Annotated in this window: 54 protein-coding genes (2 of these 54 only partly in view); 24 read left to right on the forward strand and 30 right to left on the reverse strand. The window is 40.6% G+C overall.

Features of this window, described 5'->3' with window-relative positions:
- The 8 genes from OQX61_RS11820 to OQX61_RS11855 all read right to left on the reverse strand — a co-directional run.
- A protein-coding gene (locus tag OQX61_RS11820; RefSeq protein ID WP_265841886.1) for a SusC/RagA family TonB-linked outer membrane protein crosses the window boundary here: on the reverse strand, window positions 1–887 show its beginning. 2,707 nt of this gene lie to the left of the window's left edge; 887 of the gene's 3,594 nt are visible here — the first part of the coding sequence; its start codon is at window positions 885–887; its stop codon lies beyond the left edge, outside the window.
- A gap of 216 nt (window positions 888–1,103) precedes the next feature.
- Window positions 1,104–2,234, reverse strand: a complete 1,131-nt coding sequence (locus OQX61_RS11825; RefSeq protein ID WP_265841887.1) for a FecR family protein — start codon at window positions 2,232–2,234, stop codon at window positions 1,104–1,106.
- Window positions 2,235–2,301: 67 nt separating this feature from the next.
- Window positions 2,302–2,880 (reverse strand): RNA polymerase sigma-70 factor, encoded by a 579-nt coding sequence (locus tag OQX61_RS11830; RefSeq protein ID WP_265841888.1) that lies wholly within the window; start codon window positions 2,878–2,880, stop codon window positions 2,302–2,304.
- Window positions 2,881–3,533: 653 nt separating this feature from the next.
- Window positions 3,534–3,830 (reverse strand): hypothetical protein, encoded by a 297-nt coding sequence (locus OQX61_RS11835; protein WP_265841889.1) that lies wholly within the window; start codon window positions 3,828–3,830, stop codon window positions 3,534–3,536.
- Between the two features lie 16 nt (window positions 3,831–3,846).
- On the reverse strand, window positions 3,847–4,533 hold the full coding sequence (locus OQX61_RS11840; RefSeq protein WP_265841890.1) for a glycosyltransferase family A protein: 687 nt from the start codon (window positions 4,531–4,533) through the stop codon (window positions 3,847–3,849).
- Window positions 4,530–5,192 carry a glycosyltransferase family A protein gene (locus tag OQX61_RS11845; RefSeq protein ID WP_265841891.1) on the reverse strand — a complete coding sequence of 221 codons (663 nt, stop codon included), beginning with the start codon at window positions 5,190–5,192 and terminating at the stop codon, window positions 4,530–4,532. Before OQX61_RS11845 ends, OQX61_RS11840 begins: the two co-directional genes overlap by 4 nt.
- Before the next feature lie 31 nt (window positions 5,193–5,223).
- The gene (locus tag OQX61_RS11850; RefSeq protein WP_265841892.1) at window positions 5,224–5,481 is read right to left on the reverse strand and encodes a hypothetical protein; all 258 of its coding nucleotides are present in this window, start codon (window positions 5,479–5,481) and stop codon (window positions 5,224–5,226) included.
- Window positions 5,482–5,557: 76 nt separating this feature from the next.
- Entirely contained in the window at window positions 5,558–6,274 is a 717-nt protein-coding gene (locus tag OQX61_RS11855; RefSeq protein ID WP_265841893.1) for a glycosyltransferase family A protein, read from the reverse strand.
- Window positions 6,275–6,433: 159 nt separating this feature from the next.
- Between OQX61_RS11855 and OQX61_RS11860 the strand changes: the two genes are divergently transcribed.
- Both OQX61_RS11860 and OQX61_RS11865 read left to right on the forward strand, forming a co-directional pair.
- Complete coding sequence (locus tag OQX61_RS11860) at window positions 6,434–7,042, forward strand: hypothetical protein (protein ID WP_265841894.1); 609 nt, start codon at window positions 6,434–6,436, stop codon at window positions 7,040–7,042.
- 55 nt (window positions 7,043–7,097) lie between these two features.
- Window positions 7,098–7,973: a glycosyltransferase family 10 gene (locus OQX61_RS11865; protein ID WP_265841895.1), complete on the forward strand. Its 876-nt coding sequence runs from the start codon at window positions 7,098–7,100 to the stop codon at window positions 7,971–7,973.
- Window positions 7,974–8,037: 64 nt separating this feature from the next.
- Here OQX61_RS11865 and OQX61_RS11870 read toward each other — a convergent pair whose 3' ends face one another.
- Complete coding sequence (locus OQX61_RS11870) at window positions 8,038–9,660, reverse strand: ATP-binding cassette domain-containing protein (RefSeq protein WP_265841896.1); 1,623 nt, start codon at window positions 9,658–9,660, stop codon at window positions 8,038–8,040.
- Window positions 9,661–9,752: 92 nt separating this feature from the next.
- Here OQX61_RS11870 and OQX61_RS11875 point away from each other — a divergent pair, with 92 nt between their 5' ends.
- Genes OQX61_RS11875 through OQX61_RS11885 form a run of 3 tightly spaced genes read left to right on the forward strand, consistent with a single transcriptional unit; the run spans window position 9,753 to window position 11,448 of the window.
- Complete coding sequence (locus OQX61_RS11875; protein WP_265841897.1) at window positions 9,753–10,370, forward strand: hypothetical protein; 618 nt, start codon at window positions 9,753–9,755, stop codon at window positions 10,368–10,370.
- Between the two features lie 43 nt (window positions 10,371–10,413).
- Window positions 10,414–10,992 (forward strand): nitroreductase, encoded by a 579-nt coding sequence (locus OQX61_RS11880; RefSeq protein ID WP_265841898.1) that lies wholly within the window; start codon window positions 10,414–10,416, stop codon window positions 10,990–10,992.
- Window positions 10,993–10,995: 3 nt separating this feature from the next.
- The gene (locus tag OQX61_RS11885) at window positions 10,996–11,448 is read left to right on the forward strand and encodes a 3-oxoacyl-ACP synthase (RefSeq protein WP_265841899.1); all 453 of its coding nucleotides are present in this window, start codon (window positions 10,996–10,998) and stop codon (window positions 11,446–11,448) included.
- Here the strand turns inward: OQX61_RS11885 and OQX61_RS11890 are convergent.
- The 3 genes from OQX61_RS11890 to OQX61_RS11900 all read right to left on the reverse strand — a co-directional run bounded on the left by OQX61_RS11890 (window position 11,445) and on the right by OQX61_RS11900 (window position 14,279).
- Complete coding sequence (locus tag OQX61_RS11890) at window positions 11,445–12,236, reverse strand: glycosyltransferase (RefSeq protein WP_265841900.1); 792 nt, start codon at window positions 12,234–12,236, stop codon at window positions 11,445–11,447. The genes OQX61_RS11885 and OQX61_RS11890 overlap by 4 nt on opposite strands.
- Before the next feature lie 280 nt (window positions 12,237–12,516).
- A complete protein-coding gene (locus OQX61_RS11895) occupies window positions 12,517–13,383 on the reverse strand; it encodes a polysaccharide deacetylase family protein (RefSeq protein ID WP_265841901.1) in 867 nt (288 codons plus the stop codon).
- An 8-nt stretch (window positions 13,384–13,391) separates the two neighbouring features.
- Window positions 13,392–14,279, reverse strand: a complete 888-nt coding sequence (locus tag OQX61_RS11900) for a polysaccharide deacetylase family protein (protein WP_265841902.1) — start codon at window positions 14,277–14,279, stop codon at window positions 13,392–13,394.
- Between the two features lie 237 nt (window positions 14,280–14,516).
- On the opposite strand from OQX61_RS11900, the gene OQX61_RS11905 reads away from it, so the two are divergent.
- Entirely contained in the window at window positions 14,517–17,015 is a 2,499-nt protein-coding gene (locus OQX61_RS11905) for a DPP IV N-terminal domain-containing protein (protein ID WP_265841903.1), read from the forward strand.
- 451 nt (window positions 17,016–17,466) lie between these two features.
- On the opposite strand, the gene OQX61_RS11910 is transcribed toward OQX61_RS11905, so the two are convergent.
- Both OQX61_RS11910 and OQX61_RS11915 read right to left on the reverse strand, forming a co-directional pair.
- Entirely contained in the window at window positions 17,467–18,570 is a 1,104-nt protein-coding gene (locus OQX61_RS11910; protein ID WP_265841905.1) for a C1 family peptidase, read from the reverse strand.
- Between the two features lie 218 nt (window positions 18,571–18,788).
- A complete protein-coding gene (locus OQX61_RS11915; RefSeq protein ID WP_265841906.1) occupies window positions 18,789–19,430 on the reverse strand; it encodes an outer membrane beta-barrel protein in 642 nt (213 codons plus the stop codon).
- A gap of 377 nt (window positions 19,431–19,807) precedes the next feature.
- On the opposite strand from OQX61_RS11915, the gene OQX61_RS11920 reads away from it, so the two are divergent.
- The gene (locus OQX61_RS11920) at window positions 19,808–21,415 is read left to right on the forward strand and encodes a glycoside hydrolase family 130 protein (protein ID WP_265841907.1); all 1,608 of its coding nucleotides are present in this window, start codon (window positions 19,808–19,810) and stop codon (window positions 21,413–21,415) included.
- Here OQX61_RS11920 and OQX61_RS11925 read toward each other — a convergent pair.
- Together OQX61_RS11925 and OQX61_RS11930 are read right to left on the reverse strand one after the other, a co-directional pair.
- Complete coding sequence (locus tag OQX61_RS11925) at window positions 21,412–22,416, reverse strand: glycosyltransferase family 4 protein (protein WP_265841908.1); 1,005 nt, start codon at window positions 22,414–22,416, stop codon at window positions 21,412–21,414. The two genes, OQX61_RS11920 and OQX61_RS11925, sit on opposite strands and share 4 nt — an antisense overlap.
- Window positions 22,417–22,418: 2 nt before the next feature.
- A complete protein-coding gene (locus tag OQX61_RS11930; protein WP_265841909.1) occupies window positions 22,419–24,716 on the reverse strand; it encodes a glycosyltransferase family 4 protein in 2,298 nt (765 codons plus the stop codon).
- Between the two features lie 122 nt (window positions 24,717–24,838).
- Between OQX61_RS11930 and OQX61_RS11935 the strand changes: the two genes are divergently transcribed.
- Window positions 24,839–26,050 (forward strand): MFS transporter, encoded by a 1,212-nt coding sequence (locus OQX61_RS11935; protein ID WP_265841910.1) that lies wholly within the window; start codon window positions 24,839–24,841, stop codon window positions 26,048–26,050.
- A gap of 74 nt (window positions 26,051–26,124) precedes the next feature.
- Here the strand turns inward: OQX61_RS11935 and OQX61_RS11940 are convergent, their stop codons facing one another.
- The 3 genes from OQX61_RS11940 to clpB all read right to left on the reverse strand — a co-directional run bounded on the left by OQX61_RS11940 (window position 26,125) and on the right by clpB (window position 30,164).
- Window positions 26,125–26,751 (reverse strand): outer membrane beta-barrel protein, encoded by a 627-nt coding sequence (locus OQX61_RS11940; RefSeq protein ID WP_265841911.1) that lies wholly within the window; start codon window positions 26,749–26,751, stop codon window positions 26,125–26,127.
- A gap of 31 nt (window positions 26,752–26,782) precedes the next feature.
- Window positions 26,783–27,409, reverse strand: a complete 627-nt coding sequence (locus OQX61_RS11945) for an outer membrane beta-barrel protein (protein WP_265841912.1) — start codon at window positions 27,407–27,409, stop codon at window positions 26,783–26,785.
- Between the two features lie 160 nt (window positions 27,410–27,569).
- Window positions 27,570–30,164 carry an ATP-dependent chaperone ClpB gene (clpB, locus tag OQX61_RS11950; protein WP_265841913.1) on the reverse strand — a complete coding sequence of 865 codons (2,595 nt, stop codon included), beginning with the start codon at window positions 30,162–30,164 and terminating at the stop codon, window positions 27,570–27,572.
- Between the two features lie 369 nt (window positions 30,165–30,533).
- Between clpB and OQX61_RS11955 the strand changes: the two genes are divergently transcribed.
- Entirely contained in the window at window positions 30,534–31,763 is a 1,230-nt protein-coding gene (locus OQX61_RS11955; RefSeq protein WP_265841914.1) for an MFS transporter, read from the forward strand.
- A gap of 7 nt (window positions 31,764–31,770) precedes the next feature.
- Window positions 31,771–32,601, forward strand: coding sequence for an endonuclease/exonuclease/phosphatase family protein (locus tag OQX61_RS11960; protein ID WP_265841915.1), 831 nt, complete (start codon window positions 31,771–31,773; stop codon window positions 32,599–32,601).
- 79 nt (window positions 32,602–32,680) lie between these two features.
- On the opposite strand, the gene OQX61_RS11965 is transcribed toward OQX61_RS11960, so the two are convergent.
- From OQX61_RS11965 to OQX61_RS11985, 5 genes are all read right to left on the reverse strand, one after another.
- Window positions 32,681–33,079 carry an SRPBCC family protein gene (locus tag OQX61_RS11965; RefSeq protein WP_265841916.1) on the reverse strand — a complete coding sequence of 133 codons (399 nt, stop codon included), beginning with the start codon at window positions 33,077–33,079 and terminating at the stop codon, window positions 32,681–32,683.
- A 7-nt stretch (window positions 33,080–33,086) separates the two neighbouring features.
- Window positions 33,087–33,746 carry an orotate phosphoribosyltransferase gene (gene pyrE / locus OQX61_RS11970; RefSeq protein WP_265841917.1) on the reverse strand — a complete coding sequence of 220 codons (660 nt, stop codon included), beginning with the start codon at window positions 33,744–33,746 and terminating at the stop codon, window positions 33,087–33,089.
- Window positions 33,747–33,985: 239 nt separating this feature from the next.
- A complete protein-coding gene (locus tag OQX61_RS11975) occupies window positions 33,986–34,210 on the reverse strand; it encodes a hypothetical protein (RefSeq protein WP_265841918.1) in 225 nt (74 codons plus the stop codon).
- Window positions 34,211–34,299: 89 nt separating this feature from the next.
- Window positions 34,300–34,425, reverse strand: a complete 126-nt coding sequence (locus tag OQX61_RS11980) for a hypothetical protein (protein ID WP_265841919.1) — start codon at window positions 34,423–34,425, stop codon at window positions 34,300–34,302.
- Between the two features lie 191 nt (window positions 34,426–34,616).
- Window positions 34,617–35,240, reverse strand: a complete 624-nt coding sequence (locus OQX61_RS11985; protein WP_265841920.1) for a hypothetical protein — start codon at window positions 35,238–35,240, stop codon at window positions 34,617–34,619.
- Between the two features lie 304 nt (window positions 35,241–35,544).
- Between OQX61_RS11985 and OQX61_RS11990 the strand changes: the two genes are divergently transcribed.
- Window positions 35,545–36,177 carry an NUDIX domain-containing protein gene (locus OQX61_RS11990; protein ID WP_265841921.1) on the forward strand — a complete coding sequence of 211 codons (633 nt, stop codon included), beginning with the start codon at window positions 35,545–35,547 and terminating at the stop codon, window positions 36,175–36,177.
- Here the strand turns inward: OQX61_RS11990 and coaD are convergent.
- The 3 genes from coaD to OQX61_RS12005 are packed head-to-tail and all read right to left on the reverse strand — an operon-like array spanning window position 36,145 to window position 38,021.
- A complete protein-coding gene (gene coaD / locus OQX61_RS11995; RefSeq protein ID WP_265841922.1) occupies window positions 36,145–36,609 on the reverse strand; it encodes a pantetheine-phosphate adenylyltransferase in 465 nt (154 codons plus the stop codon). The two genes, OQX61_RS11990 and coaD, sit on opposite strands and share 33 nt — an antisense overlap.
- A 51-nt stretch (window positions 36,610–36,660) precedes the next feature.
- Window positions 36,661–37,200 carry an RsmD family RNA methyltransferase gene (locus OQX61_RS12000; RefSeq protein ID WP_265841923.1) on the reverse strand — a complete coding sequence of 180 codons (540 nt, stop codon included), beginning with the start codon at window positions 37,198–37,200 and terminating at the stop codon, window positions 36,661–36,663.
- Window positions 37,191–38,021, reverse strand: a complete 831-nt coding sequence (locus tag OQX61_RS12005; protein ID WP_265841924.1) for a DUF3822 family protein — start codon at window positions 38,019–38,021, stop codon at window positions 37,191–37,193. The genes OQX61_RS12000 and OQX61_RS12005 overlap by 10 nt, the downstream gene beginning before the upstream one ends.
- 68 nt (window positions 38,022–38,089) lie before the next feature.
- Between OQX61_RS12005 and OQX61_RS12010 the strand changes: the two genes are divergently transcribed.
- Window positions 38,090–39,526, forward strand: coding sequence for an AAA family ATPase (locus OQX61_RS12010; protein WP_265841925.1), 1,437 nt, complete (start codon window positions 38,090–38,092; stop codon window positions 39,524–39,526).
- 26 nt (window positions 39,527–39,552) lie between these two features.
- A complete protein-coding gene (locus OQX61_RS12015; RefSeq protein WP_265841926.1) occupies window positions 39,553–40,242 on the forward strand; it encodes an MCP four helix bundle domain-containing protein in 690 nt (229 codons plus the stop codon).
- On the opposite strand, the gene OQX61_RS12020 is transcribed toward OQX61_RS12015, so the two are convergent.
- Entirely contained in the window at window positions 40,239–41,117 is an 879-nt protein-coding gene (locus tag OQX61_RS12020) for an AraC family transcriptional regulator (protein ID WP_265841927.1), read from the reverse strand. The genes OQX61_RS12015 and OQX61_RS12020 overlap by 4 nt on opposite strands.
- A gap of 162 nt (window positions 41,118–41,279) precedes the next feature.
- Between OQX61_RS12020 and OQX61_RS12025 the strand changes: the two genes are divergently transcribed.
- The 4 genes from OQX61_RS12025 to OQX61_RS12040 all read left to right on the forward strand — a co-directional run bounded on the left by OQX61_RS12025 (window position 41,280) and on the right by OQX61_RS12040 (window position 46,681).
- Window positions 41,280–43,109, forward strand: coding sequence for a sodium:solute symporter family protein (locus OQX61_RS12025; RefSeq protein WP_265841928.1), 1,830 nt, complete (start codon window positions 41,280–41,282; stop codon window positions 43,107–43,109).
- Between the two features lie 9 nt (window positions 43,110–43,118).
- Entirely contained in the window at window positions 43,119–44,303 is a 1,185-nt protein-coding gene (locus OQX61_RS12030; protein WP_265841929.1) for a glycosidase, read from the forward strand.
- A 250-nt stretch (window positions 44,304–44,553) separates the two neighbouring features.
- Window positions 44,554–44,964 (forward strand): GtrA family protein, encoded by a 411-nt coding sequence (locus OQX61_RS12035; RefSeq protein WP_265841930.1) that lies wholly within the window; start codon window positions 44,554–44,556, stop codon window positions 44,962–44,964.
- Between the two features lie 13 nt (window positions 44,965–44,977).
- Window positions 44,978–46,681 carry a glycosyltransferase family 39 protein gene (locus OQX61_RS12040; RefSeq protein ID WP_265841931.1) on the forward strand — a complete coding sequence of 568 codons (1,704 nt, stop codon included), beginning with the start codon at window positions 44,978–44,980 and terminating at the stop codon, window positions 46,679–46,681.
- Between the two features lie 64 nt (window positions 46,682–46,745).
- On the opposite strand, the gene trxA is transcribed toward OQX61_RS12040, so the two are convergent.
- Together trxA and OQX61_RS12050 are read right to left on the reverse strand one after the other, a co-directional pair.
- Window positions 46,746–47,036, reverse strand: a complete 291-nt coding sequence (gene trxA, locus OQX61_RS12045) for a thioredoxin (RefSeq protein ID WP_265841932.1) — start codon at window positions 47,034–47,036, stop codon at window positions 46,746–46,748.
- Between the two features lie 100 nt (window positions 47,037–47,136).
- Entirely contained in the window at window positions 47,137–47,433 is a 297-nt protein-coding gene (locus OQX61_RS12050) for a Dabb family protein (RefSeq protein ID WP_265841933.1), read from the reverse strand.
- Window positions 47,434–47,773: 340 nt separating this feature from the next.
- Between OQX61_RS12050 and OQX61_RS12055 the strand changes: the two genes are divergently transcribed.
- From OQX61_RS12055 to OQX61_RS12085, 7 genes are all read left to right on the forward strand, one after another.
- The gene (locus OQX61_RS12055) at window positions 47,774–48,367 is read left to right on the forward strand and encodes an RNA polymerase sigma-70 factor (RefSeq protein ID WP_265841935.1); all 594 of its coding nucleotides are present in this window, start codon (window positions 47,774–47,776) and stop codon (window positions 48,365–48,367) included.
- Between the two features lie 72 nt (window positions 48,368–48,439).
- On the forward strand, window positions 48,440–49,561 hold the full coding sequence (locus OQX61_RS12060; RefSeq protein WP_265841936.1) for a FecR family protein: 1,122 nt from the start codon (window positions 48,440–48,442) through the stop codon (window positions 49,559–49,561).
- A 210-nt stretch (window positions 49,562–49,771) separates the two neighbouring features.
- Complete coding sequence (locus OQX61_RS12065) at window positions 49,772–53,173, forward strand: SusC/RagA family TonB-linked outer membrane protein (protein WP_265841938.1); 3,402 nt, start codon at window positions 49,772–49,774, stop codon at window positions 53,171–53,173.
- Between the two features lie 18 nt (window positions 53,174–53,191).
- Window positions 53,192–54,754, forward strand: a complete 1,563-nt coding sequence (locus tag OQX61_RS12070; RefSeq protein ID WP_265841940.1) for a SusD/RagB family nutrient-binding outer membrane lipoprotein — start codon at window positions 53,192–53,194, stop codon at window positions 54,752–54,754.
- Window positions 54,755–54,807: 53 nt separating this feature from the next.
- Window positions 54,808–56,124 carry an ethanolamine permease gene (eat, locus tag OQX61_RS12075; RefSeq protein WP_265841942.1) on the forward strand — a complete coding sequence of 439 codons (1,317 nt, stop codon included), beginning with the start codon at window positions 54,808–54,810 and terminating at the stop codon, window positions 56,122–56,124.
- Complete coding sequence (locus OQX61_RS12080) at window positions 56,121–57,479, forward strand: glutamine synthetase family protein (RefSeq protein WP_265841944.1); 1,359 nt, start codon at window positions 56,121–56,123, stop codon at window positions 57,477–57,479. Before eat ends, OQX61_RS12080 begins: the two co-directional genes overlap by 4 nt.
- Before the next feature lie 11 nt (window positions 57,480–57,490).
- Window positions 57,491–57,671, forward strand: partial view of an iron-containing alcohol dehydrogenase gene (locus OQX61_RS12085; protein WP_265841946.1) — the start only. It continues 968 nt past the right edge of the window; only the first 181 of its 1,149 coding nucleotides appear in the window; the start codon lies at window positions 57,491–57,493; its stop codon lies beyond the right edge, outside the window.

Raw genomic sequence — 57,671 nt, forward strand, 5'->3', positions numbered from 1 at the left:
GCTATTCCATCAATCACTACCAGGGGTTGCCCACTCACTGAGTTTGGATTAGTACTTGGTGCCGGGTTTAAATTGTTTTTCCCCCGGATAGTTAATCCACTAAGCGTCGGCGCTCTAAATCTTGAAGAATTGGTCGGGTACTGGACTAAGTTGTTGTTAAAATCGAAACCAGTGGTGATACCTTCTAATCTCTTCAGGAGATCAGGACTGGTACTATGCTCCAGTTGTTTTGCAGTAATGGTTTGAAATGAGCCTGTTGCCCGTTCTTTTGGCAGTGTTTGATAACCCGTATTTATAACGTTCACCTGTTTTAGACTGGCAGTACTCAAACGGAGCGTAATTAAGAATGAAGTAGTTGCTTGTATACCGGAGGCCTTAATTTCCTTTGTTTCATAGCCAACATAAGTAATGATGAGGATGTCTGTGGGATTTATTCTAAGGCTAAAATCACCATCTTTATTGGTTTTGGTTGATTTTCCTGTTCTTTTTATAGTCAGGGTTGCTCCAGCCAATGGTTGGTTTCCTTCATCCACTACTTTCCCATATATGATCACATCCGGAACAAGGTTGAGGTTTTGGTTGCTGAGGTCTTGTATCTCTCGTCTTATTACAATAATCCTGTTGCTGATTACATAAGTTAAATCTTGATTTTTAAGACATGCTGCTAACGCTTCCTCTAGCGTTACATTAGTTATCCTAACGTTAACTTTTTTAGCTGATTTTAATAGATTAACGTCTCCAAAAAAATCGTAGCCAGTCTGTATTCTGATTTTTTTAAAGATACTTTCCAGTGAGGCGTTTTTTTCAGATAAAGTCACTTTTTGAGCTTCTGATGCAAAGCTGATCTGAAGAAATACTGTAGTCATTAAAACAATAATCAGTTTCATAACGAACAGAAATTTAGTCATGTAGGCAGATTTCCTATATGATAATTTTGAATTAAAATTCATACATTTGGTATGTTTGGTTCTATGCCAGGTACTATTATTGTCCATGAACCGACGGGTACCAGGCAGGTTATTAAGTTGATTTTCTTGATTATAGCCAGACTTTGCCGGGGGCTGCATACCTCCGGCTTTTTTGGCCTTATAATGAGGTATAGGTTAGTTCATAAGCGTAATCCTCCTTCCTTCTATTTTGAAATTAATTTTTCCTGTTAATTGTAGCATTTTGAGTACTTCAGATATGTTTTTTGAACGTGATACCACTCCAAAGTACCTGGCTTCATTAAAGTTTCCTTCATAAATAACTTCTACATCATACCATCTGGAAACTTCTCTCATAATACTCCTCAGGTTATCGCCTTTGAAAATAAAATCATTGTTTTTCCAGGCGAGGTCTTTTTCCAAATCAGTATTTTCGATTTTAATGGTTTTTGAGTTTCCATCCGTAAATGCTGCCTGTCCGGGGTTTAATATTTTATACTGTAATCCATTTGAAACTTTCACTTTTCCCTCTGCTAAAGAAGTTTGGATTTCATGTTCATCCTTATACGATTTGATATTGAAATGAGTACCGAGCACTTCGATCGTTTGTGTTTTACTGAGTACTTTAAATACTTTCTCTTTATCTTTTGCCACTTCAAAATAAGCCTCTCCCTCCAGGCTGACTGAACGTTCTTTACCTTTGAAAGTACTGGGATAAGTTAAAATAGAAGCCGAGTTCAACCATACTTTGGTTCCATCTGGTAAAATGAGTTGATATTTACCTCCTCTGGGTGTTTCCAGCTTATTAATGACTGAAGTTCCTTTTGTATTTTTCTGCTGTTCGTAAATGAGTGAGCCATTGGATTTTCGAATGTTGATGCCATCTTGTATGGCAACCAGTTCTTTATTGGTTTGCTGGAGTAAAATTTTTTCACCGTTCCCTAAGGTAAGAGTAGCTTTGTTTCCAGCTGCTGCAACATCATTTTGAGTCAAAATAATAACAGAGGATTGGGATATCGGTTTTATATAGATATAGATGGTTGCCGAAATGATCAAAAATACAGCTGCGGTAACGGCAATTCCCGGCCATAATTTTTCACTAACCACAGTTGGTTTTTGAAGATGGGTATGGGAGGTTAACTTCTCCCACATCCTTTTGTGAACAATTGTAATGTGTTCTTGAGAAGGGATATAAGTACTGTTCTTTAGCTCTTGTAAATGCCAGCTCTCCAGAATGATCCGTTCTTCTTCCGAAGCGGTATCATTTACATAATTATGGATCAGTTCTTCTGGCTTTAATTTTTTCATTAAAATCTCCTTTATACTACTAAGTAAGTTTAAGAGAGATAAAGGCCCAGATGGGAATGGAAAAAAATTATTTGTTTAATAATAACATTAAGAAAGCGAAAAGGGACAACCTGCTTCTTAGTATTTTTAAGGCATTTGTGATTTGATTTTTGACTGTTTTTTCAGAGAGACCAAGTTTTTCTGCGATCTCTTTTCTTGATAAATTGGTTTTTCGGCTTAACTCAAAAACTTCCCTCATTTTATCTGGTAAAGCAGCTATTTCCTTTTCAATTATTTTACTGAATTCTTTGTGCCTGATATAGTGGTCTGTAATGTATTCGCCCTGATCAATAAATTGATTTAAAGAATCCTTGTAATCTGTTCTTACTTTTTTATGATCCAGCAGGTTCATGAATTTATATTGGACCGCTTTATAGAGGTAAACAGAAATGGAGCTATTAATGGTAATGCTGAATCTTTTATCCCATAAGTACAAAAACACTTCCTGGACAATGTCTTCTGCATCATCATTATTTTTGACAATTTTGCAGGCATAGAGGTATAATAACCCTTGAAACCGCTTGTAAATCTCACTGTAAGCTACAAGATCCCCCTTTTTTAATAAAGTAGTTAACTCAAAATCGGTAAATGATTGATAAGAGGTCATGAGTGAAATTATATATTTTTTGCCCAAAAAACAATAAACCCGGGAAAGGTTATTTCCCGGGAGTTCGATTTTAATTAAGAAGCTTCGCTAACTAAAGACTTTTAAGGTAGACAAAGAATGGATTGCCTTCAGGTTGCGGAGTAAGGGTAGCTTGTGCATTAGCGATGTACTGGGTAACGTCACTAAAACTCAAGCTACCTGGAATTGTAGAGGTGTCATCTAAATAAACGGCACAAATAGTACTTCCATCTGTACATGATGGGGGTAAAGTAGTTTTTCTGTAACTTCCTGGAAGAGATGGGTCTCCGAAGTTATACGAATACCAATTAGCCATAATATATAATGCTTTTATAAATCAAAAAGCAATAAAAACTTTAATTTGTGCCTACTCTGTTAAGGATTTTCGGCTTCCTCCTGTTTCGCCTGTTAACTAACAGACTATCGCCGCTTTTTTTTAATCCAAATCAATTTGCTGCAGCAAAGAGATAGGCTTAAAATGAGCATTGATGACTTACTATAATTCCGGAGATCATAGCAAATGTCTTTATTAAAACTCCTATTCTGTTCAGGGTTTTCGGATCCCCTTTTTTCTTATACTAATTTACGTCATGTTACTTTCACCAGTTGGGCCAAATGACCCAAAGTTGAAATAGTTATATTTTTTCAATTGCTCCGGAAGCAGGTCTCATAGACATGCGTACTTCTAATGGAACAGGAGGAAATATTGAAACAGGCTGGCCTTTTCCTTTAACCAGGGCGCGGATAATATAAAACAGCAATCCAGGAGTGCCTTCCAGATCCGGTTTTCGATCCGGATCATTAGGTATTTCATCGGCAAAAATTGCCGATAAATAAGGGCCGTCAACAGTTTCTGGTGCAGCTGTTAAAATTTTGTAACTCTCCGGACTACAGATATCCAGGTCATTATTGATGAATTGATACCAGGGCATAGCAATTTTTGTTTGATTAAGGCTTACTCTGTTCAGGGTTTTCAGCTTTCCCCTCATAACTAACATTCATCGACCCTAGAGCATGTTTTTTATGCCTGGAATCTTCAAATGGTTTTAAAGTCGTATTGTGCGCATGGAGTGTTGCAATAAATCCATCTACATAATCATGGGCATATATTGTGGCTCCGGTATTCCAGATGTAATCATAGTCTTCTCCAATTTGTAGGTCTTTAAAAGGATGTTGTTGCCAGAATTCTTTTTTGTAAACCATCGTAGCCCCGGCCAGCCATGGACGCTCTGTTTTTTTATCAGCTACATTCCAGAATTTCCCAACTAATGGAGAGAAGAAGGTAATCTCATTCAAACCGCAAATGTCTGCACCTGAAGATTCGATTGCGATTAACTGTCTGCTGATCCAATCAGCGGCATACCAATCATCATCGTCCCAATGCATAATAATTTTCCCTTTTGCTTCTTCACAGGCAAGATTTCGTTTTATGCCAATGGTGTTGACTGTTTCTTTATAGAAATATCTGATTCGGTGGTGTTTGGGAATTAAGTCCCGTACAGACTCTTTTCCATCATCCATAATGATCAATTCCGCATTGCGATAATCTTGATTTAGAAAATTATCAATAGCCAGGGGAATAAATTTAGCCCGGTTTGCCGTTGGCATAATACAGGATACATAGGGTATGTTCATGACGAAGCCGGTTTATTTGGGTCTTTCCAGGTTGTTCCATTTTTCTTATGGCGAATGTCTTCTACGGGCTTAATACTCGTATTGTGTGCATGAAGTATACTTACAAAGCCAGTCAAATAATCTAAAGCAAAAGTTTTTGCACCAGTATTCCATACAAAATCATAATCTTCTCCCACCTGGATATCTATAAAAGGATGCGCTTGCCAAAAGGATTTATGATAGGCCATCGTTGCACCACATAGCCATGGTTTTTCCATATCCTGATCTTCATACAGCCAGCGTTTATCTATGGATGGAGAATAGAAAATCACTTGATTTAATCCGGTGATATCTGCCGCAGAAGTATTTAAAGCAATAACTTGTCTGCTGATCCAGTCAGGGGCATACCAGTCGTCATCATCCCAATGTATAATGATCTCACCATTTGCTTTTTCACAGGCATAATTTCTTTTCACACCAATGGTACCTAAAGGATCAGTATAAAAGTACCTGATTCGAGGGGTATCCGGGATTAGTTGTGATGCAGGTTCTTTCCCATCATCAATAATCACAAGCTCAGAATTGGCATAATTCTGTTCCAGAAAATAACTGATGGCCAATGGGATAAATTTCTGCCTGTTGGCCGTTGGCATGATGCAGCTGACTAGTGGTGAAATCATAATATGTCCTTTTATTAAGTTGTTGTTTCTGTTATTTATATCTTAAATACACGTATTTTTTAGCATCAGTGGGGTATTCTGGTTGTAGCTGGCCAGTAACCATTGCTTTTTTTATATATGCCTGAAGTTGGAATGAAAGTGGGTTTTCGGGATAGATTCCTTCACCATCTGCATAAATTGCGCAGATTTCATTTCCGCATAAACAAGTATGTTGAACTGTCAGTCTTCTATAATTGGAAAAGAGGGTTGGGTCTCCATAACCTGTAAAAACATACCATGATTTTGCCATTGTATTTTAGATTTTGTTTATGTTAAAATTAAATAAACCTATATTTCGAAATAGGGCCAAATGACCCAAAATCACATTAGTCTTTGTATTTGTTTTCCAGTAAATATTGATCAAGCTCAATAATATCTTGAATGGTCTCATTAATGTCCGTTAAACCTTCAGCATTTGGGAATTTGAAATGGTGGGATCTCCGGTTTTTCCATAACCTATCAAAAATATAGATGTACAGATGTGAAGCATTACTGATTTGGTAGAGCACATTTTTACTAAAAAGGTAACTATTGATTTCACGGGCATTGGGTTCTTCTAAATAAGTAAGACAGGCCTCAAGCATGATCTGCTTGTCGCAGAGTAAGGATTCTGGCCAGGTTTTAAACCTGGATTCATAAGTCATTTGATATTTCAGATCATAAAGAAGAATCTTGCTAAGGAAACTGCACCTAAACGGACCGTTTTCTAAAACGGAGTATTGAGTCGTGATCCTATTGGAATGATGCCAGTGTTCATCGTGCCACATACATATAAACTCTCCATTTGCAATTTCGATCGCGGCATTTCTGGCTGAACTGGTAGTATCCGCTCTATCCCGTTCCAGCCTGATGATTTTTGTAACGTAGTTTTTCCTGAGCTGATTTAGAATGTCTATGGTAGGAGAATCATCCTTTGGATACGAGATGACCAATTCCGTATTGGGGTAGTCTTGTTTAATGAAACAGGATAGTGCCCTTTGTAGTTCAAATGGCTTGTCGCCAGTGATACAAATACAAGATATTAATGAGGGATTTGAATTCATGAGCTGTTGTATTTAATTAGTTTACACTAAGTTAAGTACAAGAGGGTACTCCAGATAGGGTCAAATGACCCAAAATTTAATGGGATTATTATGGCCCTTCCAATTTTGATAACTTGATGCTATTGATGAAAATTAAAGGCTTTATTAAAATAATAGTATATGAGGTTAATCAGGGAAATCAATAGTCATGAAATGTTGCGTCGCTGGGCAATTGCGGAAGTTTATGTGGAATATTTGGATTTTATAAATGAAACCGTTCCCCGGGAAACGTTGCAACTACTGTATTCAAATGATCGGAATCTAGAGAAAAAGGGAATCAGCAAATCCTTGAAACTACATCATTTATCATTAGTCGACTGCTTACCATCAGACGTTTCCTGGTATTTAGCAGGATTGGAAATTACAAAGAGGGAATTTAATAAACTACAAACAATAGGAGTAGAGGGCTTTGCAAAAATGACAAATGCGAGCTATCAGGTTGCTGATGCTGCAAAAGAACTTCAAAGGAATCCAGGTATGGATTTACGGATTGAAGGTATTAAACAAGCATTGCAAACAGGAAGTAAGGAAGTACAATGGTTGGGGATAACACTTCTTGCCTCTGGTATTGAAGGACCTTTTACTATTGTAGAAGGGAATGGAAGGCTGATCAGTTTGTATCAGCTTCTATTTCTGGAAAACAATCAAGGTCTGCAGAATTGTGAGATGGAAGTGGTATTGGGAATATCGGATGAAGAACTTAAGATTAATGTGAAGTACCTGGATTAAAATTCTGAAATGGAAAGAAATGATTTAGAAATATCAATTGATAACCCACCTGAATATGAGAATTAAATTTTTCGCCAACTATGATCGCTCAGAAAATATCCTTGAAAGATTCAAGGCCAATTATGAAATTTATGATGATGAATTGAGCTTTACCACTGGTGAGAATTATGATTATGCTGTGGTGTTTAACTATACAGCGGAAAGCATCAATAGTAAAGCGAAAATAATCACGGTAGTTCAGGAACCGTCCTGGAGTCCGGCTCATGTCAATACTTATTTTTTAAGTAACAGTGATTATCTGATTGTCCATGATCAGCAATTATTTGAAGAGACTCATCATATCAAATTGGGCAGGAAAGTTATAGAGCGCCCCGCTTACCTATTTTTCCATGACCATGTAGATAAATCCTTGTTTCTGGGAAACAAATCGATCCGGAAGCCTAAAAAGCTGTCTATGATTATGTCTTCGTTAAGTTTCCATATCGGTAATTACACAAAACGGATGCGATTGCTTCGGGAGATTCTTTCTTCAGATCTGGATATTGACATTTACGGTAAGGGATTTAACATTACTGACGAACGGTACAAAGGATTCATAGCACATAAACACACAGGCTTAATGCCTTATGAATATTCTATCGCCATTGAGAACTCCAATGAAAAGAATTACATCACTGAAAAGTTTGTAGACTGTGCGATCTGTGATACCATCCCGATCTATTGTGGTGCGCCAAATATCGCAGAGGTATACAATGAAAAATACTTCCGTACCCTGGATCTGGATAGCCTCAGCATCATAGAAGACCTAAGAGAAATTATTAAAACCCCTGCAGCGATACCGGGAGAGGATATGGACAATAACAAGAACAGGTACTTTCAGCAGCGAAATCTTTACCGCTTACTCAAAGAACTGGTCTATACCGATGTTTAATCAGACGTCCATAAAAAAAGGGGGCTAACAGGCCCCCTTTTAAATTATTTATACATTTCTGCAATTATTTATACATTTCTGCTCTTAGCTGAGCAACATCCGGACTCGTAATATAATCGTCGTAAGTCATCATTTTATCAATTACACCTTTAGGCGTAATTTCGATGATTCTTGTTGCTACCGATTCTGTTAAAGCATGATCTCGTGAAGTAAACAAAGCGGTACCTCTGAAATCTTTTAATCCGTTGTTTAGTGCCGTGATCGACTCTAAATCCAGGTGATTCGTAGGCTCATCTAATAACAATAGATTCGCATGTTTTAACATCATTTGAGAGAACATACAACGCATTTTCTCACCACCTGACAACACTTTCACGTTTTTCAAAACCTCTTCACCGGAGAACAACATTCTACCTAAGAAACTTCTTACAAACTGCTCATCCATTTCTGTACCTGAATACTCACGTAACCAATCTACCAGATTTTCATCTTTTCCTTCGAAATAAGGAGTGTTGTCGTTAGGAATATCTGCCATACTAATGGTGATACCAAACTTAAATTCACCTGTATAGTTAGGCTCACGGGCAGTTAATACATTATAAAAAGCAGTCGTCGCTAAACTGTTCTGAGATAGAATAGCCACTTTATCTCCTTTATTTACCATGAAGCTGACGTTTTTAAACATCACATCTCCATTTAAAGTACAAGAAAGGTTTTCAACCTGTAGAATCTGATCACCAGCTTCTCTACCCAAATTATTGAATAAAATTGCAGGATATTTTCTGCTTGAAGCTTTAATTTCCGAGATATCAATTTTATCTAAAGCTTTCTTACGGGAAGTTGCTTGTTTCGACTTCGAAGCATTCGCACTAAAGCGCTGAATAAATTCCTGAAGTTCTTTAACTTTCTCTTCCAGTTTTTTATTTTGATCACCACGTTGTTTCAAAGCAAGTTGGCTAGACTCATACCAGAAGGTATAGTTACCCGAGTAAATGCTCATTTTGCTGAAATCAATGTCAACGATATGCGTACATACCGCATCTAAAAAGTGTCTATCGTGAGATACAACCAATACGATAGTTTGGTAATCAGCAAGGAAGTTCTCTAACCAGGCGATGGTTTCAATGTCCAGATCGTTGGTAGGCTCATCCAGTAATAACACATCAGGATTACCAAATAAAGCTTGTGCCAATAATACACGTACTTTTTGGGTACCATCAAGTTCTTTTAGTTGCTTATAGTGGTGTTCTTCTTTAATTCCTAAATTGCTCAACATGGTAGCAGCATTGCTTTCCATATTCCAGCCATCCATTTCTGCAAATCTGTTTTCCAGCTCACCAGCACGCTCACCATCCTTGTCGGTAAAATCTTCCTTCATATAGATGGCATCTTTTTCCTTCATGATGTCGTACAATTCCTTGTGACCCATCATCACCGTTTCAATCACCGGAAATTCATCAAACTCATAGTGGTTTTGTTTTAAAACTGCCATACGTTCGCCTGGAGTAAAAGCCACACTACCCGAAGTTTGGTTTACTTCTCCTGAAAGAATTTTAAGGAAGGTGGATTTACCTGCGCCGTTCGCCCCAATTACACCATAGCAGTTGCCATGCGTGAATTTTAGGTTCACATCTTCAAATAAGGTACGTTTTCCGTAACGGAGGGATAAGTTAGAAACTGAAATCATATTGCTGATAAAATAAGCCGCAAAGGTAGTTATAATTTATAAAATGATTTGAATAGGGATTTATTAGTTTTGACTAATCTAATTTCAATAAGGTGACGAAGGATGAATTAACAACGCGATTGGGCGCTTCTATGGGGGCTAAAATGGTAAAGGTGATTTCAGATATTGCCGGTACGCGGAATTTGTATCGTGATTCTGAAGATGGCTTTACCGTTAAAGATGTGATTGACCTGACCTTTCATTCCCGGAAAGAGCTGGCTTTCAGGGCGGCATGGCTACTGGAACACATTTTCTTCAATTACTATTGTCTGGGAGATCATCTGGGTTATTTTCTGAGTCGGTTTACAGCACAAAAACACCCTGGCCCGATGCGACACTACGGGAAAATACTGGCCTTTATGACCAGTAAACAAGCGAAAGGCTTACACCCCGGACAATTAGAAAAGATAGATTTTGAACCACTCATCGGTTTAATGTTCGATTGGCTGATTGATGAAAAGGTTTTGGTGGCGACTAAAGTACATGCCATGCAGGCACTAGCCAACCTCGCGCCGCGATATCCCTGGGTTAAAGACGAATTACTGGAAACCATTGCCCATCTGGAAGATCTGGAAAGCGTTGCCTTTTATGGAAGGGCAAAACAGGTCAAAAAACAGCTTAAAAAGATCAAGCCGGAAAACAATGACCATTTTCAACAAAAGGAAAGCTGATATTGCTACTTTTGCCAATAGTTATATCCAAGCAGAAAGATTCATGGAAAAAGAAATAGATATATTAAGTCGTATTATTCAACGCCGCCGTAGTATTTTCCCAATTAGCTATACGGAACAGGAGATTCCGGTAGAATTGATCAGGCAGGTGTTGGAAAGTGCAAATTATGCCCCTACACATAAGCTGACGGAGCCATGGCGTTTCATTGTTTTCAGAAATGAAGGTAAAATGAAACTAGGTGCTGAATTAGCCAGATTATATAAAGAAACCATACCAGCGCATCAGTTCCTGCAAAAGAAATACGATAGTATTCTGGAAAAAGCTGCACAAGCAAATTGTATCATCACTTTAAATGCGGCTTTACATGCAGATAAAGTCCCTGAATGGGAAGAGCTTGCTGCCCTTGCCTGTGCCGTGCAAAATATGGCATTGACGGCAGAAGCTTTAAATATTGGTGCTTACTGGAGTTCCCCGGGGCTGCTTGAAGCGCTTGGTAGCTTTTTAAATCTTGAAAAGAATGAAAAATGCTTTGGCCTTTTCTATATGGGTTACCATAATGAAGCGCCAAGAGACGCAAAAAGAACTCCGATAGCAGATAAAGTAAAATGGGTAGAATCATAAGTTATGCAAGACATTAAAGAAAAATTATACCTGCTTTGTTTGAACTTCATAGAACAAAGAATCCATACCGCAGAGACGGCATTGGAACAGTCGCGTGAAGCGAGTAATGACGATACCAAGAGTAGTGCAGGGGACAAGTTTGAGACTACGCGGGAGATGATGCAACAAGACATCAGCAGGAACAAAAGGCTGTTGATGGACGCGCAACAAAACCTGCAATTGCTAAATTCTATCAAAGAGACGCCCTCAAATGACAAAGTAAGAAACGGAAACCTGGTTTATACCTCCGAAGGTGTTTTTTACATCAGCATCAGCGCCGGACAATTAAAACTGGATGGCGAAAGTATTTTTGCGATTTCTGCCGCTTCTCCAATAGGCAACCTGCTGATTGGTAAAGAAAAAGGCGCATCTTTTGATTTTAATGGTAAACATTACCTGATTAAAGAAATAATTTAATCCATCACGGAGCTTAGATAATCATATCGGATCTCCTCAAAATCTCTCCCCCAGTCTGGGTTATTAAAGTCCTGCTCGTCTGGAGTAAATGCTTTATTGATCAGGTCCGGGGGAAGGGCTAAGATTTTACTTGCTCTGGAAACGACCCCATCAGTTTCATCTTCGCGATGCAGAATCAATGCTGTTGCTACCTCTGCTTTCCGAACGCCAATATGTTTTAATTTTGCGCGTAAGTTATCATCCTCTCCGCCCCAGATGTTGAAAGCTTCCGTATAACCTGCTACTTTTTCCAGCTGCTCTTTTTTGGTTAAAATGCTGCCATAATTGGAAAAACGCTCTGTTTCCACGGTGTGCGGACCAGCTTTGTAAGTGTAATCGACAAAAGCAACTCTACCGGCATAGAAGTAATCTTCATACAATTCAGCAGCGTACTTTAAATGGTAAATTACGTCTGTAAGAAATTCACATTCCGGATCAACTACCATGATGTATTTTTTTGTGGCATGTCTAATCCCTACGTTCCAGGCTTTGCATGGATTTCGCCATTCATGGTCGTTACGGTTTACAATTACCCGCCAGTTGATATCCGGATATTCTCTGATAAAATCAATTAACGCTTCGCATTCCGTAGGTTCATCTAATGCAATGATGACCTCTATCCCATTTCTCTGGAAATAAGGGGCGTTGACCGGTAAAACTCTTCTAAAGTCTTTCATTTTTTTATAAAATGACATCACAACGGAGATGTCATAATCTTCAAACTCGGTGTTATTGAGAATATGATCCATAATTCAGGTTTAAATGAATACGAATTTAATGTATTTGCAATGTGCAAATAGGGTCATATGACCCAAAATACCAGGGCTTATCCGGGAGCGATGAAAATATGTAAATCAGAATTAAATAAACATTAGGTATGGAAATACATTTAATCAGTTATGGCGATAAGAAGTGTGAGCTCCAGAGTTGATATTCGAAAAAGAATTGAAAAAAATGAGCACATAAAAAAAGGTATGCTTTACTATATTTAGTAGCGCATACCTCTTTTATAAATTACAATAACAACTGTTATTTAAAGCTTTTATTGATGCTGTTGTATAGATTTCTGGCAGTGTAAGTCCCGGGGTCTATAATCCGGCGGATGGTAAACAAAGGATACTCAGGATCTCTTTTCGTTGACAAGATAAAAGCAGCTTTAAAGCCATGCTCTTCCAGTTTATGTAAGTTTTCGGCTTTGGAAACCCCGTAAGGGTAGGCAAAGTATTCCACCTTTTTGCCGGTAATCGCTTCCAGTGTTCTGGTTGGCTTATCGATCTGAATTTCCCAATCCTCATCTGTGAAATCCGCAAAGTTTTTATGGTTCCAGGTGTGACTGGCAATCATATGCCCATCATCGGAAAGTTCCTTAATCTGCGCTTTACTCATATATCTAGGTCGGCCAATGGAAACGGTCATGATAAAGAAAACGCCTTTAAAGCCATTTTTTTTCAACTCTTTGGCACCTACTGTATATTGATCAAGATCGGTATCGTCAAAAGTGATCATAATTGGCTTTTCAGGAAGTTCTTTCCCAAAATTCAGATAGTCGTACAGCTCATCCGGCAAAATGGTATGATAACCACTATCTGCCAGCATTTTCATGTGCTGACTGAAATTTGCCGGCGGAATGATGTCATCATGCGCACGTTTTGAATCACTGGCTTTCCAGTCGCGGATTTGATGGTAACAAAGCACCGGTACTTCTTTTTTTGCCAGTACTTCTGCTGCACTTGCTTTTTTACCAGCTCCGGCAGCAGAAGAAGTAATCCCACTTGTAGCAGTCTGATTACTGCCTTTTGATACGAATGAATTCTCTTTTTCAGCTTTACTATTTTCCACACAGGAAGAAAAAAACAGGACCGGGAGCACGGCCAGTGTGAACAGTATATTTCTCATTTTAATCCTTAGAAGCTGTTTTTGATGCTATTGCTTAATGTTTTTGAAGTCCAGTAACCGCTGGCGATAATCCTTCTGATGGTATACAACGGGTCATTTTCATCACGTTTTGTAGCCAGAATAAATGCAGATTTCATTCCTCTCTTTTTAAGCTCCGGAATGGCCTCAGGATTCCATAATCCGAATGGATAAGCGAAATGCTGAATCTTTTTACCTGTAATTTCTTCCAAAGTTTTGGTTGGTTTTTCAATTTGCGTTACCCAATCCTGTCCCTGGTATTTTTTTACATTGTGGTGATCCCAGGTATGAGATCCGATCACATGACCCATATCTGAAAGTTGTTTCACCTGGTCTCTGCTCATATAATTTGGTCTGCCAAGGGAAACTGTCATTACAAAAAACACACCTTTGAAACCGTATTTTTTCATTTCCGGTGCAGCAATGGTGAACTGATCTAAATCGGTATCATCAAAAGTCAGCATAATCGGTTTGGCTGGCAATGCAGTACCGTTATTTAAATAGTCATATAATTGATCCGGAAGGATCGTATGGTAACCGCTGTCGGCCAACATTTTCATGTGGTCTTTGAAAGTCGCAATAGGAATGATATAATCTTTAGCCGCTTTCGAGTCTTTTGCTTTCCAGTCGCGCACCTGGTGGTAGCATAAAATAGGTACCTGTTTGCGTGCAAGTATGGTTTTAGCATCCGCCACTTTGATCTTCGAGATATCCGTAGTTGCCGCCGGGCTTTGTTCCGTTGCCGGAGTACCTTCCGTGGTTGTAGTGGTTAAAGAGTCCTTAGGGTTATCACCAGCACCATTGGTCTGTGATTTTGACTGGCATCCTGCAGTGAGCATTACTGCGGCAGCAAGAATAGGGAGGAAGGTATGTTTCATAATTCAGTATTTCATACAAAACTAAAAAATCAATCCTGATTTACTCATTATATTTACAATGTCTGAAGAGAACAAAAATCAGGGTTTCCGATGAGCCCGTAAATCACTTAAAGCGAGGCTTTATCAAGATTTAAAATAATCTTCCAGAATTCGTTTAAACTATCACTTTTATTACAAAAGAATCCGATTTCTTATCACCTTTAATCAATAATTTAGGCGGTTTATTTAAAACCACTAATGAAGAAACTTTACACCCCTCTTTTACTCTCACTTTGTATGGGTTATGGTGCCATGGCGCAAACCAAAACCTTCACCATTACAGAGTCGACAGTAGCTGCTCCGAAAGCCAATTACCAGCTGGCTTCGAGATTCTCACCTGCCAAGATTAAAAAACTGGTTTATTCTACGGCCGTAGATCCACATTGGTTGAAACTGAGCAACAGATTCTGGTATGAATATGAAACTCCGGCAGGAAAGGAATGGTATCTGGTAGATCCATCAGCGAAAACTAAGAAGAAAATGTTTGACAATGCGCAGCTGGCGGCAGAAATCACCACCATCATGCGTGATCCTTTTGATGCACAACATTTGCCATTGGAAAACCTGAAGTTCGCTGCTGATGAGAAGGCCGTTACTTTTGAGGTTAAAAGCTCTGTTGATGAGCTGAAAAAAGATAGAAAAGATAAGAAAGCCGCAGATTCACTACAGAAAAAGATCTTCTTTTTTAACTATGTACTGGCGACAAAAAAATTGACTGAAGTACCTAATTATGCGAAACCTAAGGCAAAACCAACCTGGGGAGCAGTAGCACCGGATTCTTCAGCCATCATCTTTACGAGAAATTACAATTTGTACTGGATGGATAAAGAGAACTACAAGAAAGCAGTCAAGAATGAAGAAGACAGCACTATTGTAGAGAATCAGCTGACGAAAGACGGTCAGAAGTTCTATGCTTACGGCAGCAATGGCGATGGGGAGAACAATGAAGAGAACGAAAAGAACAATAAAAAGAGAAGAAGGGCTTATGTACTATGGTCGCCGGATGCGAAACATTTTGTGTTGAACAGATCCGACAGTCGTAAAGTAAAAGACCTTTGGGTGATCAATAATGTTTCCGCAGGAAGACCAACACTGGAAACATATAAATACCAGATGCCCGGGGAAGCGGAAGCGCCTATCGATGAGATGTTGCTGTTTAATTTTGCAGCTAAAAGCTATAAAAAACTTAATACCCACGCCTTTAAAGACCAGAACTTGTCAGTATGGCCAGCACCAAGCCTGAATAAAGACAGAGACAATGAGTTTCGTCCTTCAATCTGGTTGGGAACAAATAACAAGATTTATTTCGGTCGTACCAGCAGAGATTTGAAGCGTGTGGATGTATGCGCAGTAGACATTCAGAGCGGTGCCCTGACGCCTTTAATAGAAGAGCGTTTCAATACTTACCTGGAGTTAAATCGTCCGGGATTGGTAAATGATGGTAAAGAAATGATTCATTGGTCGGAGCGTGATGGATGGGGCCATTTTTACCTTTTCGATGCTGCCGGAAAATTGAAAAATCAAATTACCAAAGGTGCTTTTCATTGCGAAGAAATCGTAAATGTAGACCATAAAAACAGGGTGCTTTATTTCACTGCCAATGGCAGAGAGAGTAAGGAAGATCCTTACTATGTACACTTGTACCGCATCAATTTTGATGGTTCAGGTATGAAACTGTTAAATCAGGGTGATTTTGACCATGCGATCAGCATGAATGATGAAGCTAAATTCTTTGTAGACAATTCATCCAGGGTAAATACAGCTCCTAAGGCAGTGGTAATGGATAATAACGGTAGGGTAGTGATGAATCTGGAAACCACAGATTTATCCTTGCTAATGGCTACCGGTTACAAATTCCCTGAGCCTTTTAAAGTGAAAGCAGATGATGGCATCACCGATATCTATGGTGTGATGTACAAGCCTTTTGATTTTGATCCCAATAAAAAGTACCCGATCATCGAGTATGTATATCCAGGTCCTCAAACGGAAGCTGTAAACAAGTCTTTCAGCAAAAGCATGGATAGAACAGAGCGATTGGCACAATTTGGCTATATCGTGATTACGGTAGGTAACAGAGGTGGAAATCCTGCACGTTCTAAGTGGTACCATACTTTCGGTTATGGCAACCTGCGTGATTATGGATTGGCAGATAAGAAAGCTGCGGTAGAGCAATTGGCGGATAAAAACAAGTTTATTGATGCGACTAAAGTAGGAATCACCGGTCATTCGGGTGGTGGATTTATGTCTACTGCCGCGATGTTGGTTTACCCTGATTTCTTTAAAGCTGCGGTATCAAATGCCGGTAACCACGATAACAGTATTTATAACCGCTGGTGGAGTGAAAAACACCATGGCGTAAAAGAAGTAATTTCTGCCAAAGGTGACACGACTTTCAAATATAGCATCGACAAAAATCCGGATCTGGCGAAAAACCTGAAAGGTCATTTGATGTTGATGACTGGTGATATTGACAATAATGTGCACCCTGCAAACACGATTAGAGTGGCTAATGCATTGATGAAAGCAGGAAAGAGATTTGAATTTGTAATCGTTCCGGGACAGCGTCATGGTTTTGGTGACTTAACAGAATATACTTTCTGGAAGCTTGCAGATCATTTTAACAAATACCTGATCGGAGATTTCTCGCAAACGGGAGAGGTAGATGTGACAGGGATGGAATTGGAGCCGAAGAAGTAGGTTTTAATTTTTAAAAAGCCAGGATGCTTTTCGTACTCAAATCTTTGTAGAAAAGATTTGCAGGTACTCAAAGCCTTCCTGGCTTTTTTATGCACAAAAAAAACCGGGAAAGGGTAGGGTTTTATGGTCTAATTTGGCCGTGTTTCTAGTGTAGTAATTGAAAAGAATCCCTGCTGTTGCATTTGTGGCCTGATGTTTTGGAGGGTCAAATGTCTCAGGAACATCAGTTGTAATCCGTTGTTTTTTAGTTTTTTTTGTCTTAGGTGTTTAGATATCTGGATATCAATGTATCTTGATGTAGATGTATAGTGATGTAAATATTTGTCTAAAGTAAGATATAAATATTTAATTGCGTCCGGTTAAAAGATGTGGGTTGATTAAAAGCAAAAGGCCTTTGCTCTGATCGTAATCAGAGCAAAGGCCTTTTGTGTTATTGTAAAAAAAACAGGAATTAAATCCCTAATTGCTTTTTCAATTTTGAAGATAATGCTGCTTTCGGCACGACTAAGCTGACTGTGTTAATGGCGAAATAAGGCTCAGATACTTCAATAAATCCCTTGAACGGACCTACCTCACCCCATGAGTTTTTCACTTTGAAGAAGTACTTGCCATCACTTGACTGATCCAACCCGACCAAATGCATCAAATGATCATCCTGAGTTGTCAAATCTTCATACAACTGCTGACGCAATTCCGGTGAATATGCTTTTTCTTTCGCGTTGGGATTTAAAGATTCTGCTTTCACATCTGCATCATCAGCAAATAACATGGCGTAACCTTTTTTCTGCTGGAAATTTTTGCTGCTCACATCCGCATCCCACATGACTGTGTATCCATTTTGAACAGCACTTTTGGTAAGGCTGATCATCTCATCAAGAGGAATATTGTAAAACGAACCATTGGCAAAGTTATCCGGAGCTTCCAGTACGAAAGTCGAGTAATAAGGATGGTGGGTAAAAGAAGAAATGTTTACATAATCGTTCGCATCAAACTTCAGTACCTCTTTGGCGAAAGTTTTTGGCGTGTAGTTTTTTCCTTTATAGTCAAAATTTGCCGGAGGAGTACCTAATTTCTGATCCAGGATCTGCTCGTAACCAGAAAGCCAGTTGGCGGCAACCGGACGTTTTTTCAATACGGTGTCCAGGTAGCTTTTAAGCGATTGCTCCAGGCCGCTATGGTCCGGGATTTCTCCCGTTGCTCCCTGAAAAGCCTCTTGAGGCATGGCGCCATAAAGTGCAATTGCCCTGATCAGGTCATGGCCTAAACCACCTTCCCCAAATTGCGCTTTCCCCTGACGAAGTATATAGTTTTTCGCTTTCTCAATATAGATGTTTCTAGCTGGAAACATCTCTGAAAGGTTAAATTCGCCCATTCCTTTGCGCATTTCTTCCGATTCGATTAATGAAGTGGTAGAATAGTTCCAGCAGGTGCCGCTTTGGCCCTGGTTTTTCACGACTGTTGCCGCATTGTCTTTAATCGTTTTTAACGGTTTTTCCTGAGCAAAGCCAGATAAGCCGAAGCCGATACCACAGGCAATTAAAAGTATTTTTTTCATCAGTATATAAGTTTTTTTAGGATTAAGAAGCTATCAGGCGCTATACACAATGCTGTTGTGAACATGAGCTCATGAGGGTTTCTTAAATGATAATGGTTAGTTAGTGGTTTAATCCACAGCTAAAATAGCGAAAATCAGGAAAATATAAAGGGCTTTAACGCATAAATGCCCGAAGAATATCTCCGGGCATTTATAAAAATCTAAATTAAGTAGAGTGACTAGAAATGGAACTGAACACCGATTTTTGGAGAGAAGAAATTAGCACCAAAACTAAATTCATCGTAACCAGCACCTTTCATTTTGTCGCCATTAGCATCTTCTTTACGAAGTGTATTGTAGTTTAATCCGTTTAATGCGAATTCAATACCGATTTTCTTAGTCGGGTAGAAGGCAAAACCCGGAGATAAAGCTACCCCGATTTCGGTAGTACTTCCAGTTTTAGCACCTGTATGACCGTCTGCATCTACTGCTTTGTCTTTACCGAAAGCCATTGGTACTGATAATTGTCCGAAGAATTTGAAAGACTCAGAAAGGTTAGCATAGTAACGACCAAATGGATTAACTACGAAAGCCGTGTTTTTAACACCGTTTCTTAAGGTTGTATTGTCCGGACCCGCAACACCATTCGTTTTACTGTAACCATATCCAATACCAGTACCTACTGCGATGTTATCAGAAACAAAGTAACCTACACTTGGTACGATCTGGAAACTGCTGTTCGATTTTGCACCTGCAGCATCACTCTTATGTGTGTCAAATGCAACATTACCACCTACAATAATTTTTCCTTTTTCAGTTTGTGCCTGAGCGCCAAATGCGAATGCTGAAACTGCAACTAATGATAATAATAATTTTTTCATTTTCTTGTTTTTTAAATGATTAATCTGGTCGTTTTTGTTTTGTAATTTCTGACCATCGATGTCATATAGTCAACACTTATGCCAAACGACACCCAGCCTCTGAGCGCAGGAATCAGTAATTTTCGTAACTCATTAATTGATAATCAAATAGATTTTAATGGAGGAAGTCATTATTATTTTCTGGTGACAATCGACTGAGTATTGTCATTTTAGGGTCTGGATGTTCGCTTGTCATCCTGACTATATTTGTATGATTGTCAGGTTTTGTTGTGTGCTTTTTCAGACAAGTACTGACAAAAGGCAGGACAAAAAAATTTTTATTTAAAAAAATGTATAATTTCATAAACCTTTTTGCCACAATAAAACGTTAGTAACACATGAGATTATCTGTAGAACGAAAACCGGTTAAAGTATATCCTGATCCAAAACGTGTGATTGCACGTTTTTTCTTCAACGGCGAAGAGCGGGCAGTGGAAGTCGTAAAACACGTATTAGCACTTACCGATAAAGAAGTGTTTGGTATCATCTCTCCCTTGTTGCAGGAATATTCAAAAAGGCACAGGAACATCACAAAGATTCTGACCAGACACTGTAAAAAGGTGGTTAATGCCATTACAGAAGCAGGATATGATCCGGAGTCTCTTGATAAATACCAGCGATTACTGATCGGTTCTTATTTTACACATGAATATTCTATAGAATCTGCCGCCTTTTTCAATCCTTCTATTGTAGAAGATCCTGACCAGTCGGAATTGGTAGAAGGCGAAAAAAGAGTCATCATTAGTTTTAGAGCAGTGGGAGAGGGTCACATCTCTTCAGTCGTCTTTAGAAGAGCGCTGATTGACAAAGACAATAACATTACCGTTATTCCTGCAGGAAACTATATTGACGAAGCAGAGGTGGTTAAAAACGCCGTTTATAACAAGAAGCTATTCCTTAAGAAAGCCGCAGATTCTAAGATTGACATAGAAATACTTGATGAACTGGGACATAAACTAGAAGATAAATTTGACTACGCCACCCTGAGACGGATTATATTGGATACCAAAAGTTTGCAGGAAGACGAGCTGAGGAAACTGGAATACGATAAAATTTTATGGCTTTCTGATACTTATCACGAAATCAGCTTTTCCAGAGATACCGATATTTCTGACCGTGTTATCTTCCCGATCTCCGAGTTTGAAAGGAAAGGAATTGAAGATGCACGATTTGTCCGCTTTGTGAAATCTGACGGATCAGTCATTTACTACGCCACCTATACCGCTTTTGATGGCGCGATGATCATGCCTAAATTACTTCAAACTACAGATTTCTACGATTTTAAAGTTAGTCCACTACACGGTATTGGTGCGCAGAATAAAAATCTGGCTTTGTTTCCAAGAAAGATCAATGGAAAATATGTGATGATGTCCAGAATAGACGGCTGGAACAACTACCTGATGTATTCTGACAAATTAACGGTTTGGGATAATCCCGTGAAACTGCAATCGCCAAAGTTCCCCTGGGAATTTATACAAATCGGGAATTGTGGTTCTCCGATTGAAACCAAAGACGGCTGGCTGGTGATCACCCATGGTGTAGGACCAATGCGCAGATATTGTTTAGGTGCCAGTTTATTTGACCTGGAAGATCCTTCCATAGAGATCGGGAGACTAAACGAGCCGCTCGTAATCCCAAATACAGATGAGCGCGAGGGTTATGTGCCCAATGTATTATACTCTTGTGGATCAATCATCCATAATGGAGAGCTGATCATCCCTTATGGTTTATCCGATTATTGCTCTTCTTTTGCTTCTGTTAAAATAGAGCTGGTTTTAGACCGCTTGAAAAGCTCTGAATGCCTGATCAAAATGGCGGAAAGAAGAGAAGCGCAGGACGATGTTTTAATTACTGAGGAAAATGCCGGTTTACCTGTAGAAAAAACTGCCGCACCTACTGCGGTAGAACAAGGGAAAGAAAAACCAGTCCATCAAAAACATCATTAAGTTAAGATATGATGGTAAAGGGTAATGTAATCCTTTACCATTGTTTCTTGCGAAAACCGACTCAATGCCCATTCTCTACAGGTTTTTCTATGAATACGATCTAATTTTCCAATTGCTTCCACCGCTTCCTCCACATTTTTTACTAAAAACCCGGTCTCCTGATCTTTGATTAATTCCGGCATGGAACCCCTGTTGAAAGCGATCACAGGTGTCCCACAGATCATGGCTTCGGCTACACTTAATCCAAAGGGTTCTTCGAAATTTATAGGGTGTAATAAGGCCGATGCATGTTTTAGCAACTGGTTTCGCTCTGCAGGGCCGGCAGCTCCGACAAATTCAATATCGCCATTTAAAAAGGGGGCAATCCGGGAATTGAAATAATCCTGATCCTGAATAATGCCTGCAATGATCAGTCGTTTGTTGCTTTGGATGGCAATTTGTATCGCTTCAGCAGTTCCTTTATCCGGGTGAATCCGCCCAAAAAACAAAAGATAGTCTTCAGGAACCGCATTAAACTCAAAAGAGGAAGGATCTATCCCATTGTATACCGTTTTAAGGTATTGTAGCTCAGGGTGGCGATCTGCATCACTAATAGAAACATAATGACCCCGGGAATTATACTTCTGATACACCGGAATGATCTTTTCTGAAGAAAAACCATGTATCGTGGTGATCATTGGAGTTTTGATTAACCTGGTGTAAGTAAGCGGCAGAAAGTCGTAATGGTTGTGTATCAGGTCAAAAGACCCCGCTTTTTCCATCAGGTTACTGATGTGGAGGCATTCTACGACTTTCGCATCCTGATTCCTGTTTTCCTCATATCCTTCCGCGATCACTGCATCAAGCTTTCCGGAAGTCAGCGAATCACCAGTTGCAAAAAGCGTAACTTCCAGCCCTGCCTCAACCAAACCCTCTGTTAAATTTGAAGCCATCTGCTCCCATGGCCCGTAGTGCCTTGGAGGAGTTCTCCAGGCTACGGGCGCCAATACTGCGATTTTCATACTTAAATCAGACGGTTATTTTCTTCTGTTTTCTGAATACCAAATAACTCTCCGTCCTGAATGTATTCATACTCAGATTCTAAAGCCCTAAGCACGATTAAATGGGAGATCCAGTAAGCCAGTGTACTTTCTGCACCCTGATTTCTGTTGACGCCATGGGGCTGTAAGCCATCACCGCAACCTTTCGTTTCATGGTCATACAAAGGTAGGTGCAAGCTGTTTTCGCCCAAAAACCATTGATAACACAAATACATTTGTTTCACGTAGCTCAGGTCCAGCGTAATTTCATAAGCTTTGAAATACATCAATACCATGGCCATCGTTTCAATTGCCTGCTGATCGTAAAGGGCCATTTGGCCACCTTCTTTAAACAGCCAGCCATCATTACCTACCGGATTCAGATAGCCGTCGTACATGGTATGTCTGGATAAGAACTGCATACTCTCTAAAGCCATGGTCAAAGATTCTTCGTCCTTGCTTACCTCATAATGGCAAAGTAAGGCCAGTGGAAGAATGCCGTTGTCGTAGGTCATTTTGTCCTCAAACCAATGCCAGTTATCACTGCGGTTTAAGTTGTAAGCGGCTTTTAAGGGCACAATCAACAGGTTCATCTGCTCTTTAATGTGTCCGTCGTAAGGGTGGGCTTCCAGGTATTTCCCCAGTCCGACAACCGTATTTGCAATTCCCCTAAGGTGAGTTAGTTTGCTGAAATGTGGTGCAGATTTCAGGAAAAGATCTTTGGCAAATTCCCTGTAAGAATTATTTGGCGCATTACTGATCAGGTAACCTAATGCCCATACCGTACGACCAAAAGAATCTTCAGAGCCAACCTCGTCCAGATATTCCCGTTTAAAGCTGAGGAAATTTCTGAAATTCCCATCGTCACACTGCATGTATTGGATGAAGCTTAAATAAATGGGTAGTAACTCTAAAGCAGCTTTACTTTTATTTTGCTGGTAAGCTAGAATAGCAAGGATGAGCGCCCTGGAATTATCGTCCAGGCAATAACCTTCTTTGAGGTTTGGAATTCCATATTTTGCATGCTGCACAATACCGGTGTCATCGGTTAAGCGGTGCACGTGTGCCAGACTAAAAGCTGGCATCATGTCCGGGTCAATGATTTGTTTGCTACCGTTTTCTTTTTCGGAGAGATATTTGGAGACCGCCTCTTCAAGCACGTCAATATACACCTGACCAGTACTTGGCCAGCGTAAATGCAGGCCATATTCATAGGCATTGCTGCGCAATTTCTTCAATTTAACTTCGTCCTCAAACAAGTCATTTACGATTTTCGCCAGTCCATCTGCATCTCTGAAATCAAATAAGTGTCCCCTGTTATCGGCAAGCAACTCCTGCGCATGCCAGTAAGGGGTAGAAATGACCGCTGCACCGGCGCCTACAGCATAAGATAAGGTACCACTGGTAATCTGCGCCTCGTTCAGATAGGGGGTAATATACATGTCTGCTGCAGTGAGGTAATCAAACAACTCTTCTTCTGAAACAAATTTCTTAATGAAAGTCAGGTTGTTGGATACATTCAGTTTTTTTGCCAGTTTTTTCAGACTGTCCCGATACTCTTCTCCTGAATTTTTGATGACACCAGGGTGGGTAGTCCCCAGAATCACGTACATGACATCCGGATTTTGTGCCACGATTTTTGGCAAGGCCTGAATCACTGTTTCCAATCCTTTGTTCCTGCTGATCAGTCCGAAAGTAAAGAGCACTTTTTTATTTTTGAAAGCCAGGGATTGCTTAACCGGATTGTCAGTTTTGGCTTCCAGATCCGGAACACCGTGTTCAATCAATTGTATTTTTGAAAATGGAATCCCATAAATACCCGTCAGGAAACCTACTGCACGGTGACTCATCACCACCACTCTGGAGGAGTGTTTTGCAATTTCCCTGATAATCGTCAGTTGCAGATAATTTGGGTCTTTTAAAATGGTATGGAAAATTGTGATCAGTGGTTTTTGTAACCTGGCAATTAGAGGCAGGATATAGTTGCCACTTTCACCACCATAAATTCCGAACTCATGTTCGAGAATACAGGCATCAGCCAGACTGGTATTGATGTAATCTGCTGCGCGGATATAATCTTTTTGATTTTCCTGGCGGATGATGTATTTTACTTCTTTAGGATATTCATATTCGTGTAAATGTTCTGAATCATTCATGGCCACTACAAAACTGTCGCCGGATATAGCCACTTTATCATGTCCAATTGCGCGTAGCAAGTTATGGTTAAACGTAGCGATGCCACATTCACGTGGTGGATAGGAAGAAATATAAGCGATTTTCATAATAACATACGTTTTTTAAGCTATTAACAATGGAGGTTCCGGAGATCGGGAGATCTCATCCCTAACAACATATGCGAAAGGGGATTGTTTTTTATACCTTTGAGGTTAATTATAGTTTTATTATGAATCCTGCTCCTTCTACGGGAAAAATGGTAGAAAATACCGTATTCCCCATTCTTTTCGCAATCAGTTTCTCGCATTTACTAAATGATACCATCCAATCTTTGATTCCTGCCATTTACCCGGTAATTAAAGAGAGTTATAAGCTGAGTTTTTCACAGATTGGTCTGATAACCCTAATGTTTCAGATGTCTGCCTCCATATTTCAGCCTTTTGTAGGAATGTATACCGATAAAAAGCCGCAACCTTATTCTTTAGCGATAGGAATGGGGTTTACACTGATTGGATTGGTCACATTGTCGCTTTCTGACGGCTTTTATATGATGTTATTGTCTGTAGCATTAATTGGAACAGGCTCTTCCATCTTTCACCCGGAAGCATCCCGGATGGCACATGCGGCCTCGGGAGGCAGACGAGGCCTGGCGCAATCTATCTTTCAATTGGGTGGAAATGCAGGAAGTTCTTTAGGACCTTTGCTGGCTGCCTGGATCATTGTACCGCAAGGACAATTCAGTGTGATCTGGTTTTCTTTAATCGCATTACTGGCGATTCTGATTTTAAGCAGGGTAGGAAGATGGTACAGAGGACATATGCTGAACAAAGCAAAGCAGGGCGCTTCCACAGAAGTGGTTGCCAGTAGGTTCTCCAGGAAGAAAGTCATCTTTGCCATCTCTATTTTATTGGTGCTTATTTTCTCTAAATACTTTTACATGGCCAGTCTGACCAGTTATTTTACGTTTTATGTGATCGAAAGATTCCATGTTTCCGTGCAGACTTCTCAATTGTACCTATTTGTATTCTTGTTTTCTGTAGCCGCAGGAACACTGATTGGTGGGCCTGTTGGCGATCGTTTCGGACGTAAATACGTGATCTGGTTTTCGATACTGGGTACCGCGCCATTTGCTTTAATGCTGCCTTATGCCAACTTATTCTGGACAGGCGTATTGATTGTGCCGATCGGTGTGATTCTGGCTTCGGCTTTCTCTGCGATTCTCGTTTATGCACAGGAGTTGATTCCTGGAAAAGTAGGATTAGTATCGGGATTGTTTTTCGGTTTTGCCTTCGGAATGGGAGGGATAGGCTCTGCCCTACTCGGAAAACTAGCAGATAACACCAGTATCGCTTATGTGTTTCACATCTGTTCCTTCTTGCCGCTGATTGGCTTGCTAACCGGTTTCCTGCCAAATATTGAAGCCAGTAAAAAGAAAGCATAAATTATTTTTTTTTCATAAAAATCCCCCAAAAAAGTTAAAACTTAATGGGGGATTTTTAATAGAAGGGCTATTGCTTAAAAGTGATAATTCACTCCAATTAAAGGGTTTAATGTACTTAGACCAAAGTTAACGTGATCATTAGTGAATTTTCTCGTATCGGGGTATCCAACTGGTTTTGTAACGGATTTTGAGTAACCGACAAAAGGGAATGACATTTCTATTGCCCATTTCTTAGTCGGAAAGAAGGCTAATCCCGGTTGTAAGTTAGCACCATAATCCTGACGTCTTTCGTATTGCTCTCTTGCAAAATCTGGATTTTGGGAGCCTTTTAATTTGTTAGTGTTCCAGGATACTTCAAATTCGGTAAAGAATCTAAAACGTTCCGTGATCGTTAAGTAGTAACGGGCAAAAGGAGCAACTCCAAAAGAAAGGTTCGTATTCTTGTTGTTTGGTACATTCTGTTGTTTAGTTTGGCTATATCCAACACTTAAATTGGTTCCGATAGCAAAATTATCACCAATGAAATAACCTGCTTTTGGGGAGAATTTATAGGAATGAGTTTTGTACTCACTCATCGATCCTGTTTTATCTGAGCTAAAGTTGAAATGACCGCCGATCAGGGCTGTTCCTTTTTCTGTTTGTGCTTGTAGGGTAAATATGCTGGTGGATAATACTGCTATGGCAGCTACGAATTTTTTCATGTGCTTGTAAAATAATAGTAAGAAATGTTAATTATAGGTGGTAGTTGACGCCAATAGACGGACGGATGGTATTGAAGCCAAAATTAAATTGATTGGATCCAACATAATGTTTGTTTTCAGCATCGTCGCTGAGATCCTTCACCTGGGTATTCGAGTAATCAAGCAGGTTAAAACGTAGATTTACAGACCATCTTTTAGCGGGTAGAAAAGCAAGTCCGGGGGCAAGCGCTGCACCATACTCCTTGTATTTGCTTTCTTTACGGTAATACGGCTCGTGGAGCGCGAATTCTTCGGAATTTCCAATACCGGCAGCCAGCGCAAACTCAGCAAAAAAACTGAACTCAGAACTGATGTTTAAGTAATAACGGATAAAAGGAATTAAGGCATAAGAGGATTGCTTTTGAATGTAGTTTGAAGCGTTAATCTTGTTGGAGTAGTACCTTAGGCTGGTACCTATAGCGAGGTTGTCTTTAATGAAATAACCAGCTGTTGGGGAGATGCTGAGACTTTTCAGTTTATGGTTGTAAAACTGGCTTTCCTGGTTGCTCCTGAAGTAGCCTACGTTACCCCCGATCATCAACCGCCCTTTTTCAAGCTGCGCAGTTGCAGCTGTTCCGACGGCGCATAGTGCGGCCATCATGATAATTTTCTTCTTCATGCTTTGATTTCATTTGTGTATCGTAATATTAATGAAAACAAATGGTTGTTATAATAATTATTAAATTTTAATTTAAATTTATTTTTAATAGAAAAAGCCTTCAGGTTATCTCTGAAGGCTTTTAATTTAACAATGGTTGCAATTAAATAAGCGAGGTTGCTTATGCGTTGTTTAAAAACACGAATTTATTATCAAACGTATCTAATTTTATCTTGCTGTCCTTGTCTATTTTTCCAGCAAGAATTTCTTTAGACAATTCATTTAATATCCTTTTCTGGATGACACGTTTCAACGGTCTTGCTCCAAACTGAGGATCGTAACCTAGTTCTGCTAACCAGTCTAACGCTTCTGGCGTAGCTTCGATCTCGATACCCATCTCAGCAAGCGTTTCTTTCACATGGTTGAACTGTAAGTCCACAATGTTTCTGATCTCGCTGCGGTTCAATGGGGTAAACATGATCAGCTCATCAATCCTGTTTAAGAACTCCGGTCTGATGGTTTGCTTTAAGATTTCGAACAATTCGCTCTTCGTCTTCGCAATTACCTCTTCGCGGTTTTCATCATTCAGGTCTTTGAAATTTTCCTGAATCATGTGTGCTCCAATATTTGAGGTCATGATGATAATGGTGTTTTTAAAGTTCACCATACGGCCCTTATTGTCTGTTAGACGACCATCATCCAGTACCTGCAATAAGATGTTGAACACATCCGGATGCGCTTTTTCGATCTCATCGAGCAAGATAACTGAATAAGGTTTCCTACGAACGGCTTCCGTTAACTGTCCACCTTCATCGTAACCTACATATCCCGGAGGCGCTCCAATCAATCTGGATACCGCATGACGTTCCTGATATTCACTCATATCAATCCTGGTCATGGCGTTTTCATCGTTAAATAAGTACTCAGCCAATGCTTTAGCCAGCTCGGTTTTTCCCACACCGGTAGTACCCAGGAAGATGAATGAGCCAATCGGTTTGCGTTTATCCTGTAATCCGGCTCTTGACCTGCGAATCGCATCAGAAATGGCTTCAATCGCCTCATCCTGACCAGCCACACGTTTGTGTAACTCTTCTTCCAGATGAAGTAATTTTTCCCTTTCACTAGAGATCAGCTTGGTTACCGGAATACCAGTCCAACGGCCTACAACTCCTGCGATATCATCGGCAGTCACTTCCTCTTTCAGCATTCTGCTTTCCGATTGCTGACTTTCAAGTTTCACTTTCAGTTGTTCTACTTTGTCCTGAGATTCCTTAATTTTTCCATAACGGATCTCTGCTACCTTACCATAATCTCCTGCACGTTCCGCCTGGTCTGCTTCCAGTTTATAATGTTCTATTTGCTCACTTTCCGCGTTAATAGCATCTACCAGGTCTTTTTCACCCTGCCATTTGGCTTTCAGCTGATCGCGTTCCGCAGATATATTGGCAATTTCCTCAGCAAGAGACTGAACTTTTTTGTCGTCATTCTCTCTTTTGATCGCTTCACGCTCAATTTCCAGCTGCATAATCTTACGGTTCAGTTCATCCACTTCTTCCGGCACACTGTCCATTTCCAAACGTAGTTTAGAAGCGGCCTCGTCCATTAAGTCGATGGCTTTATCCGGTAAGAAACGATCGGAAATATAGCGTTGCGACAGCTCTACTGCGGCAATGATCGCTCCATCCGTAATCCTCACTTTATGGTGAGTTTCATATTTTTCTTTCAATCCACGCAGAATCGAAATCGCATCCTGAGTATCCGGCTCACCCACCATTACCTTTTGGAAACGGCGTTCTAAGGCCTTATCTTTTTCAAGATATTTTTGATACTCATCAAGCGTAGTGGCTCCGATTGCGCGAAGTTCACCTCTGGCCAATGCAGGTTTTAAGATGTTGGCCGCATCCATAGCGCCTTCACCACCACCGGCACCTACCAAAGTGTGGATCTCATCAATGAAAAGAATGATGTCTCCATCGCTTTGAGTCACCTCTTTAACCACTGCTTTCAGGCGTTCCTCAAATTCTCCTTTGTACTTGGCACCTGCAATCAGGGCCCCCATATCTAATGAGAACACTGTTTTTGTCTTTAGATTGGTTGGAACGTCTCCCTGTATAATCCTGTGGGCAATACCTTCGGCGATGGCAGTTTTACCAACACCAGGTTCACCGATCAGGATCGGGTTGTTCTTAGTACGTCTTGAAAGAATCTGGATCACCCTTCTGATCTCTTCATCGCGACCAATTACAGGGTCAAGCTTTCCTGATTCTGCATATTCATTCAGGTTTCTTGCATATTTATTTAAAGCATTAAAAGTTGCCTCAGCATTCTGGTCGGTTACATGATTGTCTCCTCTCAAAGCTACAATAGCCTTTTTAAGGTCTTGCTCGGTAACGCCCTGATCCTTTAATAGCTTAGAAGTATTGTCATTTACAGAAAGTAAACCCAGTAAAAGGTGCTCTACTGAAACGAATTCATCTTTGAACTCTTTCAAATAAGTTTGCGCCTTTTGTAAAGCCGAGTTACTTCCTGAAGTTAAATACGGACTACTTCCGCTAACTTTAGGAAACTTAGCTATCTGGCTATCTAAATGTTGGTTTACGACATTTAGATTTACATTTAATTTCTTTAAAACATAAGAAACCACATTTTCATCAACAGTGAGCAGCCCTTTAAGTATATGCGCTGTCTCAATAGCTTGTTGCTGGTTGCCTTGAGCTATTTCAGAAGCCTGTTGAATCGCTTCCTGTGCTTTTATAGTGAAATTGTTGAAGTTCATATCATCTGTTAAACAAAGAAAATGCCATATTGTTCTTAAAAGAAACTTCGGAAATTATGTCTGATTAGATGAGATTTGTATGACAAAGTGGCTGATTTACCGGGTGATTTACCTGAAAACCTGTCTGCGGAAAGCCGGATGCTGTAGGTTTAGTCCCGATTGTTAGAACTTGCAACAACAAATCAGAAAATGGCTGGCCATTTCCTGGCCGGAAAGGCAATATTCTTCTTAAATTCGCAGACCTGCATGCTTTTCATCCGGTGATTTTCTGAATTTTCCCTTTTATATTTTTATAAAATAATAATAGCGTACGATTCAGAAAAAATTGCTCCGGAATGGCGACAGGTAAGAAATTATATAAGGAGAGAGATGAAGGAGTTTTTACGGTTATATTTAGATGCGTATCGTGGGCTATCCACACCGGCCTGGATGCTGGCACTGGTGATGCTGATCAATAGGAGTGGTGCTATGGTAATTCCTTTTCTGGGAATATACATGATCAATCATTTGAGTTTCTCTTTAGAGGATACCGGGATGGTATTGAGCTGTTTTGGTGTAGGTGCAGTGGCTGGTTCTTTTGCCGGCGGCTGGTTAACTGATAAAGTAGGGCACTTTAAAGTGCAACTTTTTAGCTTAATCTTTACAGTACCGATGTTCTTTCTGCTTCCTGAGCTGAATACCGTAGTCAAACTGGCAGTAGGGGTGTTTATATTAAGTGTGATTTCTGAAACTTTCAGACCTGCAAACTCCGTATCTATTGCTTACTATTCGAAACCTGATAACATCATCCGTTCTTTCTCTTTAAACCGCATGGCGATGAACCTCGGTTTTTCTATAGGCCCCGCATTGGGTGGATTCCTGGCGGCGATCTCTTATACCTTTTTATTTTATGGCAATGCAATAGCGGCTTTTTGTTCTGCGGTTCTGTTTTTCATTTACTTTAGAAATAGAAAAGGGAATGAGAAAACCAAAGAGAAAGCGGTGCTGCCGGAAAGTCCGGAAGCAGTTGTTGCCGGTAAATCTCCTTATAAAGATGTGTTGTTTATGCTGTTCAGTTTGCTTTGCAGTATTTTCACCATCTGCTTTCTTCAATTGCTAAGTACACTGCCTTTATATTACAGAGAAGTATATCAAATGACGGAAGCTAATATCGGGGTCATCCTGGCTTTTAGCGGAATTGTTGTTTTTCTTTTGGAAATGCTGCTGGTACATATCGCGGAGAAGCGCTTTACCTCGAGGGATATCATGGTGATGGGAACCTTGCTTTGTGGTTTTTCTTTCCTGATTTTAAACCTTGCCCATGGCATATGGGTACTCTATATGGCAATGTTTGTCCTTTGTCTGGCGGAAATTCTGGCCATGCCTTTTATGGCGACTGTCACTTTGCAACGATCTACGATTCAAACACGGGGAGCCTATATGGGCGTTAATGCGCTCTGTACCTCTGCTGCACATGTGTTTTCTCCTTTCCTGGGGACGCGTGTTGCTGCAAATTATGGTTTCAACGTATTGTGGTGGGGAACGGCAGCGGTGTTGTTGTTAACCTCCATCGGCTTTTTCTTCGTGATGAAAAGAATGAAATTAAACACCATTAACTAAATATCTTTTGAAAAATTCCCTTTTGTGGACGCGCCGGAATGCGCTCCTGATGCTGCTTGCGGTTTGTTTTTTTAGTGCCTCCGGGCAAAATGTTCGTGTAGGTTCCTGGAACCTTAAAGATTTTGGCCAATCCAAAACCGATGAAAATATCCTTTTTATAGCCAATGTGATTAAGCGCTTTGACGTGATTGCCATTCAGGAAGTGGTGGCCGGTTACGGCGGACCGAAGGCGGTAATCAGGCTTGCTGGAGCCTTAAACCAAACCGGTGACGTTTGGGAGTATTCATTTAGCCATGGTACTTCCAGTGACAGGTATAGTAAAGAACGCTATGCTTTCCTATGGAAAAGCAAAAAGATAAAGAAAGTCGGGGAGCCCTGGCTGGAGAAGAAATATCAACTGGAAGTAGAGCGTGAGCCTTATTTTGGTACCTTTCAGTTGGGGAAGAAAACATTTACCTTAGTTTCTTTTCATGCGAAGCCAAAAGCAAAACAGCCGGAAACGGAGATCAAATACCTGAAATTTCTGCCGGATTTACATCCAAAAGAAACCTTGATTTTTTGTGGAGATTTTAACCTTCCTCAGTCTCATTCCGTGTTTAATCCGCTAAGGAATATGGGCTATGTTTCGGCGATGGTCAATCAGAAAACCTCACTTAAACAAAAGGTGGTAAAGGGCGAACATCTGGCTTCAGAATATGACAACTTCTTTTATCATGGTGACAAGCTGAAGGTGATCAGTACAGGGATAGTACCTTTCTATACGCAGTTTGAAGAGTTGAAAGAGGCGCGGAGGATCTCCGATCATGTGCCGGTTTATCTGGAATTCTCCTTAAATTAAGGGCATACGAAAAATAGCCGTTCCAGGAAGGACGGCTATTTTTTATATGTTGATCTCTTTTGGAGACCGCAATGCAAAATTAATTTAAGATTTCTGCTAGTTTTTGAGTCTGATGGTCAGCCAGTTTTTTTAGCGGTCCGGCAGCAAGCATTTTCATCATCATGTTCAGGTCTGCGGAGATAATCAAGGTAGCGGTAGTTCCACCATTTCCATTGTCTGCAACAGTCCATTTCAATTCTAAATCAAAAGGAGGTTTCTCCGTTGGGATAGCTATTAATTCCTGGTTTTCTACGCGACTGGAAATCTTTATTGCCAATTTAGCCATGTTTTGGATGGTAAAGCTGGCTTCATCAGTTGTGGACGACCAATTGTAGATGTTTTCCGGCATCAATTGCTGATGATTATTCATATCAGCTAAAAATGCATAGACGTTCGCTACAGGCTGGTTGATGTCAGTAGTACTCTCAATAACTGTCATTATGATTCTAGGTTAGTTGTTCTAATTCTTTTCCCCATTCTGATGGGTTTCTGCGCCATTTAGTCAATAGGTCTACATCATTTTGAGCAATGAAGCTATGTTCAGCAGCATATTCAATTAATGTATTGTAATTAGACAAGGTGGCGTAACGACATTTTGCCGCTTTAAAGTTTTCTTCAGCCTGGTCAAAACCATAGGTGAAGATAGACACTAAACCTGCTACAGATAATCCTGCATTTCTCAATGCTTCTACTGCCTGTAAGCTGCTTTTTCCGGTAGAAATCAAGTCTTCCACTACAACTACGCGTTGTCCTTCTACTATTTCTCCTTCAATCAGACTTCCGGTACCGTGTTCTTTTGCTTTCGCTCTCACATAAGCAAAAGGTAATCCCAATTCCTGGGCAACCAATACACCCTGAGGAATACCAGCCGTTGCTACTCCTGCAATCAGGTCCACAGAACCAAATTCTTCCTGGATCAATTGCGTCAGTTTTTGTCTGATGTATGTTCTTACTGAGGGATGGGAAAGTGTAACTCTATTATCGCAATAAATTGGAGATTTCCAACCTGAAGCCCATGTAAACGGGTTATTTGGTTGTAACTTTATTGCTTTTATTTGTAATAAAAATTCAGCTACCTTTAATTCAATATCACTTTTATTATACATGCTCCAAAATTAAGGATTTTCATACGCTTGTCCTAGCACTACTTTGAATAATGTTCTTTTTGTGCTGTAGAAAATTGTAGAAAATCAATTGTTTAACTATTTGTTTGATCTCTCAAATATCGTTAATTAAAGTCGGTGACCAAAGTTCTTTTTCCCGAACAATTGAAGGTCAGCATTTTAAAGAACCCGCGGTTTTAAAGAAGCCAAAAAAGTACCAGCTCCCGGATAGCGGGTCGTATTTAAGTTTTTTCTACTGTGTAATCAATCACGATCCTACTCGTAGTAAATACATCAATATTGAAATTGACAGTGTCCTTGCCATCAAATGAATAATCTTCATTCTCAAAAAGTCTGTTACCATCAACGTACACTTTGACATGGTCTTTTTTGTAATCAGCAGCAAATATAACCGCTGGTTTGATTTGATCTTTTTCTAATTGGAGATATACAGAATGCTCAGCCATATCTATATTTTTTAAGTTTTCAGTGTCATTACCTCAACTAAACTATTAACAGCTGTTGTTCTTAAATGTGTTGAATTGCTGAAATAATTTCAATTTTCCTCCTCTTCTTCATCGCCATTTGTTAGTCTTTGTTTAATCAATTCCAAAATGTGATACAGCTCCGGATCATTGTTTTCTTTCGCAATAATCATCTCCAATTGCAGTTGCTCTATCATTTCCCGTTTCGTTTGTTTACTTTCCATAATTTCCCCTACTATTATTTAGTGTAATAATGAGTCAATCAATAAGATCTAAACAAGCGATAGGAGGGATGGATGAGTTTTGTGATCAACAACAATTAAGAATAATTTATGGTTTTGGTTTGCGCCAAATAAAGTAAGGTTTGTAAAAAGTAAAGTACAGCCCTTTACAGTGTAAACTCTATACGCTGCACCAGGTAAGCCTTGCCGAAATTTGCCGGGTCATGGGTTACGGTTGCTTTAACAGACTTCCATTTTGGATAGATCGGTTTTTTATCTTTTCCATAGCTTTCCCGTATTTCCAACTCATGTTGCCAGATTTCTTCCAGTTGATCCTTTACTGCCGGACTGGCGTAACTGAGCTGTATTTTCTCCTGGATATATTGATATTGGTCATCTTTTTTCGTCAGGTAAATTGACGGACCACCGGGTAAGTAAGCTTTGATTAAGCTGATCTCAAAAGTTTCAGTTCCTGTATACTTCTGTTCCTCGATCACCTTCAGAAAGTCAAACCATCGGTCCGAACCATCCTGAGGGGGCTCTTTTTCGAAATGAAAACGTGCTTTGACACGGTATGTATAACCGGGTTTCCTTTCTGTAAAGCCAATTAAAGACAATTCTGCCGGTTTATTTCCAGGTAGGAGTAACAAAGTCTCGCCCAGCGCTGCATAGCGGTGATCAACCAATAACTCAACTTCCTGACCGTTTTTTAATTTATACGGGCCGTACAGCTCTTCTTTTGAACAGGCAGAAAGGAAAATAACCAAAAATAGTAAAGAGAAATATTTCATAACGTTAGAAAGATAAGGTGTTTAGCTGTGAAAACGTAGGGCGATCCGGAAACGCTACACTTAAAAGTAAATAACGGAATCTTTTAAATCAAACATCCCCAATGGCCAGATCTTCGCTTTACAAAACCTTCCTTTTTTTTTGATATCATTTATTGGATAAATATTTATAATTTTAAAAACTCAAATATCCAGGTGATTTTGTAAGAATTTTGATTGAAAACCCCTTTAGAATACAATTCAAAGGGGTCTGTTTTTTCTAAGGAAATTTTACGACCTGTAATAAAAAGCATTTTAAGCGCGAAGCATGAAAAAATACAGCATTTACATCAACGACAATACTTTGTTTATTGCAGATTCTAAGCCTGTTCAGGAAAAAGAAATTCAGCAGTTAGAGGTTGAGGGCTTTGATTTCAGATTGTTCTACAAAAATTTACCTGCAAATACAGCTACAGATTTTTTACTATTGGTAGCTGATCCTAAAGCGGCATTTAGCCAGATTAAAAATAACCTTACCTTAATTAAAGCTGCTGGTGGACTGGTAAAAAGTACGAAAGGCAACTACCTGTTTATTTTCAGAAACAAGAAATGGGATCTGCCAAAAGGAAAGGTAGAAAAAGGGGAGAGAATGAGGGAAGCTGCGGTTAGGGAAGTGGAAGAGGAGTGCGGAGTAAAAATTTACACCAACGACGAGAAGCTTTGCAAAACCTACCATGTTTATCCAATGGGCACTAAATTGGTGTTAAAGAAAACCAAATGGTACAGCATGACCGTTAAAGGAGAACCGAAACTGATTCCCCAAAAGGAAGAAGGAATTACAAAAGCCAAGTGGTTAAATAAAACGGACCTGGCTCCTGTACTTATAAATACCTATCCATCTATCATCCAGGTACTGGAAGTAGGTTCCTTACTTGAGGAACGGGATAGCGTTTTGAGGTAAAAACTGGCTCACATCTCCGTGATTTCTAAGGATATCACGGACGATGGTCGAGCTGATTGCCGAATATTCCGGCTTACTCAATATAAATATCGTCTCCATTTCCGGCATCATTGTCTGGTTGATCTGCGCAATTGCACGTTCATACTCAAAATCACCCACAGAGCGGATTCCGCGAACCATATACTGCGCATTAATCTTCCTGCAAAAATCTACCGTCAGTCCTTCATAAAGCTGTACTTCTACTTTAGCTTCCGATTCAAAGACTGTTTTCACAATCTCTTCCCGCATTTCCGCAGAAAGGTAACTCTGTTTCGAACTGTTTAATCCAATACCAACTACTACTTTATCAAATAGCGGCAGGGCACGTTTCAGAATGTCCACATGGGCAATGGTAATCGGATCAAATGATCCTGGAAACAAGGCGATCTTCATCTTTTATATTTTATGACAACAGCCACAGGTAAATGTGGCTGTCGGGGAGGGTTATTTTACTTTTTCAAAGAAACTAAAAGACGAATTTCCGTATCTTCTGGTCTCTTTAAAACCTGGTTGCGCATTCATCTTCAGTAAAGAAGGGTGTTCTACAATCAATAGACCGTTATCCGTAAGCAAATCGTTCTTGATCACCAATTCCGGAATTTTTGGAATCGTAGGTAAATCATAAGGAGGATCTGCGAAAATGATCTGGTATGATTTCTTATGTGTATCCAAAAACTTGAACACATCTGCTTTTTGTACGTCAATCACATCCAGCTTATGCCTGGCAATCACTGATTGTACCCAAAAGATACATCCCGAATGTTTATCTACTGCCGTTACGCTTTTTGCCCCTCTGGAAGCGAACTCAAAGCTGATATTTCCTGTTCCGCAGAAAAGGTCCAGCACATCACAGCTGTCAAAATCGTAAGTATTGTAAAGAATGTTAAAAAGAGCTTCTTTGGCCATATCTGTAGTGGGCCTTACCGGTAAGCTTTCCGGGGCATTGAAACGAATGCCTTTTAATGTACCGCCAATTATTCGCATATATCCAGTGCTAGCAAGCTGCTGTAATAATGAGCAGGCATGTCTTCTAAAATTTTGTGATCTACCTGATCACTTAAGGGAGTGTTAAAGGTTATTTTCTGGAAATATTTCTCCAGGCATTGGTAATAAGCATCATTTTCGTGAACGATGCCACTCAATAATACCGCTGTATCTTTGATGTTGATTTTAATCTGATTGATGATCAATAGCAGGTAATAATTAAACTCTTCTGCGTTCTCAATTTCGTAGCAATTGCGGAAAATCATTTGATCACCTTCGGTAAGTACAGCAGTAAAAGAAGCTGCCGTAAAATCAAGCAACAACGTTTTCTGCGCGCTATCCGGAACCATGGCCAGCATTGGTGCCACCTGGTCGAATAATTTACAACTCAACAGGGCATCTGCCAACGTTTCATCCATAAAACGCTGAAGCGTAAAAATAGAAGTGAAGCCGTAATTTGCAAATGGTCTTACATATAGCTTATCTGATTGCTCCTCAGTGAAGAACTTTGCGTATTGATCTAAATTTTTAGCGTCAAACAATTCCGTCGGAATAGCAATCGAGTTTTCGCTGTATACAGCTACCTTAATGTCTTTAAAAGCCAGATTCAGGTAACTGTCATTTTTTAATTTTGTAGCCAGATCCTGTGGAATGTTTTTAGATTCCTGCTGATCATAAACTGCTTTTAACTGGTTCGTGGTTTTGTCAATAATGGCATAGGAGAAGCTATCTGCGGTAATTTTTAACAATAAATTGCAGTCTGGCGCTGTACTAGGATCAAATTCCGGATCAACTAATAAAATGCTGTTTTTATGGCTCATCTGTATCAAATTATTTAAGATCAAAATTAATCCTTTTTTCTATAACATCACCATTGCATCTTTGTTAAATGGATAAAGCATCAATTATAGCCCAGTCTTACGCGTTTACACCTACGGCCGAACAGCTGGTTTTTTGCCGGGAAATGGCGGCTTTTTTAAGCCAAGGCTTAGATGATCAGTGTTTTATATTGAGGGGGTATGCAGGGACAGGAAAGACGACTTCTGTTGGCGCTCTCGTAAAAGCATTGCCGAAATTTGGCTTTAAAGCAGTGTTGATGGCGCCTACAGGGCGAGCGGCAAAGGTGATGAGCAACTATACCGGGCGTAAAGCACTCACTATTCATAAGAGAATCTATAGAAAAAGATCAGCAGTATCTACGGATATGTCTTTTCAGATTACCCCTAATTTGTCGGAGCATACGGTCTTTATTATCGATGAGGCCTCCATGATTGCCGATGAGTGGAATACACAAACAAGTTCTTCGTTTTTGAAGGATTTGATGCAATATGTATACAATCAGAAAAACTGTGCGGCGATATTTGTCGGAGATACGGCACAATTACCACCGGTTGGTAGTATCGACAGTCCGGCATTAAACAAAGAATATGTAGCGGCTAATTTTGGCATGTCGGTGCGGGCGGTAGAGCTTCAGGAGGTGGTGCGACAAGAGAAGGAATCCGGTATCCTTGCCAATGCCACCATGCTTCGGAAACTGATTAATGAAGGATCATCGGAAGAGGCAGATGACATTGAACTGCCAAAATTCATGACTACCGGATATAGAGATATTTTCAGGATGACGGGTCTAAAGCTGGTTGAGGGCCTCGAATATGCCTACAGCAAATTTGGTATGGAAAATACACTGGTGGTCTGCAGGTCTAATAAATCAGCAAATATATACAACCAGCAAATCCGTTCACGCTTGCTTTACCGCGAAGAAGAACTGACTGGCGGCGACCAGATCATGGTGGTCAAGAATAACTATTTCTGGCTTCCCGACAATGAATCGGCTGCTTTTATTGCCAATGGTGATATGGCCAGAATCGTGCGGGTAAGGGGTACCGAAGAACGCTTTGGTTTCCGCTTTGCAGAAGTGGCCCTGGAGTTTCTGGATTTCCCTGATGCCGGACAAATCTCCTGCAAAGTGATGCTTGATACCTTAACCGCCGAAACGCCCAACCTTTCTTATGAGCTGGGCAATAAATTGTTCGAAGCTTTAAATGTAGAATACGAACACCTGACTAATAAAAGAGCGCGTTTCGCTGCCATTAAGGAGGATCCATATTACAATGCGCTGCAAATTAAATTCGCCTATGCGGTAACCTGTCACAAAGCACAAGGTGGGCAATGGGATGCTGTTTTTGTAGACCAGGGCTATTTAACAGAAGAAATGATCGACCTCGATTTTTTACGTTGGCTATATACCGGCGTAACCAGAGCAAAAAGAGAATTATTTTTAGTAAATTTTGCTCCAAACCTTTTTGTTTCCCCATTAGAAGATTAACTTAACCTTAACTTATTCCGATTCATATGAAAGTTGCTTATTCTTTAAAACAGAAAATGAAAATCGCTACGTTTCTTTTTGCGATTATGGCCTGTATGATTCTAATCAGATTCCTGGAGGATAAAAGTGTGAAAAGCATGAATGAGTCTTTCGTTTCCATGTATAACGACCGCCTGGTTCCTGCAACCGACTTGTTTTACATCGCAGAAAACATCTTTGCGAAAAAACTTACCCTGGATAGTTTTCTTTATTCCGGAAATCCCGATAAAAAAGATGTCGACTTATTGAAACGTCAGTTTCAACAGTTCAATACCACGATTGATTCTCTGATGAAAAAATATGAAAAGACTTTTCTGGTGAAACAGGAAAAGGAGGAATTGAAAGAATTGAAAATCCGGTTGATCGGTTCTATCGCGGCAGAACAACATGTGATTTCATTGACGGACAGTCATAGCATCTTAGATGGGCGAAAACTTTATGAGACTGTAGGGAGAGCAACTTCGAGAAGAACACTGCAACAATTAACGGAGTTGATGACCATCCAGACACAGGTAGGGCAGGAATTGATTCAAAGCTCCGAATCTATGGTGTCCAGAAGTAAGCTGTACTCGACCTTGCAAATTGCCCTGGCCGTATTGATCGGGATTCTGGTAGTCGGGATTATCTCCGCTTCCAATGTGGTGCAGGTCAAAAATGATAAGTTCAATATGAACTAGATAAAGGAACGTGTTCCGGAAAAACTGTCTCTAAACTCTTTTGGTGTACAGCTTTTCTTCTTTTTGAAAATACGGTTGAAGTTTGATATGTTGTTGAACCCGCATTTATAGGCGATCTCTGAAATTGTCTGTGTACTGGAAATCAGCATTTTTGTAGCATGGCCTAATCGGATCTCATTCAGGCTGTCAATGAAAGTGCTGCCTGTTCTCTTTTTGATAAACCTGCTGAAAGAAACTTCTGGCATACTTGCCGCCTTCGCCACTTCCTCCAGTGAAACCCCTTTATTGTAATTCGCATTCATGTAATCGAACGCTTTTTCTATCCGCCGGCTGTTGTAATTGAACTGTTCATTGTTAAAACTGGAATTCGATAAGCTGCGCATATTCCTGGAAATGGAGAGGTCGTGCAGAATAGAAAAGAGTTCCAGAACAGAGTCAAAACCCTTCTTCTGACTTAAAGAAAGGATTCTCGGAATCAACCTTTCTATCGTATCCGCAGCAAACAAGATTCCTTTTTGTGCACGGTCAAACATATTGGAAATGAAACTCAATTGATTTCTTTTGAGTAAGCGATCATCAAACAGGTCTTTGTGGAATTGTATGGTAATTTCCATAATTTCCTCGCTTTTACATTGATGGGTAAACCAGGCATGATACAGATTCGGTCCGATAAAGACCAGCTCCGCATCTGCGATCACCTCGATATGATCTCCTACAATCCTTTTAGCCCCTTTTGCATGTAAAATCAGGTTCAACTCGTACTCTTCATGGTAATGCAAAGGAAAGTCGAAGTCCTTTTTAGTCCTGGAGAAAATCGTAAAGCAATCACTCTGCGTTAAAGGGGTAATTTCCCTGACTATATTATTGGCCATCATATAAATATAACAATCTGTAATTAATGAATTAGGATTATGTTAAAATAGTACTAGTCTAAACTAGTATTAATCACGTATTAATGAGCCTTTTTGTTTTGTAAATACAATTAATTGTTAAAATAGTATTGAAGCTGTATGCGAAAATAGTATAGTTTTGATTTTATGAAGTTTCAACTCATTGATGTGCTCATTATCATCACCTATCTGATTAGTACGATCATTATTGGCTTTTGGTACCGTAAAAAGGCAAAAGAAAATAATCAGAGTTATATCATGGGGGGCAAATCATTGCCCTGGTATAAGCTGGGATTGAGCGATGCTTCTGATATGTTTGACATTAGTGGCACCATGTGGATGGTGAGCCTGTGCTTTGTGTATGGGATGAAGAGTATCTGGATTCCCTGGTTATGGCCGGTATTTAATCAGGTTTTCCTGATGATGTATTTGTCGAAATGGCTGAGACGTTCTAATGCCACTACCGGCGCAGAATGGCTGTCTACCAGGTTCGGATTGAAAGGCCGCGGCGTTGGCGCCTCTCATAAAGTGGTCGTTGCTTTTGCCTTGCTGAGCTGTCTGGGCTTCCTCGCTTATGGCTTTATTGGCCTGGGTAAATTTGTAGAGATTTTTATTCCATGGGAATTTGTGAAAGCTTATGTGCCTTTTGAAGTCTCCCCACATTACGTGCCTCATTTTTATGGCATCATATTTACGCTATTTGCTATGTTTTACTCTATTCTGGGAGGAATGCATGGGATTGTGTTTGGCGACATGATCAAGTACGCAATCATGACGGTAGTTTGTATTTCTATTGCCGTGATAGCGATGATTAACCTGAACGGTCAGCAGCTGAATGTGCCAAAAGGCTGGGATAGTCCTTTCTTCGGAACGCATTTAGCGCTCGACTGGACGGGCATCATCGATGATGTCAATAAAAAAATCGAAAGCGATGGCTACTCACTATTCAGCATTTTCTTTATGATGATGCTCTTTAAAGGTGCTTTTGCTTCCCTGGCCGGTCCGCCGCCAAACTATGATATGCAGAAAATTCTGTCTACAAAATCGCCTGAAGAAGCGAGTAAAATGAGTGGTTTTGTGTCTATTGTTTTGCTACCGATTCGTTATTCGCTCATCGTAGGCTTAACAGTTTTGGGTATTCTGTACTATGATCAAATGAACCTGAAAGGAATGGATGGGGCCATAGATTATGAAAGAATTTTGCCGGCAAGTATCAATAGTTTTGTTCCTGTTGGCTTGTTCGGCTTGGTGCTTACAGGGCTTTTAGGTGCTTTTATGGGCACTTTTAGCGGGACGCTTAACGCAGCGCAAGCCTACATCGTGAACGATGTATACCTCAAATATATCAATCCTACGGCCTCCAATAAAAAGATCATTTCCATGAATTATTTGTCTGGTATATTGGTGGTTGTGGTTGGAGTGATCCTGGGTTTCTTTGCCAGGGATGTAAATAGCGTGTTGCAGTGGATTGTATCCGCACTGTATGGTGGATATATCGCCGCCAATGTGTTGAAATGGCATTGGTGGAGGTTCAATTCCAATGGTTTTTTCTGGGGGATGTTTACCGGTATTGTTGCCGCTTTGGTGTTTACCCGATTCTTTTCAGGTGTAGAATTCCTGTACTATTTTCCATTGCTGTTCCTGCTTTCTTTAACAGGTTCTGTGATTGGAACGTATATGGCGCCGCCTACCGACGAGGAAACGCTGAAAAGCTTTTACAGAACCGTGCGGCCCTGGGGATTTTGGAAACCGGTGTATGAGCTGGTGTTAAAAGACGATCCTTCTTTTAAAGCGAATAAAAACTTTGGCAGGGATATGTTCAATGTGGTACTGGGCATCATCGCACAGCTTTGCCTGACCTTATTGCCGATGTACCTGATTTTAATGATGAAAATGCCCTTGATGATCACGATAGCCGTACTGGCAGTCATTGTGTTCATTCTGAAAAGAACCTGGTGGAATAAACTCGAAGATTAATAGAATTATATGATGGATTACGACAAAAGACTGGAGGAGCTCAGCCGCGCCCATCAGTCTTTACTTACGCGAAGAAACAAACCGGAGAACTTAGGAAACGGTATTTTTAACAGATATGAACACCCGGTTTTAACCGCTGCACATACGCCGCTGTACTGGCGTTATAATTTGAACAGAGAAAGTAACCCTTTTCTGATGGAACGTATTGGCATCAACTCCGTGTTTAATGCCGGAGCGATTAAGTGGAATAATAAATACCTGCTGATGGCCAGAGTTGAGGCGAGCGACAGGAAATCTTTCTTCGCCATTGCGGAAAGTGACAATGGGATTGATCAGTTTAAATTTTGGGAATATCCGGTCGTGATCCCCGAAACAGAATTGCCGGATACCAATGTGTATGATGTTAGACTAACCGTTCATGAAGATGGCTGGGTATATGGCTTGTTTTGTACGGAAAGAAGAGATCCTGCGGCTTCGGAAGGAGACCAGTCGGCCGCATTGGCGCAATGTGGGATTATCCGTACTAAAGATTTACTGACCTGGGAGCGTCTGGCAGATTTGAAAACCAGTGCTCAGCAGCAGCGAAACGTAGTGCTCCATCCTGAGTTTGTAGCTGGTAAATATGCGTTCTATACGCGTCCACAGGATTCTTTTATTGAAGCCGGTAATGGCGGAGGAATTGCTTTTGGCCTTTCCGAATCCATAGAAAATGCCGAGATTCCGGAGGAGCTGCTGATCGATAAAAAGGAATACCATACGGTTTATGAAGCTAAAAACGGGCAGGGACCAGCACCTATAAAAACGAAATACGGTTGGTTGCACCTCGCTCATGGCGTTAGAAATACGGCTGCCGGACTAAGATATGTGCTGTATGTGTTTATGACGGACCTCCATGACCTGAGTCTGGTGATCCATAAGCCTGCTGGTTATTTTATTGCACCGGAAGGAGCGGAGCGGATTGGCGATGTATCTAATGTGGTGTTTAGCAATGGCTGGATCGCTGATGAAGATGGCAATGTGTTTATATATTACGCGGCTTCAGATTCCAGGATTCATGTGGCCACAAGTACTATAGATCAATTGCTGGACTATGTATTGAACACACCGGAAGATGGCTTTAGATCGGCGGCAACAGTGCAGCGCATCTACAATTTAATTGATCAGAATAAAGAAAATAAAGACCTGCATCCTTAGGGAAATTTTTAACCATGACAGGCCTTGAGGAAGTGCTCGGGTTGTGGTCGGGAAGAACGGCATATTGGAAAAGGGTTCCGTACAGGTTAAGTAACGGTTGCCGGTACTTTGGTGTAGGTTTACCTATCCAGACCCTTTCTTAACCGTAAGTCAACCGTACGGCAAATAAACGCTCTTCCCGACCAGAACCAGAATCTTTCATAAATGAAATTAATATGTACTTTTGCGGCACGTACCGATTTCTATTTCTATGATGAACCTTGCCCTGATTGAATTTAACCAGACCTTATTGTATAAGTTTATCAGATTTGGTGTGGTAGGTTTTTCTGGTCTGGCGATCGATTTTGGCATCACTTACCTTTGTAAGGAAAAGCTCAGGATTCATAAGTACGTATCCAGTTCATTGGGCTTTGCGGTCGCTACGGCTTCCAATTACACCCTTAACCGCAACTGGACTTTTGAAGACCATGCTTCGGCGAGCTTAACCCAATTTAGTAAGTTTTTTATGATTGCCCTGGTCGGCTTATTTCTAAGTAATATTTTGATTTATCTGCTCAACGATAAATTGAAATGGAACTTCTATGTGGCCAAAGGTTGTGCCATTGTGGTGATTTCCCTCTGGAACTTCTTCGCCAATTACCTGTATACTTTCTCTAGTTAAAACCAATTCCCTGATGCTGCAAACAAAAAAGAGTCCTGAGCAAATATTGTTTATTTTCTTAGGCATATGGACGATCTTGAACATCATTCAGGCCAGCTTTGTGGAAGTTCATGCGGATGAGGCTTATTACTGGGTTTACTCCAGGTTTTTAGACTGGGGCTATTTTGACCATCCACCAATGGTGGCTTTGTTTATCAAATTAGGAGATATGTTGTTGCCTTCCACTTTGGGGATGCGCTTCCTGACGGTTTTAACCAGTTCTCTTTCTGTTTTCCTGCTCTGGAAAATTGTGAAACCTTACGGGGAGAATATCAAGCTTTTTATCTTGCTATTCAGTGCTGTGGTGCTGTTCCATGTTTATGGATTTATCACGACTCCTGATTCACCACTGTTCTTTTTTACCATCTTGTTTTTCTATGTCTACCAAAAATATGTAGCCTCAGATCAATTGAAATGGGCGTTGTTGCTGGCATTAGTGATCGCCTGTTTGCTCTACAGTAAGTACCATGGCATTTTAGTGTTGTTCTTCACGATTCTTTCCAACCTAAAACTGCTGAAAAGACCTTCTTTCTGGCTGATTGTTGGGGTAGCGATACTCGCTTTCCTTCCACATATCTGGTGGCAGGTGGAGAACAATTACCCTTCTTTTTACTATCATGTCATTGATCGCTCTGCGGCATTTTATAAATCAAGATATACGACAGAGTATCTGCTGGCTCAGCTGGCACTCGCAGGCCCCTTAGTCGGTTGGTTTATGTACCGCGCCGCGGTGGTATTGAAAACACCTGATGCTTTTATCAAAGCAATTAAAGTTAACTTTTACGGGGTGTTTATCTTCTTCCTGTTCAGTACGCTGAAAGGTAGGGTAGAGGCACACTGGACCTTACCGGGAATGATCTGTCTGTTTATTCTGGCTTATCTTTATTTGTCAAAAAGAACGGTTCCTAAATGGTTTGAGAGACTGGCAATGGTCAATATAGTCTTGATTTTAATCACGAGAATCATCCTGTTGGTTCCTGTTCCTGCCCTGATGAAAATTGGTGTTGTTGCTTATTATTTTGGCAATGAGACCTGGGCAAAACAGATTCATGAAAAGGCAGGGGATGCTCCGGTAATTTTTACGGATTCTTTTCAGGTCCCTTCAAAGTATAATTATTATACCAGAAGCACGAAAGGCTTTGGATATGATTCGCGTAATTACCGCAAAAATCAATACGACATCTGGCCATTGGAAGATAGCCTAAGAAATAAACGTGTTTACCTTGCCTTGCCTTATAGCAGGGGCTTATCCGAACAAGATACCATTGAAACTGCAAAAGGCTTGTATTATGGGACCTGGGTAGATTCGGTAAGAATGTATCAAAAGGTTTCCGTTAATCCGGTAGAAATCCCTGCTGTGCTTGAAAAAAGCAGGCCATTAACCCTAAAACTGAAGATCAGTAATCCTTATGATCAGGAGATTTTCTTAGGAAATGCCGGTCAGAAATGGGCCTGTGTATTGGAATATGGTTATGAAAGAGCCGGGGATTTGGGAGAATTCAGGATAGTGAAAGCTAACCTGGACAAGCTGAGGATTCCGGCGAAACAATCAGTTATACTGGATGCCGAAATCCGTACACCTGAAGTGCCTGGTAAGTATAAACTGATCTTTTCTTTAAGAACAGCACCCTTTGCGGGTAGCAGAAATAGCAATATGATCTCTGTTGATGTTAAATAGCTGATCCGTCAGGTAGTTATTTGTGAAGCTAACTGTCTGGCTAATGATCTGAATGGACAATTAGCTAGATAGACAGTTGTTTTAGTAAGGTCATCTGATCAATCATTCCGGAATGTCTCCAGACGATTTCTCCGTTTTTAAAGACCATAAATGTAGGTACTGACTTTACGTTGTATCTGATGGCTGCGGCCTGGTTTTTATCGATATTAATCTTGATCACACGGGCATTGCCTTCGGTAATTCTTGCAACTTCCTGAACGATAGGGTTCATGGCTTTACAAGGGCCACACCAATCTGCATGAAAGTCTACCAGTATTGGCGTACCTGATTGTATCAAATCTTGAAATGCACTCATAGCTGTATTATTTAGGGATGGTAGACTGGTAATCCGGAGAAAAACAACGCATCGCTGTGTTGGTTCTCTCCGGTTAGCAATAAGGTTTATTCATTAAAAATTAATGAGCATCATAAATGATTACTTTCTCAAAAAGACCACGGAATTCATCCAAAAATGCTTTATGTAATTCATGAACCTGGTACACATCGTGTCCGGCAAGATCTGAAAAGAATAAGATTAAAGAGAAAGAATAAGTGGTGTCTACTACTGCACGGTCAATAGGAGCAGGAGTACCGATATGGAAAGCTTCAACCGATTCGATTGCTTCTAATCCTTCAAGGCCGTTTCTGAAAGCGGCTTTTTGATCTTCAGTAGTGTCGGCTTTTAGCCAGAATAAAACGTGATGAGCTAACATATATTAAGGTTTTTTGGTAAATATAGGGAATTGTATGGTGCCGGAGAAAGCGGATTTGAATATTCCGTTTGGCAGGAAAAAAATGGAAGGTTGGTAAAAGAAACCGGAGAAAGATATGGGTCCTCCTCCGGTAACTTAATCTAGCGTGCATGAATAGAAACGGGAATGGGCGGCTAAACGCTACAGCGGCATTCCATTTTTTTTTAAGAATCTTACAAAAAGCAACGAATAGGGAAGTTGAAAAGCACAATATTTTGGCATTATACTTATGAAATTGTTAATTTAAAAACATTGAGGTTACATTGGTTTAATTTTGATAAATTAGTTTCGGGATTTCCAAATGCGAGCAAAATATATCATTTCCGACCAGGATCTTCAGGCTAAATTAATGGCCGGGGAGGAGTCTGCTTTTTCGGAACTTTATGACCGTTATAACGATGCGCTTGCTGCTTATATTAAGCGGTTTGTGCATTCTTCAGCTTTGGCGGAAGACCTCAGTCAGGAGGTTTTTATAAAGATCTGGCAGTATAAATCGAAACTTAATGAGGTCAGGTCATTTAAAGCTTACCTGTTTATCATGGCCAGAAACCATACACTCAATAGCCTTAAAAAGGCAATGAGGTCTGATGTGGCCATGGCCGAAGTGCTCAGTAGCTTCGTGGAACAAAGAAATGATACGGAAGAAGAGCTGTTGAGTAAGGAATATCTGCAGTATCTGGAGAAAGCTTTGTCGGAATTACCGGTAAGGACCAGGGAGATTTTTAAACTTTGTCGCCAGGAAGGAAAAAGTTATGATGAGGTTGCCTGTGCCCTTGGGATTTCCAGAAATGCAGTGAAAAATCACATGGTCGGCTCCATGAAAATATTAAGTGCTTCCGTGAAAAAAGACCTTGGGATATCCCTAAGCATACTTCTGACTGTTTTCCTGAAATAATTAAAAAAATAAATCATTTTCAGCTACCCTGGTACCCCTCGAATATTGTCTTAATATTTGAACGGACATCCTATGGAAGAGAATAATTTTTATGAAGCCCTTGTACAGCGTTATCTGAAAAATCAGTTGACCGATCAGGAGCTTGAACTTTTTGCCGAACTGGTAAGAACCGGCAAACTGGACGATCAATTGTTTGAAGCCTGGAATGCGGATATCGACATTACAGCCGAAGATGAACTGGATTTTAACCGTACCCAAAAAGTAAGGTTTTTATGGCCTAAAGCGGTCGCAGCAGCGGCAGTTTTAATCATGCTCTCTTTTGCCGGATACTTCTATTATCAAAAGTATTCATCCGCAACTCCTGTGGAGCTTACTGCAAATCTTCATGACGCGGATCCTGGTGGAAATAAGGCTACCCTGACCTTAGCCGATGGTTCAAAAATATCGCTGACGGATGCCAATAATGGCGAACTGGCCAAACAAAGTGGGGTGAGGATTTCAAAAAGTAAAAACGGGGAACTGGTCTATTCGGTGATTGCAACCGATACCAAACTGCCTGTTTTTAATACGATTAGCACGCCAAGAGGTGGGGTATACCAGGTGAATCTTCCGGATGGCACAAAGGTATGGCTCAACGCGGCATCCTCCATAAAATTTCCCACCACATTTGCTCATCTGAAGGAGCGGAAAGTGGAGCTAGAAGGAGAGGCCTATTTCGAAGTCGCAAAAAACAAGAAACTTCCTTTTATCGTATCCACAAGCGGTCAGCAGCTCAAAGTGCTGGGTACGCATTTTAATGTCAATGCTTATGATGATGAAGATGAGGTGAAAACGACACTCCTTGAGGGAAGCCTGAAAGTTTTTGCCGCAAATTCGATTTTACTGAAACCCGGGCAGCAGGCCCATGTGAATAGAAAGGGATCGCGGAATGTTCAGCTGAGCCCCGCAAATATAGCACAGGTAATGGCCTGGAAGAATGGGTTCTTCCATTTTGAAAAAGATAACCTTCATGCGGTGATGCGACAATTATCGCGCTGGTATGATGTGGAAGTAGTTTATGAAGTTGACCGCAACGATGATGAGTTTATGGGTGACATTCCCAGAGGAATCAAGCTATCTGAAGTCCTCAAAATGTTGGCTTTTGAAGGAACACAATTTAAGATTGACGGCCACAAACTCATCGTCAAAAAATAAAACCATATAACCGAACTGTTAAACCAAACTTCTTTCGCTTATGAAAATATAAATACTTAAAAACAACGCTTTTATGAAGGAATTAACAGGACCCTGCTCGAACAGGGCCCTGTTGCCCCCATCCGATCATATCAGATAGGAACATCGTTCCGGTTGACCTCAAAAAAAACTTATTGGATAATTAATGAATAAACCAAAACATTCAAAAATATGAAATTAAACTCATGTAGTAAAGTCCCTTTTATGAGGCGGCTTTGCTCAAACCAGACTTTATTGGCCATGAAACTGACCGTAATTTTAATCTTCTTCAGCTGCCTTCAGGTATCTGCAGATGGGTTCTCCCAAAAAATTACGCTTTCAAAAAGAAACACCACATTCAACGCAATTTTTGAAAGCATTAAAAAACAAAGTGGTTATACTTTCTTTTACAATAATAGACTGATCAAACAGGAAGGCCTGATTAGTGTTGAACTGGCAGATGTAAGCCTGGACGATGCATTAACACAGATCTTCAGGAACCGTCCATATTCTTATATGATCCTCAATAAAACGGTGGTGATTAAAAAGAAAGCCATGGAATTGGTTAGGATTGCTCCTTTAACTCCCGGAGCTGCGGTTGCAATGCTGCAGATCAAAGGAAAAGTAGTGGATACAGAAGGAAATCCTTTACCTGGTGCTTCAATTATTGTGAAAGGGACCAAAGAAGGTGCTTCTTCGAGTACCTCCGGTGATTTCCTGATCAATGCGAAAGCAGGAGATGTATTGGTGGTCAGGTACCTCGGCTATGCCACAAGGGAAATCACAGTGACCTCCGGTACTTCGGTAATGACAGTGGTACTGGAAGCGCAAAAACAAGACCTTTCTGAGGTTGTCGTGACCGCTTTAGGTGTAAAACGTGCTGAGAAATCATTGGGTTATGCGGTTCAAAAGATTGCAGGTGATAAAGTGCAGACCGTGAAAGGTGTTGACCTTGGAACTTCCTTAACAGGACAGGTTGCAGGTTTGGTGGTTAAAAACTCCACAGAATTTAATGCCAGGCCAACACTGCAACTTAGAGGCGAAGGTGTTTTATTGGTCATCGATGGGGTCCCTTATGGGAACATGACGCTTCGTGACGTTCCTGCTGATGATATTGAAAGCATGGATTTGTTAAAAGGTTCTACTGCTTCCGCTTTATATGGCTCACGTGCCGACGGTGGGGTTTTATTGATTACGACCAAAAAGGGTGCTGCGGGTAAAGGTTTTGCCGTTGACATCAATAGCAATACCATGTTTCAGCTGGGGTATCTGGCCGTTCCGGAAGTACAGAGTTCTTATGGCCGCGGACAAAATGGGGTGATCGACAATGATTACGTTTGGGGTCCAAAGTTAGATGTAGGTAACACTGCCAGAGACTGGAATCCGGTGACCAAACAGTTCGAGGATAATCGTCCATTGGTTTCTGTAGGAAAGGACAACCTGAAGAATTTTATGAATACGGGTATCATCACCAATAATAACATTTCCATTGCCCAGACCGGTGAAAATGGAAGTTTCAGGATTGGCTTAAACCACATTTATAATAAAGGACAGTTTCCAAATCAGAAGCTGAACATGTTTAACCTAACTTCCGGAGGGGAGATCAGGGTCAATGATAAATTTAAAATTGAAAGTCATTTTGGTCTGAGTAGGCGTAACGCTCCGCAAATATGGGGTGGTGGTTATGACTTACAGGGATACCTTTACCAATTGGTGATGTGGACTGGTACGGAGTACGATATCCGCGATTATAAAGATTATTGGGTGGTTCCAAATAAAACGCAAAACTGGATGTATACCAACTGGTATGACAATCCTTATCTGATTGCAAATGAAAAGTTAAATGGGAAAACGGAGAATACGGTTAATGCAAACGTAACTGCAAATTATAAGTTTAATGAAGATTTTAACCTGATGTTGCGTTTGGGTTATGACAACTATAACAACACAGAAACCATGCGTAATCCTACGGCGAACATCTACTCTACCAGAGGTGGATGGAATGCAAGAGGGATGTATGGGATTAATAATACCTCCGGATATAGTACCAATGATGACCTGATTTTAACCTATAAAAAGAAACTGAACAAATGGTCATTTGATGGATTGGCAGGTGGAACCATTTATTATTATGCAGATCAGGGGTTGAGATCGACTACCAAAAATGGCTTGATCTCTCCAACCTTCTTTTCATTGGCAGGTTCTATTGAACCACCAACAGTTGCGCCATACCATAAAGCCAGACAAATCAATAGTCTTTACGGACGTGCTTCCATTGGTTGGAATGATGCGATATTCTTAGATGTGACCGGTAGAAATGACTGGAATTCGGCACAACCGAAATCGTCGAGAGACTATTTTTATCCTTCTATCGGTTCCAGTGTAGTCCTTTCTGAATTGATGAAATTCCCGGCAGTAGTAGATATGTTTAAACTGCGCGGGTCATGGACGATCTTTAAAAATGCATTCGACCCTTATGCTATTAATAATGTGTATAGCACAGGTACTGCGGTATGGAATACGTTAAACTCCGGTAGTTATCCTAATTATCTGTTGGGTGAAGGCTTGTTGCCGAGTTCGCAGCGTACCTGGGAAGTTGGTGCTGTAGGTTACCTGTTTAAAAAACGCCTGCATTTCGATGTTGCCTATTTTAACAAGTATTATTATAACCGTCAAACAGATTTGGCAGGAGGAAGTAATACTGCTTTTTTACCTAATTCAAGTGGTTTCAGCATGGCAATTGTCAATACGAAAGAAACTTTTGAACGTCGTGGTGTTGAGATTACGGTAGATGGATCGGTGATTAAAGGCAGAGATTTCGAATGGTATGCAACGATGAACTGGGCACAACAACACCGCTATTATGTTGATTTGGATCCTTTATATTCTCCGGACGACCTATGGACTAAAAAAGGAGAAAGACTGGATACTTATAAAGCGGCTTATTGGCTGACAGATCCTCAGGGCAATATCATCTACAATAACGGTTCTCCGGTAAGAAGTGATTACAGTAAGAAATATGGCTATGGTGAACCTGATTTTAGCTTCGGCTTTATCAATAGTTTCAGGTATAAAAACTGGAACATGAATGTAAATATTGATGGTCGTATTGGCGGTCTGATGTACAATTATATGTATGATAAGATGTGGGATACAGGTACAAACCCTGATTCTGATAATCAGTACCGCTATGATCAGGTGGTAAACGGCAAGAATAATTATGTGGGTCAAGGAGTTAAAGTGATCTCAGGAGCGGTAGTTTTTGATAAGTACGGCCAGGTGATCAGCGATACCCGTCAGTATGCCCCTAATGATGTCCAGGTAGGCTACCAGGATCATGCACAGAAATTCAGAGGTGGTGATATGGGGATTCAAAATGAGTCTTTTGTGAAACTTCGTGAACTGTCACTGGGCTATAGTTTCGCACCAAAATTGATCAGCAAATTAGGGCTAAAGAGCGCCTCGTTCTCTGTTACAGGTCAAAACTTGTGGATGTGGACCAACTTTAAATACTCAGATCCTGATGTGGATACCGAGAATCTGAATTCACCATCACAACGTATGTTGGGTTTCAATTTTAAAGTAGGCTTCTAACCATTAAATAAAATTCATATGAAAACTATAGTTTTAAAATATATAGCAATTTTGCCGGTGTTGGCAATGATGAGTGCTGGTTGTCAGAAGTTTGAAGATATCAATTCGAATCCGGACAGAACAGCAGAAGTAAGTTCTTCTATCCTGGCTACAGGTATGATTCTGAACATTACCAGAACTGAAATTTCTGCACAGAAAGCGTTTATTCAGCCTTTTCTATTGGGTAAATACATCACCTGGGGTGAAGGTCAGGAAAACCTCCAGTATAATAAACTAGGCAGAGCAGATTTTGGCCGTCTGACGGTATTGCGTAATATTCCGCCAATGGAAAAATATGCGACAACCGAAGGTTTGAAGAAATCTTATCAGGCGCTGGGACATTTTATCAGGGCATGGCAGTTTTTTCATGCCAGTATGCAGGTAGGTGATATGCCCTATACAGACGCCATTAAAGGCGAAAGTGAAAAGGTGTTACAGCCAAAGTATGATACGCAAAAGACGGTGTTTTTAGGTATTTTAAATGAGCTGGATCAGGCCAATCAGTTGTTTTCTGAAGGTGCGAATTTTGATGGCGATCCGATTTATGCCGGTAAGACAGACAGCTGGAGAAGGTTAACCAATAGTTTTGAACTTCATGTACTGATCAATTTGTATAAAAAAACCGCTGATGCAGATTTAAAAGTAGTGGAACGCTTTAAAGATATCGTTGCCAACCGCCCTTTAATGCGCGATTATAAAGACAACTTTGCGCTGGCTTATAACAATGTTGCCGGACAAAATTACCCATGGTCTGATGTTCCGGCTGGTTCCGGGAATTCATTCGTGAAGTCTAATTACACCATGCTTTCGAATACTTTATTAGCTCCGATGAAAGCATTAAAAGATCAACGCTTATTCTATTATGCGAAACCTTCTCCGGTTAAAATTATCGCCGGATTGTTAGCCTCAGATTATAATGCTTATCCGGGTGTGGATCCTTCCGATGCTTTCTCCAGTCTTCAGACACGCAGGGTAGGAAAAGATTATGCGGATCTGAATAACCGTTATGTGCAGTTGGTCAATGCGGAAGCGGTTAGTTTGTTCAGTTACTGGGATCTGCAATTTATTTTGGCAGAAGCCAATGTGAGAGGATGGGTTACAGGTGCTGCTGCACAAACGTATTATGCTGCCGGAATTAGTAGCTCCATGAATTTTGTAGCTGCCAGTACGCCTGATTTGGCCGATTATCACCACAATATGAAAATGGATGCCGCTTACATTAATGCTTTTCCAGCTGCTGCCGGTGTGGCTTTAGCAGGTACACCAGCGCAACAGATTGAACAGATTATTACACAAAAGTATCTGGCTAATTTCTTACAGGGTGGTAAGTTTAATGCCTGGATGGAGAACAGAAGGACTGGTTTCCCCGTGTTCACATTAAATAGCAATACCAACTTAAATACGCCGACTACTAATTTCCCGTTACGCTGGTTGTATCCTGGTAATGAACTGGATTATAATGCAGCCAATGTGTCTGCCGCAATTCAGAATCAATACGGTGGAAATGATGATGTTAATCAGATCATGTGGATCTTAAAGTAAGATTTAATGTTATATTAGTAATACAGTAATTTCATGTAAATAACTACTAGCCTATGACGCCAACTAAGGGTTTAAAGAAAACACTGACTCCTTTTATGTTATGGGGTCTTGGTGTAGGTTATGTTATATCAGGCATGTATTTCGGATGGAATCTCGGCCTTGAAAAAGGTGGGACAGGAGGGATGGCGATTGCTACCCTTGTCATCATGCTGATGTATATTACGTTTACATTTAGTTACGCAGAATTGGCTTGCGCAATTCCTAAAGCAGGAGGTGTGTTTGATTATGCAAACAGAGCAATGGGCGAAAATATCGGTTTTATAGCCGGTATTGCCCAAATTGTTGAATTTATATTGGCACCGCCGGCGATTGCATTCGCCATCGGTGCCTATTTTAATGCTTTCTACCCTCAGGTACCTATTCTCACAAGTGCCATCTCCATCTATTTTATCTTTACCGCACTGAATGTTTATGGCGTGAAGGCTGCCGCATCTTTTGAGGTGATCATCACCGTTTTCGCGGTTGGTGAATTGCTGTTGTTTTCCGGACTGGCCTTGCCAAAGTTTGAAATGGTGAATCTGACACACCATGCTTTGCCTAACGGCTGGAGCGGTGTGTTTGCGGCCATCCCCTTTGCCATCTGGTTTTTTCTTGGGATTGAAGGGATCGCCAATGTGGCCGAGGAGACAAAGAATCCCCAAAGGGATATCAGCAGGGGCTTTGGATGGGCAATTTTTACACTGGCGATTTTATGTGTCCTGGTTTTTATCGGGGCAACAGGTATTGCCGGCTGGGAAGCTATCGTTTATAAAAACGGATTGAGCGGAGAGACTTCCGATTCACCGCTCCCGCTGGCATTGGCGAAGATCACAGGGAACAATCATTTGATGTATCATTTGCTGATTACAGTTGGCTTATTCGGATTGGTAGCCTCCTTTCATGGCTTGATTCTGGCTGCGGGACGTTCCACTTACGAGATGGGCCGTGTACATCATATCCCTTCTTTTTTAGGGAAAATATCTCCGCGTTTTCATACGCCGGCAAATGCCCTGATCGGGAATATGCTGATCGGTATTCTTGCCCTGCTCTCCGGAAAAACTTCTGAAATTATCATCGTTTCCGTCTTCGGTGCGCTAACGCTTTATATCATTTCCATGATCTCCATCATGATTTTAAGGAAAAGAGAACCGGAATTGCCACGCCCTTTCCGTTTGCGATTTTACCCTTTGTTTCCAATCATTGCCTTAGTAATAGCCACGATATCCATCATCGCTATGTTTATTTTTAACCCTAAACTGGGATTGATCTATTGCTCCATTTTAGTGGTTACCTTTTTATTATACAGGACTATTAAATCGGAAGATAAATGACAACAGAAGAAATTTTAGCTTATGTAAAACAACATCCCTCAGGGAAAGTGAAAATAGCCGTTGCGGATATTGATGGGGTTTTAAGGGGTAAATATATTGCAACAGAGAAGTTCCTGTCTATTCTGGGAGGGAGGCTCGGCTTTTGCGATGTGACCTTTGGATGGGATATGGGCGATGTGGCCTACGATAATGTCAAATATACCGGATGGCATACCGGTTATCCCGATGCGCAGGTGAAATTAGACCTGCAGACTTTTCGTAAGATTCCATGGGAAAATGATGTGCCGTTTTTTTTAGGTGATTTTGTTGATGAACATGGCAAGGCTTTGTATGCTTGCCCGCGGCAGTTGCTCCATAAGGTGTGTGCTGAGGCAGAAGACATGGGTTTCAAGCCATTTTTTTCTCAGGAATTTGAGTGGTTCAATTTCGCGGAGACTCCGGAGTCTGTCCATCAAAAGAATTTTCAGCAGCTGCAGCCTTTAACGCCGGGGATGTTCGGGTATTCCATCCTGCGCAGCAGTCTGAAAAATAGCTATATGAGCGATCTGTTTGAACTCCTGTGCAAATTTGGAATTCCTGTTGAAGGTTTACATACCGAAACGGGGCCCGGTGTTTATGAGGCAGCGATTAAATATGCAGGAGTAATAGAGGCGGCAGATCAGGCGGTATTGTTTAAAACAGCAGTGAAAGAGATTGCTTATCAGCATGGTATTATGGCCACTTTTATGGCTAAAATCAATGAAAATCTGCCGGGTTGCAGTGGTCATGTGCACCAGAGTTTATGGGATAAAGAGGGCAAACATAACCTGTTTTATGAGGAGCATGAGGCCTCGAATATGAGTACAGTGATGAAGGCATATATTGCCGGACAATTACATTGTCTGCCTTATATCTTGCCCATGATTGCGCCCACAATTAATAGTTATAAAAGATTGGTGGAAGGTGCCTGGGCACCGACCACGTTAACCTGGGGAATCGACAATAGAACGGTCGCCTTGAGGGCATTGCCAGGTCATTCAAAAACCACGCGTTTGGAAACGAGGGTGGTGGGCTCAGATACGAATCCCTACCTGGCGCTATCGGCTTGTCTGGCTGCCGGACTGTACGGGATCAAAAATAATCTGGTATTGGATAAAGCCATTACACAAGGAAATGGCTACAAGGATATTTCCAATGGCGTGCTCCCGGGTAGTTTAGCCGAGGCCACAAAGAAGATGAAGGAATCGCCTTTGGCTGCTACTTTATTCGGTGCTGAGTTTGTAGAACATTTCACATTGACCAGAGAATGGGAATGTAAACAGTATGCGAAGGCCGTGACGGACTGGGAAATGAAAAGATATTTTGAAATTATTTAAACCCGCTCACTATGATATTGGATAGAATACATCAGTTTAATTTTCCGACTACGATTCGTTTTGGTGTTGGTGCGATCAAGGAGTTACCAGGTTATTTAAAAGCCAATGGCTTAAGTCGGCCATTACTGGTGACCGATCCTACGGTAGCTGCCTTGCCTTTTTTTAGCGCTATAGTTGCAGATCTGGAAGCTC

The sequence above is a fragment of the Pedobacter sp. PLR genome (genome assembly GCF_026239675.1).
Lineage (GTDB): Bacteria > Bacteroidota > Bacteroidia > Sphingobacteriales > Sphingobacteriaceae > Pedobacter.

Bases quoted from the DNA above. Each gene is read 5' to 3' on its own strand.
- eat (WP_265841942.1), top strand. From the start codon at position 54,808: ATGACGCCAACTAAGGGTTTAAAGAAAACACTGACTCCTTTTATGTTA.
- OQX61_RS12065 (WP_265841938.1), top strand. From the start codon at position 49,772: ATGAAATTAAACTCATGTAGTAAAGTCCCTTTTATGAGGCGGCTTTGC.
- OQX61_RS11990 (WP_265841921.1), top strand. From the start codon at position 35,545: ATGAAAAAATACAGCATTTACATCAACGACAATACTTTGTTTATTGCA.
- OQX61_RS12060 (WP_265841936.1), top strand. From the start codon at position 48,440: ATGGAAGAGAATAATTTTTATGAAGCCCTTGTACAGCGTTATCTGAAA.
- OQX61_RS11920 (WP_265841907.1), top strand. From the start codon at position 19,808: ATGAGATTATCTGTAGAACGAAAACCGGTTAAAGTATATCCTGATCCA.
- OQX61_RS11965 (WP_265841916.1), bottom strand. From the start codon at position 33,079: ATGACAGTTATTGAGAGTACTACTGACATCAACCAGCCTGTAGCGAAC.
- OQX61_RS11860 (WP_265841894.1), top strand. From the start codon at position 6,434: ATGAGGTTAATCAGGGAAATCAATAGTCATGAAATGTTGCGTCGCTGG.
- OQX61_RS12070 (WP_265841940.1), top strand. From the start codon at position 53,192: ATGAAAACTATAGTTTTAAAATATATAGCAATTTTGCCGGTGTTGGCA.
- coaD (WP_265841922.1), bottom strand. From the start codon at position 36,609: ATGAAGATCGCCTTGTTTCCAGGATCATTTGATCCGATTACCATTGCC.
- OQX61_RS11955 (WP_265841914.1), top strand. From the start codon at position 30,534: ATGAAGGAGTTTTTACGGTTATATTTAGATGCGTATCGTGGGCTATCC.
- OQX61_RS12080 (WP_265841944.1), top strand. From the start codon at position 56,121: ATGACAACAGAAGAAATTTTAGCTTATGTAAAACAACATCCCTCAGGG.
- OQX61_RS11880 (WP_265841898.1), top strand. From the start codon at position 10,414: ATGGAAAAAGAAATAGATATATTAAGTCGTATTATTCAACGCCGCCGT.
- OQX61_RS11870 (WP_265841896.1), bottom strand. From the start codon at position 9,660: ATGATTTCAGTTTCTAACTTATCCCTCCGTTACGGAAAACGTACCTTA.
- OQX61_RS11910 (WP_265841905.1), bottom strand. From the start codon at position 18,570: ATGAAAAAAATACTTTTAATTGCCTGTGGTATCGGCTTCGGCTTATCT.
- OQX61_RS11935 (WP_265841910.1), top strand. From the start codon at position 24,839: ATGAATCCTGCTCCTTCTACGGGAAAAATGGTAGAAAATACCGTATTC.
- OQX61_RS11900 (WP_265841902.1), bottom strand. From the start codon at position 14,279: ATGAAACATACCTTCCTCCCTATTCTTGCTGCCGCAGTAATGCTCACT.
- OQX61_RS12000 (WP_265841923.1), bottom strand. From the start codon at position 37,200: ATGCGAATAATTGGCGGTACATTAAAAGGCATTCGTTTCAATGCCCCG.
- OQX61_RS11890 (WP_265841900.1), bottom strand. From the start codon at position 12,236: ATGGATCATATTCTCAATAACACCGAGTTTGAAGATTATGACATCTCC.
- OQX61_RS11895 (WP_265841901.1), bottom strand. From the start codon at position 13,383: ATGAGAAATATACTGTTCACACTGGCCGTGCTCCCGGTCCTGTTTTTT.
- OQX61_RS11825 (WP_265841887.1), bottom strand. From the start codon at position 2,234: ATGAAAAAATTAAAGCCAGAAGAACTGATCCATAATTATGTAAATGAT.
- OQX61_RS12035 (WP_265841930.1), top strand. From the start codon at position 44,554: ATGATGAACCTTGCCCTGATTGAATTTAACCAGACCTTATTGTATAAG.
- OQX61_RS11850 (WP_265841892.1), bottom strand. From the start codon at position 5,481: ATGGCAAAATCATGGTATGTTTTTACAGGTTATGGAGACCCAACCCTC.
- OQX61_RS12040 (WP_265841931.1), top strand. From the start codon at position 44,978: ATGCTGCAAACAAAAAAGAGTCCTGAGCAAATATTGTTTATTTTCTTA.
- OQX61_RS12020 (WP_265841927.1), bottom strand. From the start codon at position 41,117: ATGATGGCCAATAATATAGTCAGGGAAATTACCCCTTTAACGCAGAGT.
- OQX61_RS11975 (WP_265841918.1), bottom strand. From the start codon at position 34,210: ATGGCTGAGCATTCTGTATATCTCCAATTAGAAAAAGATCAAATCAAA.
- OQX61_RS12010 (WP_265841925.1), top strand. From the start codon at position 38,090: ATGGATAAAGCATCAATTATAGCCCAGTCTTACGCGTTTACACCTACG.
- clpB (WP_265841913.1), bottom strand. From the start codon at position 30,164: ATGAACTTCAACAATTTCACTATAAAAGCACAGGAAGCGATTCAACAG.
- OQX61_RS11830 (WP_265841888.1), bottom strand. From the start codon at position 2,880: ATGACCTCTTATCAATCATTTACCGATTTTGAGTTAACTACTTTATTA.
- OQX61_RS12015 (WP_265841926.1), top strand. From the start codon at position 39,553: ATGAAAGTTGCTTATTCTTTAAAACAGAAAATGAAAATCGCTACGTTT.
- OQX61_RS12055 (WP_265841935.1), top strand. From the start codon at position 47,774: ATGCGAGCAAAATATATCATTTCCGACCAGGATCTTCAGGCTAAATTA.
- OQX61_RS11940 (WP_265841911.1), bottom strand. From the start codon at position 26,751: ATGAAAAAATTCGTAGCTGCCATAGCAGTATTATCCACCAGCATATTT.
- OQX61_RS11855 (WP_265841893.1), bottom strand. From the start codon at position 6,274: ATGAATTCAAATCCCTCATTAATATCTTGTATTTGTATCACTGGCGAC.
- OQX61_RS11905 (WP_265841903.1), top strand. From the start codon at position 14,517: ATGAAGAAACTTTACACCCCTCTTTTACTCTCACTTTGTATGGGTTAT.
- OQX61_RS12005 (WP_265841924.1), bottom strand. From the start codon at position 38,021: ATGAGCCATAAAAACAGCATTTTATTAGTTGATCCGGAATTTGATCCT.
- trxA (WP_265841932.1), bottom strand. From the start codon at position 47,036: ATGAGTGCATTTCAAGATTTGATACAATCAGGTACGCCAATACTGGTA.
- OQX61_RS11840 (WP_265841890.1), bottom strand. From the start codon at position 4,533: ATGAACATACCCTATGTATCCTGTATTATGCCAACGGCAAACCGGGCT.
- OQX61_RS12025 (WP_265841928.1), top strand. From the start codon at position 41,280: ATGAAGTTTCAACTCATTGATGTGCTCATTATCATCACCTATCTGATT.
- OQX61_RS11835 (WP_265841889.1), bottom strand. From the start codon at position 3,830: ATGCCCTGGTATCAATTCATCAATAATGACCTGGATATCTGTAGTCCG.
- pyrE (WP_265841917.1), bottom strand. From the start codon at position 33,746: ATGTATAATAAAAGTGATATTGAATTAAAGGTAGCTGAATTTTTATTA.
- OQX61_RS11945 (WP_265841912.1), bottom strand. From the start codon at position 27,409: ATGAAGAAGAAAATTATCATGATGGCCGCACTATGCGCCGTCGGAACA.
- OQX61_RS11865 (WP_265841895.1), top strand. From the start codon at position 7,098: ATGAGAATTAAATTTTTCGCCAACTATGATCGCTCAGAAAATATCCTT.
- OQX61_RS11930 (WP_265841909.1), bottom strand. From the start codon at position 24,716: ATGAAAATCGCTTATATTTCTTCCTATCCACCACGTGAATGTGGCATC.
- OQX61_RS11845 (WP_265841891.1), bottom strand. From the start codon at position 5,192: ATGATTTCACCACTAGTCAGCTGCATCATGCCAACGGCCAACAGGCAG.
- OQX61_RS11925 (WP_265841908.1), bottom strand. From the start codon at position 22,416: ATGAAAATCGCAGTATTGGCGCCCGTAGCCTGGAGAACTCCTCCAAGG.
- OQX61_RS12050 (WP_265841933.1), bottom strand. From the start codon at position 47,433: ATGTTAGCTCATCACGTTTTATTCTGGCTAAAAGCCGACACTACTGAA.
- OQX61_RS11980 (WP_265841919.1), bottom strand. From the start codon at position 34,425: ATGATAGAGCAACTGCAATTGGAGATGATTATTGCGAAAGAAAACAAT.
- OQX61_RS11985 (WP_265841920.1), bottom strand. From the start codon at position 35,240: ATGAAATATTTCTCTTTACTATTTTTGGTTATTTTCCTTTCTGCCTGT.
- OQX61_RS12030 (WP_265841929.1), top strand. From the start codon at position 43,119: ATGATGGATTACGACAAAAGACTGGAGGAGCTCAGCCGCGCCCATCAG.
- OQX61_RS11885 (WP_265841899.1), top strand. From the start codon at position 10,996: ATGCAAGACATTAAAGAAAAATTATACCTGCTTTGTTTGAACTTCATA.
- OQX61_RS11915 (WP_265841906.1), bottom strand. From the start codon at position 19,430: ATGAAAAAATTATTATTATCATTAGTTGCAGTTTCAGCATTCGCATTT.